This window comes from Pseudomonas sp. UV AK001 (assembly GCF_046097675.1).
Classification (GTDB): Bacteria; Pseudomonadota; Gammaproteobacteria; order Pseudomonadales; family Pseudomonadaceae; genus Aquipseudomonas; species Aquipseudomonas kribbensis.
This window is the reverse complement of the sequence record NZ_JBJUVZ010000012.1, coordinates 1-54,987: the sequence shown is the minus strand read 5'-3', so window position 1 is coordinate 54,987 and position 54,987 is coordinate 1. Positions and strand designations below refer to the sequence as shown.

The window sequence follows — 54,987 nt, the reverse complement described above, 5'->3', positions numbered from 1 at the left end:
TGATCGGACGCAGCCTCGGTTCCGGCGTCGCGGTGCGGCTGGCCAGTCAGCGGCCGGTGACCCGGCTGATTCTGGTCACACCCTACAACAGCCTCCAGGAACTCGCCGTCCGGCATTACCCGTGGGTGCCGGTGAAATGGCTGCTCAAGGAGCGTTACGAATCGGGCAAATACGCCGAGCATATCCGTGCGCCGACCCTGCTGCTGGCGGCGAGCGATGACGAGGTGGTGCCACGGGGCAGCAGCGAACGCCTGCTGCGCAATTTCCCGGATGGCGTAGCGACTCTGAAAGAGGTGCCGGAGGCGACGCACAATTCGATTTCCGAACGCCCGCAATACCTGCAATGGATGAAGGAAGTGTTGAACCGGTGAGCGGCCACTGCGCAGTTCGTCGGCGTCCGGACAAAGCCATGGGCGCCCCGTGAACCAAGTGCAGAAAGGCCAGTCCTACTCGCGCCGCATTCGCGGTTAACTCCCTGTCAGCGCTGTCTTTTTTCAGAGTCCTGCGTCCCATGCGCCACGCCGTTCGTTCGTCTCGCTTCGTATCGCTGTGCCTGTTGATCCTCTCCCCACTGCTTGCCCCCTCCGCCCATGCCGGCGCGGAACGACAACTGGCGGCCGCCATCAATGACCTGCGCGCCCATCCGCAACGCTGTGACCGACGCGCGGCACAACGCCTGGCACCGCTGGCGCTCAAGCAGAATATTGCGTTGCCCATCGGCTATGGCTACGGCGGCGGGTTGCGCGAGCAGTTGAAGTCTTCCGGCTATGCGGCGGTGGCCGTGCGCAGCATCCGCATTGTCGGGGCCGAAGATGCCGAAGAGGCGTTCGATCAATTGCAGGACGAACATTGCAACGCACTGATCGATGCGCAGTACGCCGACATCGGCATCAGCCGCGCCCGCAGTGAATGGCAAGTGGTGCTGGCGCGGCCGGTGATCGACAGTCGCATGGGCGACAACCGCAGCGTCGGCAAGGCCCTGCTGGCGCAAGTCAACGCCGCCCGCGCCCGGCCCCGGATGTGCGGACGCCAGCGTTTCGCCGCTGCCCGCCCCTTGAGCTGGAACCCGTCCCTCGGCGCCGCTGCCCAGGGCCACAGCAAGGCCATGGCCTACGGCAACTACTTCGCTCACCAGGACCCGGACGGCGACATGCCTGCAGACCGTGCCCGATCCGCCGGCTACCGTGGGCGGCAGATCGGCGAGAACATCGCTGCCGGGCAAAGCTCTCCTGGCAGCGCGATGGCCGGCTGGCTCGCCAGCCCCGGGCACTGCGCCAACCTGATGAACCCGATGTTCACCCAGGTCGGCGCCGGTTTTGCAAGTGATGCCCGCAGTGACAACGGTGTGTACTGGACGATGCTGTTCGGCGCGCCTTGAGCATTCACTTCGGCCGGCGCACCGCCCGTACGCTGCTGGAGTCCCCACCGCCACAGTAGAAGCGTTCACCGCCATCGGCCTCCAGTCCCGAGACGCCGATGCCGCTGGGCAACGCGAGGCTTTCCAGCACCTCGCCGTTGCCCGGATCGACACGCCGGATCTCGCTTTCATTGCCCTCCCACGTCCCATGCCACAGCGCACCGTCAACCCAGGTCACGCCGGTGACAAAACGGTTGGACTCCAGCGTGCGGAGGATCTTGCCGGTCTGCGGGTCGATCTGATGGATCTTGCGCTCGCGATACTGCCCGACCCAAAGCGTGCCCTCGGCCCAGGCCATCCCCGAGTCGCCACCGCCGCCGGGAGCTGCGATGGTATGGAGCACCTTGCCGGTTGCCGGATCGATCTTGTGGATACGCCGGTCGGCAATCTGATACAGATGCTTGCCGTCGAACGCGGTGCCGCCATCGGCCCCGATCTTGATCGTGCGCACGGTTTCGCCGCTGGCCGGGTCCAGCGCATTGAGCTGGCCGTCGCTGGCGAACCAGACCTGCTGGCCGTCGAAGGTCACACCATGGACGCCGTGGATGCCTTCGAACGGGCCGTATTCACGAAGAATTTCTGCGTTTGCCTGTTTCATGCCGGTTGCCTCGTTGAGTGGTGAGTCCAGCCTAGCCATTGCCCAACGACACCGGGAGTAACAAGATCGTCGCGAAACCCGGCACCGGCGGAGTCAGCCAGCGTCGCGCACGGCCGACACCGAATGCCTGAACCTTGCCTTGCGCGGCCAGGGTTTCCAGGGCCCGTTGTATCTGGCGCTGACTGCTGCCCAACGCAAGCGCCAGTGCCGAACTCGACCACGCCTCGCCGTCCGCAAGCAGGGCCAGCAGTGCCGCGTGCTTGTCTTCGAGGGGTAACGTCAGCAGCGCCACGTCTTGCGCAACCAGCGCATAGCCACGGGAAGTCGCGGTGATTCCGGCCAACGGTTTCAGTGCGGCGCGCAGCCGGCCGATCTCGACCCGCAAACGGACTCGGTGAGATTCATCATCGAGTTTCAAACGAAAGGCCCTGGCGATCAGCATCTCTCGGGGAACATCCCCGGGCCAGGCTTCGGCGAGCAGTTGCAGCAGATTGAACAACACCGGTCGGGTTGCCAGCGCCACCGTCATGCCGGCACCGCGCACGCTGTAGCGACAGGCATCCACCACCAGCGTCGCAGACGCAAACAAGGCTTCGACCTGTGCAAGTGTCACCGTTTTCACGTCACCCGCAATGCGCAATCGGGCGGCGGAAGCGTCGAGGGTTTGCCGGGCGTGTTCGATCTCCGCCTGCAGCGCCGGAATATCGGCCAGCTGCGCCGCCCGTTGCGCACGCTCCAGCGCCGATTGCGCCCTGTGCGCCTGCACACGCCGCAGCGCGATCCCGGCTGACATCAGTTCATGGGCGGCGCGCAAGGCCGGGGGCAACGCTGCAGGTTCCTGTTCATCGAGCAGCGCGTCAGCCTCATTCAACTGCCCGATCAACAACAACCGACGAATCTGCAGATAGCGTGCGTGCGCTGCATTGAGCCGGTCACCGTGATCCTGCAAGACCTGCCGCGCCGCCTCCAGCGCCTTCACCGGCCAGCCCAGATCCCGCGCCGCCAGCGCCACTTCCGCCTCGGCCACCACGCAACGCGCCCGGGACAACGGCTCATTGGCGCCGAACGCTTTTACCGCGCGTTGCAGCAATGCCTTTGCCCGCACCATGTCACCGAGCTGGGCCATGGCGATTCCGCGTAAGGCCAGGGCGGGAGGGTCTTCGCGCAGAGCCACGAAATTCAGCGCCGCCAACGGGTCACCCGCCGCCAGGGCGCGGCCGGCGGCGTTGATCAGCGAGTCCATGGAGGGTTCGACATGGCAAGGCTTCCGGTATCAGATCGTGGGTGGAGTCTAATACCGAATGCGGTTTTGTCGGGATGCTCGTGTGACTGCGTGCTCAGTCGAGGATGGCGGCGTTTTTGAGCAACGCCTGCAAACCGACAGGCACCAGCGGTGATTGCTCAGTGTAACTTGAGTTGTCCTGCCAACTTGCGGTGAACGGGGCGCCGTCGCTTTCGTGACCGACGATCTGCGATTGCTCGTAGACCTGCGCGTCGTCAAAGCGGGCGTCATACACCTGAACCATTTCATGCCCCGGTTTGCCGTTGTAGACGAAGAGGCTTTCAAGCGTCCCGAGCAGCCGCAGGTCCTTCATTGAAAGGCCCAACTCTTCCTGCACCTCGCGCACGATGGCCTCGCGACTGGTTTCACCAAATTCGATGCCACCGCCGATGGGACGGTAGAAGGTTTGGTCTGCGACCGGGTCGTGAAACCGGTTAACCAGAATCTTGCCGTTGTGCTGAAAGACACACAGTGCAAGTGCGCGAATACGCTGCTCAGCCATGGGGGGAAATCCGTTTGCAAGGTGAAAGGCCCGGCATTAGATCACACGCCCCAGAGGCGCTGCTTCAGGTAATCTGCGGTGGTTTGAAAGGGAATACAGCCAATCACGGAGTCGATTATTTGAAACGTCTAGCCTGCTATCTGCTTCTGCCCCTGCTCTCGGCCTGTAGCACGGGCCCTTACCTGAATCCGCAATCGACTGTCGGTCAGAACGCGTTGCTGATCAGAACGTGCCCCGGCCCTCACCAGGCAATGAGCTACACGACCAAGTCAGAAGAGCTCGATTGGGTGCATCTGTTGGTCTATGCAGCGCTGCCGGGGACGCCGACCAGGCCTGATTATCATCACAGCACCGATACCGAAGTGCGCATGTACGCGTATCTTTATACGCCCCCGTACATGCGTAACCTGAATACACCGGAACAGTGGAAAACCGCCTACAGCACGCCCGAACCGGCCCTGTGGATCAGCGCGGCTTCGCCAATGGCCACCGTGCAACTGGCCAATGGCAAGTCCTACCAGGTCACCATCGAACGCTTGAAAACCGGTTTCGACCCGCGTGAAAAAGGGCTGGATCTATATTCCCCCGGAACACCCCTGGGCAGCGGCGAAATGGACGATTTCATCCTGACGCTGCCGGAGCTCTTCCTGAACGGCGAGAAAATCCCGACAGCGCCGATCCATTTCAAAAAGCATGAAGAGCGTTACATGCCGGTACTCAACTGCTGATCGTCAGACCGGAGAAATCGTCGCCAGAACGCCGATCATGATGGTCAACACGAGAAAGCCGCCGAGGAAAAACGCCATCTTAGCCATGAAGGCCTCCTGAATACTGAATGTCCGGCGCACCGGGCGCTTCGGAATGAAGCGCGTCGCGTATGGCCGAACCGCAGGGCTATTTTGGTCGCTTGACTGAGACGGTTACAGATGCAGATCCAACAGGAAAAAGCGGATCAGATGGATTCGGCACGTGCATGTGTCGATATTCAGACCGGTACAGAGGGTTTCCATTGCGCCGCTTTGATCTAGAGTCATGGGCGCCGCGCCAAGAACAACAAAAAATACAGGAGTGAAACCATGTCCGAACTGAACCTGCACCCCAACGCCGCCGAGTCCCTGAACCGCTGGCACGACATGATCCGTACCGGCGATCTGAAGGCCCTGCCCGAGCTGCTCGATCCGCAAGCCGTGTTCCGCTCGCCGATGGCCCACACGCCTTACCCCGGCGCACCGGTGGTCTCGATGATCCTCAACACCGTGTTCAACGTATTCGAAGACTTCAAATACCACCGAGAGCTGGCGACAGCGGATGGCTTGAACGTGGTGCTGGAATTCAGCGCGAAGGTCGGGGCGAAAGAGCTGAAAGGCATCGACATGATCCGCTTCGATGAACAGGGGAAGATTGTTGAATTCGAGGTGATGGTGCGGCCGTTGAGCGGGTTGCAGGCGTTGGGGGAAGAGATGGGACGGCGGCTTGGGGCTTATCTGGCCAACGCCAAAGCCTGAAATCCGGACACAAAAAAGCCCACTGACCGTCACCGGTTCAGTGGGCTTTGTGTGTCAGGCTTCTAAATTAGAGAGCCATGTCACGTGCAGCGCTTTCCTTCGGAGCCTGTGGCTTTTCAGCCGAAGCAGGTGCCGCCGCAGGTGCAGCCTGGCCAATCGCCGGAGGCGTAGGCAGTTGCAGGATCTTGGCGGTGTAGGCCCACTCTTCGGCCACTTTGGCCGGATCGTTGTTCAGCTGGGTGCCGTAGCTTGGAACGATCTGGTGCAGCTTGGCTTGCCACTCAGGGGTAGCGACCTTGTCCTTGAAGACTTTCTGCAGCACGCTCAGCATGATCGGTGCAGCGGTCGATGCGCCTGGGGATGCGCCCAGCAGACCGGCGATGGAGCCGTCTTTCGAAGCCACAATTTCGGTGCCCAGTTTCAGCACGCCGCCAGCGGCTTCATCACGCTTGATGATCTGCACGCGCTGGCCGGCTTGCCACAGGCGCCAGTCTTCGGCTTTCGCGTTCGGGAAGTATTCCTTCAGCGCGTTCATGCGGTCTTCATCCGACAGCATCAGTTGACCGGCCAGGTACTCGACCAGCGGGTATTCCTTGATGCCCACCTTGGTCATAGGCCAGATGTTGTGGGTGGTGGTGCTGGTCAGCAGGTCCAGGTACGAACCTTCTTTCAGGAACTTGGTGCTGAAAGTCGCGAACGGGCCAAACAGGATGACGCGCTTGCCGTCCAGGACACGGGTGTCCAGGTGCGGAACGGACATCGGAGGCGCGCCAACGGATGCTTTACCGTAGGCCTTCGCCAGGTGCTGCTCGGCGATGGCCGGGTTATCGGTCACCAGGAACGAGCCGCCTACCGGGAAGCCAGCGTATTCCTTGGCTTCTTCGATACCGGACTTCTGCAGCAGGTGCAGGGCACCGCCGCCGGCGCCGATGAACACGAACTTGGCGTCGGTTTCAGTCTTGGTGCCGTCTTTCAGGTTCTTGTAGCTGACGCGCCAGGTGCCATCGGCGTTCTTGGTGATGTCCTGTACTTCGCTCGACAGTTTCAGATCGAAGTTAGGTTTGGTCTGCAGGTAACCGGCAAACTGGCGGGTGATTTCGCCGAAGTTCATGTCGGTACCCAGCGGGCTCCAGGTGGCCGCGATTTTCTGGTTCGGGTCACGCCCTTCCATCATCAGCGGGACCCACTTCTTGATCACGGCCGGGTCTTCGGAGTACTGCATGCCGGCGAACAGCGGGCTCGCCTGCAGGGCTTCGTAGCGTTTTTTCAGGAACTTGATGTTGTCATCGCCCCACACGAAGCTCATGTGCGGAGTGGTGTTGATGAACGAGCGAGGGTTCTTCAGAACGCCTTGCTGAACCTGCCAGGCCCAGAACTGACGGGAAACCTGGAACGCTTCGTTGATCTCGACGGCTTTCGGGATCGTTACGTTGCCTTTGTCGTCTTCCGGGGTGTAGTTCAGCTCGGCCAGGGCGGAGTGACCGGTACCGGCGTTGTTCCAGCCGTTGGAGCTTTCCAGGGCGACGCCGTCGAGGCGCTCGACCATTTCCATCGACCAGCTCGGTTCCAGCTCATTGATCCACACACCCAGAGTGGTGCTCATGATGCCGCCGCCGATCAGCAGGACGTCGACTTTCTTTGCTTCTGCGGCATTGGCGGAAGACATCCCCATCGCCAAAGCCAGCCCCAGCAAGGCTGTGTTCACTTTTTTAAACATCTGTTGCACCTATGATAAAACGCCTTCCGCCCGCCGCTGTTGTGCGTATGCGTTCCCCTTTTTTCGCGACACTCAGGCCAGCGTCGCGGGTTCCGGCACACTTCAATTTTGACGGGTGGGCACACAAGGCCGACAGGCTGCGTCGACCTCAGTTATATGTCCCTTCTGAACTGACTTTTTATCATTATTGGCTTCAGCTACTTGAGCGACAGGGGTTCGGTCGGCTCGCCAAAAAGCGCGCCAGACTGAATTAGGTCAAACCAAGTGGCGCGAAGAATATCACGTCAGGGCAAACCCGCGCGTCTGTTCCCGACTTGATGGTCTTTATCCGCCCAGAGACTTATCGGCGGCCAATCGCCGAACATGACGCCGGCAATGCCTCTGGCTGAAGCCTTTCAGCGATTTGACTGCCCTTTCCCCGCTCGCCTGCGGCCTTGCAGTTGTTACAAATGAGGTTGACGGCACCCGGCTCACAGCCTGAATCGATCCACCGACTGCGCCAGCCGCCCCGCCAGATTCGACAACTCGTCCGTCGTATTCGCCGTCTCGCCGATCACCTTACTGTTGCCTTCCGACATGCCGGCGATCATTTCCACCTGATGGGCGATTTCGTTGCTGGCCTGGCTCTGTTCGCCGATGGTGCGGGTAATGTCGTTGACCAGTTGCGTGGTGTTCAGGGTGGCGTCGAGGATTTCGCGAATGGCCCGTTCGACATCGGCGGTGACCGCCATGCCCTTGTCGACCTGGGCCACGCCCGCCTCCATGCTGCTGACCGCCTCGCGGGTGCTGTTCTGGATGCGCGCGACCATCGCGGCGATTTCCTGGGTCGAGGCACTGGTGCGGGCGGCAAGACTGCGCACTTCATCGGCAACCACGGCAAAACCCCTGCCCTGCTCACCGGCCCGCGCCGCCTCGATAGCCGCATTGAGCGCCAGAAGATTTGTCTGGTCGGCGATGCTCTTGATCACCTGAATGATGTTGAAAATGCCTTCGGACTCATGGTCCAGGGTGCGGATCACCTGTGCCGACTGCTGGGCAGACCGGGCGATGTCGTCCATGTCGCTGACCACCTGATGGATCACCTGCCCGCCATTCTTGGCCAGTGACTCGGCCTGATTCGCCATGCTCAGGGCCCGCTCGGCGTGGCGGGTGATTTCCTCGATGCTGGCGGTCATCTGGCTCGCGGCCGCGGCCATGGTGCCGGCAGCGGTGCTTTGTTGCTGGCTGCTATCGGCCACCCGATGGCAGCCGTGGCTCAGTTGTTCGCTCATGCCGCTGACACCATGGGCATTGCGTCGCACCACGTCGATCATGTCCCGCAGGTCGCGCTGCATGGTCGCCAGCGTGCGGATCAGCGTGCTGGCCTCATCCTTGCCGGTAGGCTCGGCGATCGGCTCGCTGAGGTTGCCATGAGCAATGCTTTCAGCAATGCGGCTGGCGGTTTTCAGCGGGCCGGTGATGCTCAGAATCACCCAGCGTCCCTGCACCAACAGCATTAAAAGGCTGGCGATCAGCACGATGCCCAGGGCGATGTTGGCGTTGCGGATCGCCGCTTCGGTGCCCTGGCTGGTTTGCCGGGTGTTGGTTTCGATCAATTCGCTCAGAGACGCCATCTGTTCTTCGAGCTGGCTGAACGCAGCGTTGAAGGTGCCGAGTTCCTGTTGTGCCGTGTCGGGGTTGTCCAGCGCCAGCCCGACAATCCGCTCGCCCGCGTTGATGTAAGTGTCGAGGCTTGGCTTGATCTGCTCCAGCGCGGCCCGGATCGTGGCGTCGAGCGGCAGTTTCAGGTTTTCGCCTAGCACCTCGCGAAAATGCCCGGCGTGTTCTTCGACAGAACTGCGCACTTCGTCCGCCGTGCCGGTGCTTTTGCCCAGCCCTACCAGCATGGCCGAGTAGACATCGGCGCGCAGGGCGTCGTGCATCATGTCGGCTTCCATGTGATTACGCAGTGCGCTCATGCTCACCGCGTTGGCACTGACTGCCGACGCCATCCGCTGGTTGCCGACGTAACTGACCAGGCTCACGATCAACGCCGTCAGCAGGCTGGTCGCGATCAGCAATACCAAACGCAGTTTGATCGACACGTTGATTTCCTCCCTGGTCGCGCCGCACAGCGCTTTCAAAGCTTCAGTTAAGCCTATTTCCGCGAACCCGCCGGGTTAGAGCGTCTCAAGGTATGTCGTCACATCCGGTAAAAAAGAATTCTGTGCGGCAGTTATCGGTTTGCAGCCCCGAGAACTTGTTCCGGCGCATGGAACTCCCGAGCCACGCCGCACCTCTCACATTATGTGGTACTTCCTTTTCGCTTTACGCTGCTGGAGGAACACCGTCATGCGTCGTTTATTACTCGTTTCGTCTCTTGTGCTCTGCCTGCCTTTTGGCTCGGCCTTCGCCCGCGTGGATGCGGGGGATGTCGCCACTTCGGCCGGTGTTTCCGCGTCGCTGTATTCCACCTTCAAGGATCACAAAATGGTGATTCCGGCCCGTGACGACCTGTCCGCATTCGTCGCCAGCGGCGGAGCCATCCGTGGCGCGTATCTGGAATCGGCGCTGCAACAGGTTCGTCAGGAAAACCCGGGCTTGAACGCCAGCGATGAAGAACTGGCCAATGCGATCCTGGTCCACTACGAAGGCCTGTCGCAGTAACAGCCGCACGCTCGACGACGGTGGCTGACGGATTTGCCACCTCTGCGTTCTGCCGATGGACGGCAGCCGGGCGACCATGGGCAAAACCGTCGAACGGCCTCTATGATGGAGGCCATGACGATTGCCGCCCCGATTCGCTCCCCCTGCCCGCCCGGCGCCTGCATCTGCGGGCGCGATCCGTTGCTGGAAATGCCCGGCGCGGATCTGCGCATACTCTTGCTCACGCGGCAGGAGGAAAAGCGCCTGCTCGAACGCCTGGAAAACCTGCAAAGCCTGGCTGACCTCGAACGCCTGCAACAGCGGATGTTCGAACAGTTGGGGATTCGCATGGCCATCGCCCCGGGCTTCAACGAAGTGCGGACCATGCGTGGCATCGCCATCGAAATCGACGAACTGCCGGGGATGTGTCGCAAGACTCGGCAGGCGATCCCGGCTGCCATTCGCCGCGGGCTGGAAAAACACCCGGAAATCGCCTTCGAACTGCTCAACGCCCACGACTTGCTGCGCGACGCCTGATCACGTTTTCAGGCCGACCCGCTTGCGCATTTCGGCGGTAATGCTCTGGCGGGTTTTCTTCATGTCCGCCCAAGGCTCATCGCCGACGTCCGCCAGCCGTTCGTGGACGTTATGAATATTCCACTGATTGCCACCCTTGATCGCCTTCACTTCATCGACAAACAGCGGCACCGACACCGGCAGCCCTTCGCGGGTCCGCGCGGCGTAAGCACAAATCGTGGTGGCGCCGAGCCCGTTGCGCAGGTAATCAATGAAGATCCGCCCCACACGGTTCTTCGGTCCGGACACCGCCGAAAATCGCTCCGGCAACTGTTTGGCCATGTGACTGACGATCGCATGGCTGAAATCCTTGACCTCGTCCCAACCGTGCTTGCGAATCAGCGGCACCACCAGATGGATGCCCTTGCCGCCGCTGGTCTTGAGGAATGCCCGCAAACCCAGTTCATCCAGCACGGTCAGGGTCAGGGCGGTGGCTTCGACCATGCTTTTCCAGGGCAGCGCCGGATCGGGGTCAAGGTCGAGAACGAAGCGGTCGGGTTTTTCCAGATCCACCGTGGTGGCGTTCCAGGTGTGCAGTTCGACGGTGCTCATCTGCACCGCACCAATCAGCGACTCGGCGTTGTTAATCAGCATCACCGGCTGGCCGGTGACCTGCTTGTCCAGCGTACGAATGTCGGGGATCGCCAGGTGTTCGGCGTTCTTCTGGAAGAACAATTCGCCAGCGATACCGTCCGGCGCCCGCACCAGCGCCACGGGCCGATCCTTGAGCTGCGGCAGGATCCACTCGGCGACGCTGGCGTAATACTCGGCCAGTTGCATCTTGGTAGTGCCGTTGCTGGCGTCGATCACCCGGTCGGGGTGGGTGATCCGCACCTTGCCGTCGGCCAGGCCGGATTGAGACGGCGCGTTAGCTTGAGCCTTTGAGGTTTTCATGGGTTTGGCGCGCTCCTCGGTGATGTCCTTGGCCGGTTTGTCATCGCGCAGACCATGGAACACGGCATGGCGCACCGAACCCTCGCGAGTCATTTCGGCAAACGCCACCTCGGCCAGCAAACTCGGTTTAAGCCAGTGCACACCCTTGGCCTCGAAACTACTGGGCGGGTTGACCAGCGCAGTCTTTTTCGCCCGCAACGGTTTGAGCCGGGCAAGCACTGTTTTCAGGGTGGCCTCGTTGAAGCCGGTGCCAACCTTCCCGGCATAACGCAACTCTCCGCTGTCGCGATCGTGCAGACCCAGCAACAAAGCACCAAAGGCGCTCCGCGAACCTTTCGGATCGGTGTAACCGACGATCACGAATTCCTGGCGATGCTTGCACTTGAGCTTGATCCAGTCGCTGCTGCGCCGTGACACATAGGGCGAGCCAAGACGTTTGCCGATCAAGCCCTCCATCTGCATCTGGCAGGCGCTGTTGAGCAAGGCCTCCGGGGTTTCGTCGAAGGCTTCGGAGAAGCGCAGCATCGGACTCTTGTGCGCCTTCAATATCGTGGCCAGCGCCGCGCGCCGCTCTTCCACCGGGACTTCGCGCAGGTCGACACCGTTGAGGTAAGGCAGGTCGAACAGGTAATAAAGGATGTCGCTGTTGCGGCTGTCGTCGAAGGCGTTCTGCAATGCCTGAAAATCCGGAATGCCGTTTTCGTCGGCAACCACCACTTCACCGTCAAGCCACGCCGACTCAAGCCCCAGCGCCGCGAGTGCCTGGGCCTGCTCCGGCAGTTTGTGCGTCCAGTCATGGCCGTTACGGGTGAACAGTTGCACCGTTTCATGATCGATGCGCGCCATGATCCGGTAGCCATCGAATTTGATTTCGTAGCTCCAGTCCCCTGCCGGAGCACTGTCTACCAACGTCGCCAATTGCGGTTTCAACTGTGCGGGGATTCGCGCCTTGTGCGCCCCGACCAGCTTGCCCGAGGCAGGTTTGCGCGCTGGCTGCTTCAGTGGTTTGACCTGTCTGGCGTCGAGCTTCGGTTTGTCGACGAGGGTGCGTTCGCTGAGCACGCTGTCCGGCTCGGCGACCAGCACGTCGTAATCGCTTTGCGGCCGGGCGGCGCTGTCCTGGTGCTTGATCAGAAACCACTGTTCCTGCTTACCCGGCATGTGGGTGCGCACCAGATTCCACACCCCGCCAAGCTTCTCGCCCTGCAGCTCGAACTTGAGCTTGCCCTTGGCGTAGGCCTTCTGCGGGTCCTCCAGCGGAATCCACACGCCGCGATCCCAGACGATGACATCTCCTGCGCCGTAATGCCCCTCGGGGATGTGGCCTTCGAAGGTGGCGTAATCCAGCGGGTGGTCTTCGACATGCACCGCCAGGCGCTTGACCTTGGGATCCAGCGAAGGGCCCTTGGGCACCGCCCAGCTCTTGAGTGCACCGTCCAGTTCCAGGCGAAAGTCGTAATGCAGGTGCGAGGCGTCATGCTTCTGGATGCAGAACTGCAACGCGTGATCGGCGCCAGTCTTTTTGCCCCGGCGCTTGACCGCTGCCGGTTCCGAGGTCGCCGAGAAGTCGCGCATGCGGTTGTAGTCGTCGAGGTTCCTGTTCATGGCGGCTCCGGCTGCAGTCTGGTGCTGTTATGCAGAAGAGCGACGCCTGCCCGGAAAAATTCAATCGACGTAAAAAAGCCCCGGACGGATGGAAACGTCCGGGGCCCGGGTGTTGAGGTGTTTCAGGCGGTGCCTTTGGCCTGTTGTTCCAGATGCACCTGCAACTCGGGATTGATCTGCAAGGCCGCCGCCAGTTCATCCAGGTAATTGCGCTCGGCGTCCTGCTGGTCGTCCACCAGCATCACACTGGCGATATACATTTCGGCGGCCACCGCCGGATCGTTGTTCGCGGCTTGCGCAACTTCCCGGGCATCGAGAGGTTTGGCAACTTCAGCGTCCAGCCATTGCTGCAGGTCCGGGTCGTCGGTGTGGCGACCGATTTCGCTGCCGATCAGCTTTTTCTCTGACTCGTCGATCCGCCCGTCGGCCTTGGCCGCCGCGATCAGTGCGCGCAATACCGCGTGGCTGTGTTCCTCGACCTGCGGGCCGGCCAGCAGGTCCGCGGTCTGCGGTGTCTGCTGCGGCGCCGCCGACGCCTGACTGCGTTGCCAGGCTTGATAGGCCTGGAACGCCATCATGCCCAGCGAAGCCAGGGCTGCGTAGTTGGTGCCGCCGGAGCGACTTTGCGTTCCACCGCCAAGCGCCCCGCCCCCCAAACCGCCGCCACCGAGCAATCCGCCGAGCAGCCCGCCCAGACCACCGAGTCCGCCGGCAGGCGCACCGCCGCCGCTGGTGCCACCGCCACCGAGCAGGCCGCCCAGCAAACCGCCGAGCCCGCCAAGGCCATCACCGGACGAAGCGCCGCTTTGTTGTTGTCCCGCCGAGGCCTGGCCTCGCAGCAGTTGTTCGAGCAGATCACTGGTGTTCATGACGTCATCCTCAGGCAAAGGCGTAACTGCGTCAGGCAACGATAGACCTGCGCACGCGTTGCGCCAGCACCGTTTGGCTGACGCTGTTGCGGGGAAGCGATTTCGGCGTCGAAAAATTTTCCCGGCCAGCTAAGATTCATGAAGGATGAACCTTATCCCGGCCCGACCGGTCGATAGCTGCAAACCCGACCCGGTTGGCCGCCACCCTTGTTGCTCAAGTGTGATTCCCGGCTTGCTTCACTTTCTGGAGAACGCCCCTGTGATATCGACCGTCCACATTGCCAGGCTCAAGGCCTGGGGCGCCCATGGTTTCACCGCGACCGGCGTGGTCACTGCCTTCCTCGCCACCCTCGCCCTGCTGGAAAACCAGCCGACCCACTGCCTGATGTGGCTGGGTGTCGCGCTGATCGTCGACGGCCTCGACGGAGCGCTGGCGCGCAAGGTCAACGTGCAGTCGGTGCTGCCGAGTTTCGACGGCTCGATCCTCGATCTGGTGATCGATTACCTGACCTACGTGTTCATTCCGGCGCTGTTCATCTATCGCTATATTCCCCTGCCCGACTACACCCTGTTGTTGACGGTGTCGCTGATTCTGGTGTCGTCGCTGTTCTGCTTCTGCAACGTCAACATGAAGAGCAAGGACAACTACTTCGTCGGTTTCCCTGCCGCGTGGAACGTGGTCGCGCTGTGCCTGTACATCATCGCCCCGGGGCCGTGGATCACCTTCCTGACCGTGATCGGTCTGGCGCTGCTGACCATCACCCGGATGAAATTCCTGCACCCGTTCCGCGTGCGCCGCTTCATGCCGATCAACATCGCGGTGACGGCGATCTGGCTGTTGTGCAGCCTGTCGCTGGTACTCAACCACCCGGTCATCAACCCGCTGGTGATGGGTTTGTGGTTGCTGGCGTCGGCGTACTTCCTCGGCATCTGCATCTGGCGTACGGCGCTGGAGTGGTTTGACAGTGCCCATCTGAAGTAGAAGAACCTGTGGGAGCGAGCTTGCTCGCGAATGCTGTATGTCAGTCAACAAACATGTTGAATGTCAGTCTGCATTCGCGAGCAAGCTCCCCCCACATGGGTTTGCGCTCAACGCTTGGTTATGACCACCTCCAGATACTCGCTCGGCACCACCATCGATTCCGGTCCTGCCCGGTTCAGCCCGTCGATCAGCTGCGTCAGATCCCCCTCCAGCGCCTGCCCGCTCTCCGGCGGCAGCGCCGCGAATGCCTTGTGCACCGGCCCGTACCAGTGGCGGAACATGTCGATGAAGTGTGCCGCCGAGCGATAACGGAAATTGAAGTGGCGGCGAGTCACCTGCATCAGGAACCGACGCTCATCGAACTGCGAATGCAGCCAGGCTTCCGCGCCCCAGTTCGATGGCGGCTGTGCGCCGGCCGGCGGTGGCAGATGGCGACCGAGGGTCTTGAACATCTGGCCGACGAAGCCTTCGGGCGTCCAGTTGGCCAGACCGATCCGCCCGCCACGACGACAGACCCGGGCCAGCTCCTGCGCAGCCTTGGCCTGATCCGGGGCGAACATCACCCCGAAGGTCGACAGCACGGCATCAAAGCTGGCGTCGGCAAACGGCAGCGCTTCGGCATCGGCCACCTGGAATGTCACGTCCAGATGTTCGGCCCGCGCCCTGTCCTGGCCGCGTTCCAGCAGCGCCGCGACATAATCGGTGGACAGCACCCGACAACCCCGGCGCGCCGCCGCCAGCGTGGCATTGCCATTGCCGGCGGCGACGTCCAGCACATCTTCATCGCAGCGTAGATCACAGGCTTCGGCGAGGTTCTCACCGACAATCTGCAAAGTGGTGCCGATCACGGCATAGTCGCCGCTGGCCCACGCGACTTTCTGGCGTTCCTTGAGGGCATTGAGATCGATGGGGGTGCTCATCAACAGGTGCTCCAAGACAGGCTGGATCGGGCGTCACTCGGCGGTGGTCGGGTCGATGACACTCATCACCCGAGACACGCTGTTGGCCGGGAATCCACCCAGCCGCGCATGCTCGCGCACCAGTTCTTCATCAGGGGCGATGTACACGCAGTAGATCTTGTCGGCAGTGACGTAACTCTGCAGCCACTGCACCTGCGGCCCGAGTTCACGCAGCACCTGACAGGACGTTTGCGATACCGCCTTGAGTTCTTGCTCCGACAGGTTTCCGGCCCCTGGAATCTCGCGTTCAATCACGAATTTCGGCATGGCAACCTCGCTTTCTTTTTATCAGTGACAGGGCGGATACAGCCCTGCTCTTTCACTATCGTCCCGAGACTGTGCGGCGTCCTTGCCAATCGTCTGGAGAGCCCCGTAAACCGGGACTTCGCCGATGAGTGGCGGGATTTTGTAAAGCGCTCGAAACAGATTGCGTGCAAACGAAAACGGCCCGGGGCATTCACCTCCGGGCCGTCGTCGATCAGGCTCATTCGGAAGGCGCTTTCGCCTCCTTGAGCAACTGCTGAATCATCTGCTCCTGAGCTTCGTAGCGTCCCTCGCCAAAGTGGGTATAACGCACCTGCCCCTTGGCATCGATCAGGTAGTGCGCCGGCCAGTACTGGTTGTCGAAGTTGCGCCAGATCGCGTAGTTGTTGTCGATGGCCACCGGGTAGGTGATGCCGAGTTTCTTCACCTGATCCTTGACGTTGTCGATGATCCGCTCATAACCGTATTCCGGGGTGTGCACGCCGATCACCACCAGGCCGTCCTTGCCGTACTTTTTCTCCCAATCCTTCACATACGGCAGTGTGTGCTGGCAGTTGATGCAGTCGTAGGTCCAGAAGTCCACCAGCACCACTTTGCCACGCAGGGATTCGGCGTTCAGTTCCGGTGAGTTCAGCCATTGCACCGCACCGGCCAGCGACGGCATCGCACCTTTGCCCTGCTCGTCCGAAGTCGAATCCGCCCGCACTTTGCTGATGAAGTAATCGATCACTTTCGGCGCGTTTTCCAACACGTTTTTCTCGACACTGGCGACGCCCTCGGACGATGTGCCGGCCAGCAGGGTTCGATCGGCACCGGTGGAAATCACCACCGCCGCCGCCAGCACGGCGACACCCGCGCCACGACGGAACCAGCCTGTGAACGGGATCGACGGTTTCAGCCGGTTGACCAGGCCGCGACCGGCGAAAATCAGCGTCCCCAGCGACAGCGCACTGCCCGCGCCGTAGGCCAGCAGCAACAGGCTGGTCTGGGCACTGGCGCCTTGCAGCATGGCGCCGGTGAGGATCACACCGAGGATCGGACCGGCGCACGGCGCCCACAACAGACCGGTGGCCACGCCGATCATCACCGACCCCATGGGGCCAGCCTTCTTGCGAGTGTCCGGATCGAGTCGATTACCCAACAGCACGAACGGCCGCGCCAGCCAGTCCCCGATGCGTGCGGAAATCAGCGACAGCGCAAACAGCACCATCACGATCAGCGCGATGTGCCGGCCGGTGTTGTTGGCCTGGATCACCCACTCGCTGCTGACCACCGCGAGGCTGGAGATCAGGGCGAAGGTCAGGGCCATGCCGCCGAGGGTCAGCAGGATCGAAGAGCGCGTGCGGTCGGCGCCGGCAAACAGAAACGGCACCACCGGCAGGATGCAGGGGCTGAGGACAGTCAACAGACCGCCCAGGAAAGCGATAAGGAACATGAGGTTCACCTCTTGAAGGATGGGCGGTCTGCCGATAAAAGAGGTGTCTGCCGTTCACCGGCAGACACGCACGGGAACTCAGGCGTTCTGGCTGTCCAGCCATTGGCTTTGCGGTGTGCGGCTGGCGCCGTTTTCGGCAACCATCTGCCCCTGCGGCGTATGGCTGGAGCCGTCTGCCGCGACCATCTGCCCTTGCGGCGTGTGGCTGGAGCCGTCGGCGGCGATCAAGGCATCGCTGCCCTGCTTGGCTACCGGGCTCAGCTGGAAGCAGGTGCTGCCGGCGCAGCTGCTCTGCTCGACGGCGCTGTTGGCGTGAGCCGCGACACCGGCAAAAGAGAAGGCAATGGCGGTCAAGAAACGCGATACGTTGTTCATGGCAATCTTCCTTTAAGTCAGTGGGTGGCGGATCAGTTCTGGTTGTCGCAGCCGTCGGCGAATTTGCTGTAGTCGAGCACGCGGGTCTGACCGGCCGAATCGAGGTAGGTCATGCGGGCGTCGACGATGCCGCAGGTCATCGATTTGTCTTCTTTCATCGAGATCACTTTCTGGATATCCAGATGTGTGCCGTAGGTGTAGGTTTGCGGGGCAACGGCTTCGGCGCGGGCCGACAGGGTGCAGATGTTCAGGGCAGCGAACAGGCAAGCGGCGATCACGGATTTGTTGGTCATGGCGTTTTCCTCAGGGCTTCAATGGGTCGATCGGTTGATTGAGCCGAGGCGCTGTGGTGTGCCTCGATGGAGCTCATTTAAAGCTCGCGAGGTATCCCGTCTGTGTCGGAAAACGGCCGGTATAAATCGCTGCGTATCTCGCCCGCCGGGGGATACACAGCGATACAAAACCCTGAAAAAATCCTGATTTTGCGTCCACATGTATCCGTCGTTGCGGCAGATACACTGCAATACAAAGGCAGGCAGGCGAGCCCGCGCGGGCTCTATAGACTGCGAGACATTCCCCCACTTGATAGAGGTTTGGCTCCATGGATCATGTCGATCACATTCTCATCGTCGATGACGACCGCGAGATTCGCGAACTGGTTGGCAATTACCTGAAAAAGAACGGCCTGCGCACCACGGTGGTCGCCGATGGCCGGCAGATGCGCAGTTTTCTGGAAGCCAACACCGTCGACCTGATCGTGCTCGACATCATGATGCCCGGCGATGACGGCCTGCTGCTGTGCCGCGAATTGCGCGCCGGCAAACACAAGGCCACGCCGGTCTTGATGCTGACCGCGCGCAACGATGAGACCGACCGCATCATCGGCCTGGAAATGGGCGCCGACGACTACCTGACCAAACCCTTTGCCGCCCGTGAACTGCTGGCGCGAATCAATGCCGTGCTGCGCCGCACGCGCATGCTGCCGCCGAATCTGGTGGTGACTGAAAGCGGTCGCTTGCTGGCCTTCGGTCGCTGGCAGCTCGATACCTCGGCCCGGCATCTGCTGGACACCGACGGCACCATGGTCGCCTTGAGCGGCGCGGAGTACCGTTTGCTGCGCGTGTTCCTCGATCATCCGCAGCGGGTGCTGAGCCGCGATCAACTGCTCAACCTGACCCAAGGCCGCGATGCCGATCTGTTCGACCGCTCCATCGACCTGCTGGTCAGTCGTCTGCGCCAGCGTCTGCTCGACGACGCCCGCGAGCCGGCCTACATCAAGACCGTGCGCAGCGAGGGTTACGTGTTCTCACTGCCGGTGGAAATCCTCGGAGCCCCGGCATGAAGATTGCGCTGCACTGGCCGCGCACCCTCGCCTCGCGGTTGTCGCTGATTTTTCTGATCGGCCTGATCCTCGCTCAAGCCCTGTCGTTCGGCGCGCAGTATTACGAGCGCTACGAAAGCGCGAAGAACACCATGCTCGGCAACCTGGAAACCGACGTTTCGACCTCGATCGCGATCCTCGACCGCCTGCCCGCCGAAGAGCGTCCGATGTGGCTCGAACGTCTGGCCCGGCCCAACTACGGCTACCTGCTCAGCGAGGGCGAACCGGGTACACCGATCGGTGCCGGCGAAGTGCCGATCGCGGTCACCTCGATCACCGACGCCATCGGCGAAGCCTACCCGCTGACCTTCACCGACATTCCGGGGCCGAAAAAGCACTTTCAGGGCCACTTGCGCCTGAGCGACGGCAGCCCGGTCACCATCGACGTGCGACCTTCAATGGTGCCGCTGTCGCCATGGCTGCCGGTGGTGCTTCTCGGGCAACTGGCGCTGATGATTGCCTGCACCTGGCTGGCGGTACGCATCGCCATCCGTCCGCTCACCCGTCTGGCCAATGCGGTGGAAACCCTTGATCCCAACGCCCATCCGATCAATCTGGATGAACAGGGCCCGAACGAAGTGGCCTACGCCGCCCGTGCGTTCAACACCATGCAGGCGCGGATCGCCGCGTACCTCAAGGAACGCATGCAGTTGCTGGCAGCGATTTCCCACGACCTGCAGACCCCGATCACCCGGATGAAACTGCGCGCGGAGTTCATGGACGATTCGGCGGAAAAGGACAAACTGTGGAACGACCTCGGCGAGATGGAGCATCTGGTGCGTGAAGGCGTGGCCTATGCTCGCAGCATCCACGGCTCGACCGAAGAAAGCCGCCGCACCAACCTCGACTCGTTTCTCGACAGCCTGGTCTTCGACTACCAGGACATGGGCAAAGAGGTGCAATTGAGCGGCAAGAGTGAAGCGGTCATCGACACCCGCCCCCACGCTCTGCGCCGGGTGCTGGTCAACCTGACCGACAACGCGCTGAAGTTTGCCGGCGCTGCCGAGCTGTTGATTCAACGGGACAAGACCGGCCTGTCGATCAAGGTCATGGATCGCGGACCGGGCATCGCCGAAGAGGAACTGGCTCAGGTGATGGAGCCGTTCTATCGCGTGGAAAACTCGCGCAACCGAAGCACCGGCGGCACAGGCCTGGGTCTGGCCATCGCACAACAATTGGCGATGGCGCTGGGTGGTTCGCTGAATCTGAGCAACCGTGAAGGTGGCGGGTTGTGCGCTGAACTGAAGCTGCCGCTGCAGGCCTGAGACAAACAAAAAGACCCGGGGAACCATCGTGCTCCCCGGGTCTTTTTGTTGCTGGGATCAGTTGACTCCGATCACACCGTCCTCATGCATCTGCTGCAACAACGCCAGTCCGCTGTCCATGAAGGACGCAGTTCCCGGCAAACCCGCCTCCATCGCCAGCCCCTCCAGTTGCTCACGACCGCTCAGCAACGGGAACTCGCCAATGCGCTGCAACAACCGCCACGCCAACGGACTCAGCTCGGAAAACTTCACACTGAAATCCACCGCACGCCGCACCAGCAACAACGTTGGCTGGGCCGGTGGCGTGGATGGCTGATATTCAGGGCTGAGGATCTGCACCGGCCACGCATACGCCAATGGCCAGGCCAGTGCCGAAACCTGCAATGGCCGCTCCAGCAGCAATGCGGGATTACTGGCCGGCAGCGGTTCGGCATCGGACTGCTGCAACACCATCTCCACCCACTCGTAATGCGCCAGCTCCACCAGAAACGCCGGCCACTCTCCCGTGCTCAACACGGCGGGTTCCGAGGCGAGGTAACCGACGAACTCCTCGGCGATCTCACCGAATTTCGGCGTCTGTGCCCGGTAGTCCCGCAGGAAGCCGCGAATCAATGTGCGCCAGCGCTCCTGGCCGATGATCCGGATCAGCACCGGAAAGGTCCCGCCCAACAGTTGCGAGACATTGTTGAACACCAGATCGCGATAGACATTGACCCGCGCCGCGTTCATGTCGACCGGGGGCGTCTGGTTCTCGGGGTCGCGCAGGTAGCGCGTCAGGGCCTGTTGTTGCTGCTCAAGGTTATCCACGCTGGCCTCCCTGATTCTGCAAGCGGCGAATGGTCTGCAATTCGGCCACCAGTTCGGCGAAGGCCGGGAAGTTGAAATCGCGTTCGAGCAAGGTCGGCTGTGCGCCAAAGCGAGCGTAGGCATCAGCCAGCAGCGACCAGACCACCGGTTTCACCGAAGCGCCGTGGGTGTCGATTTTCAGCGTGTCGGACTCATCGAAGTGCCCCGCCACGTGCATCCCGACCACCCGGCCCGGCTCGATCCCGGCCAGAAACGTCTGCGGGTCGAAGCCGTGGTTGATCGAGTTGACGTAGACGTTATTCACGTCCAGCAGCAGGTCGCATTCGGCCTCGTGCAGTACGGCATTGGTGAAGGTCACCTCGTCCATGTCCTGTCGGGGGGCGGCGTAATAGGAAACGTTTTCCACTGCCAGGCGTCGCCCGAGAATGTCCTGGGCCTGACGGATCCGCGCGGCAACGTGGTGCACCGCCTCCTCGGTGAATGGCAGCGGCAGCAGGTCATAGAGGTGACCGTCGTCGCTGCAATAACTCAGGTGCTCGCTGTACAGCGGCACGTTGTAATGATCGAGAAACACCCGGACTTCCCGAAGGAAATCGACGTCCAGCGGCGCCGACCCGCCGAGCGACAGCGACAAACCGTGGCAGGACAACGGATAGCGCTCGGCCAGTTCGCGCAACGCGGCACCGTGAGCGCCGCCGACGCCGATCCAGTTTTCCGGGGCGACTTCAAGAAAGTCGAAATCGCCGGTGCGGGCGGCTTGAAGATCTTTCATCAATCCGCGACGCAGGCCGAGCCCGACGCTGGCCTGCAAGGTGGGGTGGGGAATCTGCATGGGCAAGACCTCTGCAAAAGAGCCGCCGACAGTGGCGGCCGAGAGGCTCAGTGAATGCGTACGCTGTATCACGGCTGTGTTCATCCGCCCCGGCATTTGCGGTGCTGTGTATCCCCAGGCCCTCCTGATACACGCAAATACATAGAGTCGCCCAACAGCGACTAGACTCAAACATTACCCAGTCGAGGGGGACGCAGGACGCTATCGACGCCCTGCCCGTTTCCACGACCACCGCCCGGTGGTGAATGCCTCGACCCCCATCACCACCGGACTGTGATCCTTGACAGGAGCACATGACATGGACGAGGCCAGACTCAACGAGTTCATGGGCAAACTGGTCAACGACATGGGCGGCGCGGCGATGCTGGCCAATGTCATCGTCGGCGAAGAACTTGGCTTGTATAAGGCCATGGCCGACAGCCAGCCGATCTCCCCGGAAACCCTCGCCGAAAAAACCGCCTGCAACACCCGACTGGTCCGCGAATGGCTCAGCGCCCATGCAGCGTCCGGCTACATGGAACACCTGGACGGCAAATTCCGCCTGCCGGAAGAACAGGCCATGGCCCTGGCCAAGGAAGATTCGCCAGTCTACGTGGCCGGCGGTCTCGGCGTGGTGGCGTCGTTTTTCCACGACAAGGACAAACTGGTCAAAGCCATGCGCGGCAACGGCGCCCTGCCCTGGGGCGACCACCATCCGTGCATGTTCACCGGCACCGAGCGGTTCTTCCGCCCCGGCTACAAAGGGCATCTGATCGCCGAATGGCTGCCGGCGCTGGACGGCGTGGTGGCCAAACTCGAAGACGGCGCCAAGGTCGCCGATGTCGGCTGCGGTCATGGCGCCTCCACGGTGATCATGGCCCAGGCCTACCCCAACTCGCGTTTCGTCGGATTCGACTATCACGCGCCCTCGGTGAGTGTCGCCACCCAGCGGGCCGAAGAAGGCGGAGTGAGCAGCCGGGCGCGGTTTTTCCAGGGCACGGCGAAAAGCTTTCCCGGCGATGATTACGACCTGATCTGCTACTTCGACTGCCTGCACGACATGGGCGATCCGGTCGGTGCGGCCCGGCATGCCTACGATTGCCTGAAGGACGACGGCACGGTGCTGTTGGTCGAACCCTTTGCCAACGACACGCTGGACGACAACATCAACCCGGTCGGGCGGCTGTTCTATGCCGCGTCGACGTTCATTTGCACGCCGAACTCGCTGTCCCAGGAAGTGGGCCTGGGGCTCGGTGCGCAAGCCGGCGAGATGCGCTTGCGCAAAGTGTTCAGCGAAGCCGGGTTCAAGCGGTTCCGGCGGGCGACGCAGACGCCATTCAACCTGATTCTGGAAGCACGCAAGTAAAGGTCGATACCGGACGCCTCCATCAGAGGCGCCCGGCAGTGCTAACCTGCAAGGCACTCACAGCCTGCGGAGCGCTGACCATGCTCGACCGCCCCCTCCACGAACATCTCGATTATCTGCAACAGGCCATGGCCGACGGCGATTTCGTGGTGCTGACCGGCGCCGGCATCAGCACGCCGTCCGGCATCCCCGACTACCGCGACACCAACGGTGTGCGCCGGGGTCGGCAGCCAATGATGTATCAGGAGTTCCTGTCCGCGCCCGAGTCACGCCGCCGCTACTGGGCCCGGGCCATGCTCGGCTGGCCTCGCGTGCGTCAGGCCCGGCCGAACGCGGCCCATGAGGCACTGGCCAGCCTGCAAAGCCACAGCCGGATCAGCGGATTGATCACCCAGAATGTCGATACCTTGCACGATCAGGCCGGCAGTCACGATGTCATCGAACTGCATGGCAGCCTGCATCGGGTGCTGTGCCTGGATTGCGGCCAGCGCAGCGAGCGGGATTCGATTCAGCAATTGATGGAGACGCAGAATCCGTATCTGGCAGGTGTCGATGCGGTGCAGGCGCCGGACGGCGACACCCTGCTCGACCCGGCTTTTGAAGCACGATTTCAGGTGCCGCATTGTCCGCATTGCGAAGGCGAACGGATGAAGCCGGACGTGGTGTTTTTTGGCGAAAACGTGGCGCAACCGACGGCGGCACGGGCCATGGCGGCAGCGGAGAATGCCGCCGGGATGTTGGTGGTCGGTTCGTCGTTGATGGCGTATTCGGCGTTCCGCCTGTGCCGGGTGATTGCGGATCGGGGCAAGCCGCTGATTGCGATCAATCTGGGGAAGACCCGGGCGGATGAGCTGCTGGATTTGAAGATCGAGGCGTCTTGCGAACAGCTGTTGCCGCTACTGACACAACGCCTCAATGCTCAGCCTTGAGGATGTCGAACAACGCCTGCGCCGCCGCCGACAATTCATTCCCGGAGTCAGTCAACACGCCAATCGCCCGCTCCACCACCGGCTCATGCAACGTCAGACACCGCGCTCCCAACTCCCGCATCTGCTCGGCACACAACGCCGGCACCGCGCTGACGCCCAGGCCACTGGCAACCATCCGCCCGACCGTCGCCAGTTGATGGCTTTCGAATTCCACCGGCAGTTTCATGCCCCGGGCCTGCAGGTGTTCTTCCAGCATCACCCGCACCGTGGACGGGCGTTGCAGGGTGATGAACGGTTCCTGCAGCAAGGTCTGCCAGTCGATGTCGGTGCGCCGGGCCAGCGGCGAATCCTGTGGCACCACCGCGACGAAGCGATCCTTATAAAGAGGTGTGAAGGTCAGCGAAGTGTTCTGCAACGGCTCGAACGCCACGCCGAGTTCGACCTGACGATCGCGGACCATTTCCAGCACTTGCTCGTTGATCACGTCGTTGACCGTGACGTTGACGTTCGGATAGCGCGCACGGAAGGTCTTGAGGATCGGCGGCAGCAGGTTGCCGGCAAACGACGGCATCGCCGCCAGCGTCACCCGCCCCCGTTGCAGACTGAAGCGCTGGCGCATTTCGTCTTCGGCGTTGTCCCAGTCGGCGATCAGGCGCCGGGCCAGCGGCAGCAGCGACTCCCCTTCCGGGGTCAGCGCAACGTTGCGCGTATTGCGACTGAACAGGCGCCCGCCCAACCCCTCTTCCAGCGCCTTGATGGTCAGGCTCAACGCCGATTGCGACAGGTGCAGGCGCTCGCAGGCCACGGCGAAACTCAGGCTTTGGGCCACGGCGAGAAAAGCGCGTATCTGCTTGATGGTCATGGTTGTGTTACTCGACGAACTAAGCTGAACATCCGTCCGCCGACCACGGCGGACATTTAATGAGCTTTATCAATCAATCAACCTTAAAAATCAACTTAACAAATATATCCTTCAGCGAGACACTCCAGGCATTCGGCTAGCCAGCCGCCCGACAAACAATAAAAGAGGTGCATATGGCAGGTTTCGACAAGCGCGTGTATTCCTACGAGGAAGCCATGGCGGGCCTTGAAAACGGCATGACCGTGATCGCCGGCGGCTTCGGCCTGTGCGGCATTCCGGAAAACCTGATCGCCGAGATCAAGCGCAAGGGCACCCGCGACCTCACCGTCGTCTCCAACAACTGCGGCGTCGATGGTTTCGGCCTCGGCGTGCTGCTGACCGACCGCCAGATCCGCAAGGTGGTCGCCTCCTACGTCGGCGAAAACAAATTGTTCGAAGAGCAACTGCTCAAGGGCGACATCGAAGTCGTCCTTACCCCGCAAGGCACTCTCGCAGAAAAAATGCGCGCAGGCGGCGCCGGCATCCCGGCGTTCTTCACCGCTACAGGCGTCGGCACTCCGGTTGCCGAAGGCAAGGAAGTGCGTGAATTCCACGGTCGCAAGTACCTGATGGAAGAATCCATCACTGGCGACTTCGCCATCGTCAAAGGCTGGAAAGCCGACCACTTCGGCAACGTCATCTACCGCCACACCGCCCAGAACTTCAACCCGCTGGCCGCCACCGCCGGCAAGATCACCGTGGTCGAAGTCGAAGAAATCGTCGAACCCGGCGAGCTGGATCCGGCACACATCCACACGCCCGGCATCTACGTCGACCGGGTCATTTGCGGCACGTTCGAAAAACGCATCGAACAACGCACCATCCGCAAATAATCCAGGCTGACGGAGAACAAGAACATGGCACTTACCCGCGAACAAATGGCTCAACGCGTCGCCCGCGAAATGCAGGACGGCTACTACGTGAACCTCGGCATCGGCATCCCGACCCTGGTCGCCAACTACATCCCCGAAGGCATGGAAGTCATGCTGCAATCGGAAAACGGCCTGCTCGGCATGGGCCCTTTCCCGACGGAAGACACCATCGACGCCGACATGATCAACGCCGGCAAACAGACCGTGACTGCGCGTATCGGCGCTTCGATTTTTTCCTCGGCCGAATCCTTCGCGATGATCCGTGGCGGTCATGTCGACCTGACCGTGCTGGGCGCCTTCGAAGTGGACGTACAGGGCAACATCGCCTCGTGGATGATCCCCGGCAAACTGGTCAAGGGCATGGGCGGCGCGATGGACCTGGTGGCTGGCGCCGACAACATCATCGTCATCATGACCCACGCGTCCAAGGACGGTGAGTCCAAACTGCTGAGCCAGTGCAGCCTGCCGCTGACCGGCGCCGGTTGCATCAAGCGTGTGCTGACTGACCTGGCGTACCTGGAAATCGAAAATGGCGCTTTTGTCCTCAAGGAACGCGCACCTGGCGTCAGCGTCGAGGAAATCGTTGCCAAAACCGCTGGTAAACTGATCGTCCCGGATCACGTACCGGAAATGCAGTTCGCTGCCGAGTGAGGAATTCGAAAATGCAAGACGTCGTCATTGTTGCCGCCACGCGTACCGCGATCGGCAGTTTCCAGGGATCGCTGGCCACCGTCTCCGCCGTGGATCTGGGCGCAGCGGTCATCCGCCAGTTGCTTGAGCAGACCGGCCTGGACGGTGCCCAGGTCGATGAAGTGATCATGGGTCAGGTGCTGACCGCCGGCGCCGGCCAGAACCCGGCGCGCCAGTCGGCGATCAAGGCCGGCCTGCCCCACGCCGTACCGGCCATGACCCTGAACAAGGTCTGCGGTTCGGGTCTCAAGGCCCTGCACCTCGGCGCCCAGGCGATCCGTTGCGGCGACGCGGACGTGATCATCGCCGGCGGCCAGGAAAACATGAGCCTGGCCAACTACGTCATGCCCGGCGCGCGCACCGGTCTGCGTATGGGTCACGCACAAATCGTCGACACCATGATCAGCGATGGCCTGTGGGATGCGTTCAACGACTACCACATGGGCATCACCGCCGAAAACCTGGTCGAAAAATACGAGATCAGCCGCGAGCAGCAAGACGCCTTCGCCGCTGCTTCGCAACAGAAAGCCGCCGCGGCCATCGAGGCCGGCCGTTTTGTCGATGAAATCACCCCGATCCTGATTCCGCAGCGCAAAGGCGATCCAGTGGCGTTCAAGGTCGACGAGCAGCCACGCGGCGACACCACTGCTGAATCCCTGGCCAAACTGCGCCCAGCCTTCAAGAAGGACGGCAGCGTTACCGCCGGCAACGCTTCTTCGCTGAACGACGGCGCCGCCGCAGTGATCCTGATGAGCGCTGAAAAAGCCAAAGCCCTGGGCCTGCCAGTGCTGGCGAAAATCGCCGCCTACGCCAACGCGGGCGTCGACCCGGCGATCATGGGCATCGGCCCGGTTTCCGCCACTCGCCGCTGCCTGGACAAGGCTGGCTGGAGCATCGGCCAGTTGGATCTGATCGAAGCCAACGAAGCCTTCGCCGCGCAATCGCTGGCGGTGGCCAAGGATCTGCAATGGGATCTGGACAAGGTCAACGTCAACGGCGGCGCCATCGCCCTCGGTCACCCGATCGGTGCATCGGGTTGCCGCGTGCTGGTGACCCTGCTGCACGAAATGATCAAGCGTGATGCGAAAAAGGGTCTCGCGACCCTGTGCATCGGCGGCGGTCAAGGCGTGGCCCTGGCGCTGGAACGCGCTTAAACGCGAAAGAGGTTCAACAGCGGGCGGCGGATCCACGACATCCGCCACCCGTTGGCAACAAGCCCGGTACGACTCACGTCGCACCGGGTATTTTTTTGCCTGAGCGTCAGTCGAACTTCACCAGATTCAGCACCGGCAACGGCCCGCCCGGGAACTGCACCAGTCGCGCCCCCACACTCAACTCGCCCAGGTCGATCCCGAAGAAGCCGAGCTGATCGATCAGCGCGCCCACTTCAGCCTTGGCCTGCGCATCACCTCCGGACAGGAACAGCACACGCTTGCCGCCCTCCGACGCAGGGTCCGCTTCCAGCAAACGCGCCAGCAAATGGTTGAACGCCTTGACCACCCGCGCACCCGGTACCCATTCAGCGAACACTTCGCTGGACGGCCGCCCCTGCAGATCCACCGGTTTGAACGATGGCGCTTCAATCGAGTTGTTGGCGTCGATGACGATCCGCCCGCCGAAGTCCGGCAGCCCGGCCAGCGCCGTCGGCAGTTTCGACCAGTTCACTGCGACCAGCACGATGTCCTGGGCAGCAGCTTCTTCACGGGTGACGGCGCGGGCGGTCGGGCCGAGTTCTGCGACCAGATCGACCAAGGTCTCCGGCCCGCGACTGTTGGCGATGACCAACGGGATGCCCTGACGCGACAAGGCTTTGGCAAACGCTGAACCGATGGCGCCAGCGCCGATGATTCCGATAGTGCTCATGGTGTTCTCCAGAAAGTGGGGTGAGACTCGAAACGAATCTTGCGCTTGCCATTCCCACTTGATTATCCGGTAATGCCTTGAATGATCTTCAAGCATCGCTATCAGGTCGAAACCATGGAAACCCTCGCCAATCTCGAATCCTTCGTCCGCAGCGCCGAGACCGGCAGCTTCTCCGCCGCCGCCCGGTTGCTGGCGCTGACCCCGGCGGCGGTCAGCCGCAACGTGGCGATTCTTGAACGCAACCTTGGCGTGCGGCTGTTTCAGCGCTCGACCCGCAAGCTGTCGCTGACCGAGGCCGGTGAAGGTTTTCTGGCGAGTATCGGCGGCAACCTCGATGCCTTGCAGGCCGCGATTGCGACGGTGGCAACCGAGCGCGGTGAGCCGGCGGGGGTGCTCAAGATCAGCCTGCCGCCGACGTTCGGCATCGATCACATGCTGCCGCTGCTGCCGGCCTTTCTGGCGCGCTATCCGTTGATTCGTCCGGAATGGCATTTCGAAAATCGTCAGGTGGATCTCATCGCCGAGGGTTACGACGTGGCGATTGGCGGCGGATTCGAGCTGACGCCCGGCGTGGTTTCCCGGCGACTGGCATCCGCTGAAATATTGGCAGTGGCCTCACCGGCCTATCTGGCCGGACGCGCCCTGCCCCGGCATCCGACAGACCTCGCCGACCACCAGGGCATCGTCATGCGCGGCCTGCGCACAGGGCGCATCCGCCAATGGCAGATGCATAACGATTCTGGCGAACAAGCCAGCGCCCTGCTGAATCCGAATATTGTGCTGAATGATCCGATGGCCATGCGCAAGGCTGCGCTGCTGGGGCTCGGCGTGACGATGCTGGTGTTGCCCGATGTCAGCGTGCAGATCGAGCGCGGTGAACTGGTGCGACTGTTGCCCGACTGGCATTGCGATGCCGGGGCGATATCGCTGTACTACCCGAGCCGCACCTTGATGCCGGCCAAGACCCGGGTGTTCATTGATTTTGTGGTGGATGCCTTCGGCCGTTAGGCGGCCAGCTGCAGAATCAGCCAGGCATTGGCGCCGCTGATCACCACAAACAGTCCCCAAGCCAGAATCCGGGTCGGCAACCGGTTCACAAACGGTCCCATCAGCTGTTTGTCGTTGGTCATGCGAATCAGTGGATACAGGGCAAACGGCAATTGCAGGCTCAACACCACCTGGCTCAGCACAAGCAACTTGCCCACCGCGCCGTCGCCCATCAGCCACACGCCGATGAACGCCGGAATCAGCGCCAGCCCACGGGTGATCAGGCGCCGCTGCCAGCAGGGAATCCGCAGGTTCAGGTAGCCTTCCATGATCACCTGCCCGGCGATGGTGCCGGTGAAGGTCGAACTCTGCCCCGACGCCAGCAGCGCCACGCCGAACAGCACACTGGCCAGCGCGCCACCCACCAGCGGATCGAGCAAGTGGTAGGCGTCCTGAATGTCCACCACATCGGAATGCCCGGTTTGATGAAAGGCTGCTGCCGCGAGAATCAGGATCGCCGCATTGACCAGCAACGCCAGCGCCAGCGAGCCGATGGTGTCGATGCGCGCCAGGTTCACCGCGTCCTGTTTGCTCGCCAGGTCCTGGCCGATCAGCCGCGTTTGTACGATCGAGGTGTGCAGGTACAAGTTGTGTGGCATCACCGTGGCGCCGAGGATGCCGATGGCCAGGTACAGCGGCGCCGCATCGCTGATGGCCGACAGTGACGGTTTGAAGCCTTGGGCGACGTCCGGCCAGTACGGTTTGATCAGCAGCAGTTCAACGAAAAAGCACACGCCGATAGTGCCCACCAGTACCAGCATGATCGCTTCCAGCCTGCGGAAACCACGGTTTTGCAGAGCCAGCACCAGCAATGTATCGAACGCCGTGAGGGCGATGCCGAATGTCAGCGAACAACCCAGCAACAAGTGAAACGCCAGTGCGCAGCCAAGCACCTCCGCAAGGTCGGTGGCGATGATCGAGATTTCCGCCAGCACCCATTGCAGCCGTGCCATCGGGGTGCTGTAGCGTTCACGGGACAGCTGCGCCAGATCACGCCCGGTAGCAATGCCCAGTCGCGAACACAGGCATTGCACGACCATGCCCGCCAGACTCGCCAGCAACACCACGAACAACAGACTGTAACCGAAGCGCGAACCGGCCTCGATGGCGGTGGCCCAGTTGCCCGGGTCCATGTAGCCGATCGACACCAGCAAACCCGGGCCGGCAAAACGCAGCACGCGTTTGAAGAACGAGGCATTCGGATCAACCGGGACGCTGCCGGCCACTTCCGGCGGGCAGAACGGCGCGGTGGCGATTTTGGGCAAGCTGAATTTCACGCACACATCCAGAAACAAGTCGAAAGACGCAGCTTAGACGTTTCAGTCGACGCGCCCAAGAGCAGACGTACTGCGCTCAGGGTTTGGCAGTGCCCAGCAATTGCTGACGCAGTTCGGGATTGCGCGTGCGTGGATCCAGCCAAATGTTGAAAAATGCCCGGGCGAACAGCGGGTCGTCGATCTCGTGCTGCAACTGTTGGCCGACAAAGAACCGCGCCCCCTGCCCCGGCAGATACACCCCGGTAATCCGCGTGCCGGCCTGCACATCGACGAACGATTGCTGCATCTGCGCTTGCCACACGGCCAGTTGCGCCGGGCTGATGGAGGAACCCGCCAGGCGTTTGATCTCATCGACGCTGGCCTTGACCAGATCTTCACGGGACACATTGCGCCGGTAGATCAATTCCAGAGCGAAGGGCTGACCGTCGGCCAGCGGACGCGCGGCACTCCACAGCCGAGCGTTGTAGACGTCGAAACCGAACACACTGAAATCCCCGGTGCCAATGATCTGCGCGCCGGGCACCGCGTCCTGCCAACTGGCCCAGGTCGGCGTCAGCAACAGCGCCCACAAGCCGATTCCGCAGCATCCACGTAACACCTTCGGTGTTCTGCTCATCGCGGCATCGACTCCGGTAAACCCTGATAGTCAGAGCATAGTCGGCGATCACGCCTGGCACTTTGTATACATTTATTGCATGCATTTGCAGCAATCCATTCACGACAATGCTAACGTGGCCCTCATTGACCCGATGGAGACACTTGCGTGCTGATCCTCAAACTGCTGCTGATTCCCGGTTTCCTGCTGCTGATTTCTCTGGCCGGCAAGCGTTGGGGTCCCAGCGTCGCCGGATGGCTGTCGGGGTTGCCGGTGGTGGTCGGGCCGATTCTGTTTTTCCTGGCTATCGAACAAGGCCCGGCGTTTGCCGCGCAATCGGCGGTCGCGGCGCTGTCGGCCATGTTTGCGATGATCGCGTTTTGCGTCATTTATGCGCAGGTGGCGCAGCGGGCGAACTGGCCGCTGGCGTTGGTGGTTTCCTTATCGGTCTGGGCCGTGCTGGCGCTGATCCTGTCGCTGATTCCGGCCTCTTTGCCTTTCTCGATTGCCGCCGCTGCAACTGCCCTTCTTGCCGCGCCGTATCTGTTTCCCAAGGTGCGACCGGTGGTCGGTGGCTCGGCGCCGAAGTCGGACAAACTGGTCTGGCGGATGATCGCCGGGGCCGCGTTGACGCTGGTGGTGACGATGCTGGCCAGCACCGTCGGCGAACGCTGGAGCGGTCTGCTCGCGGTGTTCCCGGTGTTGGGCAGCGTGATGGCGGTGTTTTCCCAGCAGACCCGTGGCCCGGCGTTTACCGCCGCGTTGTTGCGGGCGACGGCGACGGGGATGTATTCGTTTTCGGCGTTTTGTCTGGTGCTGGCGCTGACTGTTCCAAGTCTCGGTTTCGGCGGTTTCGTGGTGGCGGTGGCCGTTTCGGTGGCAATGCTTGGGGTCACCCGGCAGTTGCTGGCCAAACCGGCGCCTGCGCCGTCGACGAACTGAACCCGCCCGGACAAACCGCTCTGGAGTGCCGGGTATGCTCCGTGGGATGATCGCCGCCCAAGCGCGACCATCCCTCGGAGATTCGAATGTCATTGCTTAGCAAGAAAGCCGTCGTCCTGTTGCTGGCGGCGGTAGCCGGTTTCGGCGCCCTCGATGCTCAGGCAGCCAAGGCCAAAGAGAAGGCTGTCACCGAGAAAGTCTCGATGCTCGACGGCAAGTTCAGCTTTGTCCTGCCCAAAGGCTTTGTCGGCGACCCGCTGCCGGCCGGCCCGACCGGTGCCAAGGGCACGATGTTCACCAACGACGCCACCAAGACGGTGGTCATCACCGCCGAAAACCAGATTCCCGAAGGCAACAACGTCAAGGATAACGACAGTGCGTTCCTCGACGGCACCGTGTCCGATTTCATCGACGCCCAGCGCAAGGCACTGCCGGACTTCAACAAGCTCAGCGAGAAAAGCCTGACCCAGAAAGGCAACGGCCTCGGCCTGCGTCAAGTGGACAGCACCGCGACCCAGGGTGGCGGCCAGACCCTCAATACCACGCTGATCGCAGGCTCCGGCACGCACATGGCGCTGGTCCAGGTGATTTCCCGGGCCAGCGACAAGAGCGGTCACGACGCCCTGGTGAAAACCATCCTCAAGGAAAAGTGATGCTCAGGGATTGAGTCGCTGCAACCAGTCGTTCAAATCCCGAAGCTCGGCCGCACTGATGCTGTGGCCGACGCCGGGATAGGCATGAAATTGCGGTTTGTAATCCAGCTTCTCCAGCAGTTCTTTGGCGGCCGTGGCGCCACTGTAAGGCACGCGGTCATCCGCTGTGCCATGGCCGATGAAGATCTCCAGCGGCGGATGCTGTTGCGCTGACTTCAGCTCACCCTTGAGCACCGGCAACACCCGCCCGCTCAACGCGGCGATGCCACCGACCGCCGCCGGCTGCCGCAAGCCAACCTCGTAGGTCATCATCGCGCCCTGGCTGAAACCGATCAGGTACACCTTGTCCGGTTGCGCATGATATTTCTGCGCCGCCGCAGCGATAAAGGCCCGCAGCTTCTGGCTGGCATCCTTCAGATCATCGGTCTCGCCGTTGTAGGCACCGTCACCCTTCTTGCGAAACCACTGGAAACGCCCTTCCCCCAACGCCATCGGCGCCTGCACCGACAGGTAGTTGTACTGCTTGGGCAACTGAAATTTCATGCCGATCAGATCCGCTTCGTTACTGCCGTAGCCATGCAGGAACACCACCAACGGACGCTGATCGGCGTCCGGGTGAACCTGGGCCAGGTAGTTGAGCGGCAGATCGGTTTGCAGCGAGGTTTGAGCATGGACGGCGCTGGACGCCAGGAGGGTCAACAGAGCAAACACCTTCAACATAATCCTTCCTTCACACAGTGCAGGGTTCGGGGCAGAGCCTAACACTGTGATCCGGAAGTTGGGGTCATCAGTCGTTGATCAACTTGCCCGCACGAATCGGCTCGCGCCCCGCCACTTTCGCCTGCCAGATGCCCGGCTGGGTGTAGCGTCCACGGTCGATGGCAAACAACACGCCGCTGGTGCCGGCGCGTACGGTGGTCACGCGGTCCTTCAATGGATCGACCACTTCGAACAGCGCATCACCGCGCTCCACCCATTCACCGGCATTGCGCAGGAAGCTCACCACGCCGTGGTGTGGGGCGAACAGGTACTCGGTGCCTTCGAACGGCATGCCTTCACAGCACTCGTCCGGCGCCTTCGGCCATTCGCCGCTGATGAAGCCCTGTTCGGCAAGGAAACCCAGAATCGCTTCGCAATTGGCCTGGGCCTGATCGACCCGGGTGTCGCCCATGCTGCCCAGCTCCAAGGTGGTGGCGAGGTTGGCCGGTGGAATCGCTGCCTCCGGGAACATCCGCGCCAGGCGCAACCACGGCGTGGAGCAGGACTCGTCGAACGAACTGCCGCCGGAGTCTTCACACAACAGCGCCACGCCAGCCTTCAGGCGCGCGGCCAGGGATTGCCACTGCGGCCAGTGTTGCGGCAGCGCATAGATGTGAATCGCGGCGTCGAAATCGCAATGCAGATCCAGTGTGACATCGGCATCGCAGGCGTGGCGCAGCAACAGGCGATGCAGCGCTTCCAGTTGCGAGGCCGGGGCCGCCAGTTCGTCGAGTACCTGGCCCATGGTCTGACGGATCAGGCGGATGTTGGCCTCGGCATCGCTGCCCAACTGATTGCCGATACGCGCGGCCACCGGGGCGCTGAGTTCGACGAAGGATCGGTTGAAGTTCTTGCCGCTCGCCAGTTCGAAACGGCCCATGTGACTGCCTTGCAGATGTTGATCGAGACCGATCGGGTTGGCCACCGGCACCAGTTCGATCACGCCTTGCAACTGGCCGTTGCTTTCCAGCTCGCTCAGGCGTTTTTTCAGTTCCCACGCGGTGCGCATGCCCGGCAGCTCATCGGCGTGCAGGCTGGCCTGGATGTAGACCTTGCGCGGGCCGGCGCCGTAACGGAAGAAGCTGAGGGAGCGTTCGCTGCCCAGGTGGCTCCAGGGCAGAACATGATCGATGCGTTGCATGGGGAACTCCGGAAATTCTGTAGTCGCTGCCAGACAGCGACTGCATTGAAAATGTGCTGACAGGATAAATCACAGGCGAAAAAAAAGTGGCCACCGCGTCAACGGGGCCACTTTTTTCTACGGTGTATTAATGGCCGTACACGTCAAAGTCGAAGTACTTGTCCTGCACTTGCTTGTACTTGCCGTTGGCGCGGATTTCGTTGATGGCGGTGTTGAATTTCTCTGCCAGCTCGGTATCGCCTTTACGCACTGCGATACCAGCGCCGCCGCCGAAGTATTTGGCGTCTTCGTAGGTCGGGCCGACGAATTCGAAGCCTTTGCCGGCGTCGGTTTTCAGGAAACCGTCGCTCAGGTTGACCGAGTCGGCCAGCATCGCGTCGATACGACCGGACACCATGTCCAGGTTGGCTTCCTGCTGCGAGCCGTAACGCACCAGTTCGATCCCGGCCGGAACCAGCACTTCGGTGGCGTAGCGGTCGTGGGTACTGGCGCGCAGCACGCCGACTTTCTTGCCTTTGAGTTCGACCAGCGGGTCTTTCACGCCGGAGCCTGCCTTCATCACGAAGCGCGCCGGGGTGTGGTAGTACTTGATGGTGAAATCGACGTTTTTCTTGCGGTCGTCAGTGATGGTCATCGAGGACAGGATCGCGTCGATCTTTTTCACTTTCAGCGCCGGGATCAGGCCGTCGAATTCCTGCTCGACCCAGGTGCATTTGACTTTCATCTGCTCACACAGCGCATCGCCGATGTCCACGTCGAAACCGGCCAGTTTGCCGTCAGGGGTTTTCATCGAGAATGGCGGGTAACCGGCTTCGATACCGATACGGATCGGCTTGGCGTCTTCGGCCACGGCGGTCAGGGACAACATCGACAGTGCCAGGGCACCGAACATAACCAGCTTTTTCATTTATTACTCCCGTGTGCGGAGGCTTTTATTGGCAGCTTTCGATTGTCAGGTTCGGCCTTGGGCTATGGAGCGCAAAGAAACCGAAGTGGCCGGCAGTCTATGGCGGCGCGCACGGGGCAAATTGTGTTTAAGCGACAAATACTTACATAAAATCGGCGAGTGCCATCACGTAGGAAAAGTGTGCGCCAGAGCGGTGCAAGGGTTGTAGGACAAAGCCATTAAAAGTTGCCGCCGAGGGCGGCAACTCACTGAATATCAGCAATCGCAGGCAATCGGGTGGGTCGCGGCTTGCGGTGCCGCGACACTCAACTCGAAGCCCTCATCGAGCCAGCCGGTCACCCCGCCGATCATCTCCTTGACCGGGTAACCCAGCGCTGCCAGCTTCACGGCGGCCTTGTTGGCGCCGTTGCAGTGGGGACCCGCGCAATACACCACGAAAAGTGTGTTTTTCGAGTAGTCCACCAGCCCTTCCGCCGTCAGCAAACGCCCGGGAATGTTAATTGCCCCCGGCACATGGCCGCGCTCGAAAGCCAGCGGCCCGCGCACGTCCACCAGTACGAAATCGACTTCGCCGGCCTCGTGGCTGTTGAAGACGTCGGAACAATCGGTTTCGAAGGTCAGACGGTTGCTGAAGTGCATCAGGGCAATCGCCGAAGGGGCGGCAGGAATTTCGCGAACCAGGCTGGGCATGTTGTGTTGCTCCTACGTCTGTGAAGGGATGAACAGACTTTATCGAGCCGCCGCTTGCCGCTACAGTGGCGCACAAGACACTCACCGGGAATTTTCCGCCAAATGCCTGATTCACCTGGATTGGTCGCGATTCTGGCCTATGACGGCCTCTGTACCTTCGAGTTCGGCATCGCCGTGGAAATCTTCGGCCTCGCCCGGCCGGAATTCGAATTCCCGTGGTACGAGCACTGCATCGCCGCCGTCGATCAAGGTCCGATGCGCGCCATGGGCGGGATTCAGGTGCTGGCCGATGGCGGTCTGGAGCTGCTGGCGCAGGCGCGCACCATCATCATTCCCGGCTGGCGCGACCGAAATGCGCCGGTGCCGGAGGCATTGCTCACGGCATTGCGTGATGCGCACTCGCGCGGCGCCCGGTTGCTGTCGATCTGCTCAGGCGTGTTTGTTTTGGCAGCCAGCGGGCTGCTCGACGGGCATGGCGCCACCACCCACTGGCGCTACACCTCGGAGCTGGCCGAGCGCTTCCCGGCCATCGATGTCGATCCGGATGTGCTTTACGTCGATTCAGGTCAGTTGATCACTTCGGCCGGCAGCGCGGCGGGGATCGACGCCTGCCTGCATCTGGTGGCGCGGGACTTCGGCACCCAGGTCGCCAACTCGGTGGCGCGGCGGCTGGTGATGTCACCGCAACGCACCGGCGGTCAGGCGCAATTCATTCCGACACCGGTCAGCCCGACCCCGCGCAGCGACTTGTCGCGCGTGATGCAGTGGGCCCGCGAGCGCCTGCACGAACCGCTGGAAGTGCGCGACCTGGCCAGCGAGGCGGCGATGAGCGAACGCACCTTCCTGCGCAAATTCACCGAAGCCAGCGGCCAGTCACCCAAGGCCTGGCTGCAACACGAACGGCTGGCCAGGGCTCGGGAATTACTGGAAAGCACACCGCAGAACACCGAACAGATTGCCCTGCGCTGTGGCTATCGCTCGGTGGAAAGCTTCCGTGTGGCGTTTCGCAGCGTGGTCGGGGTGCCGCCGTCGGTGTATCGCGAGCGCTTTGGTCGTGAGGTCAAGGCTTGCGCAACAGATAAGTGTCCATGATCCAGCCATGCTCGGCCCGCGCGGCCTTGCGTACCCGTTCGATCTCATCCGCGACGTCCTTGAGCCGGCCGCTGATGAGGATTTCGTCCGGCGTGCCGAGGTAGGCGCCCCAGTAAATCTCTGTCTCCTGATCCGCCACTTGATGGTAGGAATCTTCCGCGTCGAGCATCACCACCAGGCTGTCGGTATCACTCACCTGCCCCGCCGCCAGGCGTCGGCCGGTGGTGATTTCAATCGAGTGGCCGATGGTGTTCAGCGGTACCTTGTGCTGCGCCGCCAGGGCCTGAACGCTGGTGATGCCGGGGATCACGTCGAATTCGAATGCGCATCGTCCTGAGGCCAGGATTGCCTGAAGGATGCGAATCGTACTGTCGTACAACGCCGGGTCGCCCCACACCAGAAAACCGCCGCACTGCCCGTCAGCCAATTCGTCATTGATCAGGCGTTCGAAGGTTTGCTGCTTGGCGCGGTTCAGATCATCGACACTGGTGCTGTAGTCCACATCGCCGCGCTCGCGCTCCGGGCTGTGGGCTTCGGCGAAACGGTAGGTACGATCGGTGATGTAGCGTTCGCAGATTTCGCGACGCAGGTCGATCAGCTTGTCCTTGCTCTGGCCCTTGTCCATCAGGAAAAACACGTCCACCTGATTCAGCGCCTTCACCGCCTGCATCGTGATGTAGTCGGGGTTGCCGGCGCCAATGCCGATGACCAGCAATTGCTTCATGTACGGTCTCCTTCAAGATCGATTCCGGGCAAGCGTAGCCGCCAGCGTCCGAAGAAACTCAACTCGACCACCGCCAGCGGCTGGACATCGATGCTGTGGAAGGCCTGGCCCTGCATGACCTGCATCAGCGCCGCCCGAATGATGAATGGATGCGTGATGGCCACCACATGACCCGGCGTGGTTTGCAGGGTCGCCAGCCATCCGGCCACCCGTTCACCGAGTTGCACCACCGATTCCCCGCCGTGGGGCGCGGCGCCAGGATCGTCGAGCCAGGCTTGCAGCGCTTCGGGATCATCGCGCTGCAGCTCCTTGATCGATTGCCCGTGCCAACGTCCCCAGTCGCAATCGCGCAGTGCTTCATCCACCTGGGCATCGTGACCGAACCACTCGGCGGTCTGACGTGTGCGCCATTCCGGGCCGCAGATCAAACGATGCGCAGTCGCGAAGCGAGTGGCCAGCGTGTCAGACGCGAAGGCGCATTCTTCAACAGGTTCATCCGTAGGAAAACGCGCCAATTTCTGTGAGACGGTTCTGGCGTGGCAAATCAAGGTCAAACAGGTGGCTTGCACAATGAGTCACTCGGTCAGAAGGTAAAAAACGCCCGGCGAAGTGCCGACAGGGCAGCAATTGTGCCGTAAACCGGAGGGTTCAGGGCAACACCATTCAATCGACCACCCTCAACAAAGCGGCAATGTCTGACACGACAATGGGCAATGGACTACACGAACGATCGACAGACGTGTAGCCCTTGCTACACGGGCATCTCGCCCCATTTTGGGGCTTCACGGACGCTGCGGAAAATTCACTAGACATGTAACGTCAGTTACATAAATACTGTTTTAACGGATTGTGAAACGAATTCAACACACCCATCCAGCAGGAGCCCGGATGCCCCCTCTCAGAGACCTGATTACTGATCCCGGCCTGGATCTTACGCCGTCAGAGCGCAAAGTCGTCCGGGCCTTGCTTGATCAGTACCCGCGCAACGGCCTCGGCCCGATGGCGCGGCTGGCCGAGCACGCCGGCGTCAGCGATCCGACCATCGTGCGTCTGGTAAAAAAACTCGGTTTTGGCTGTTACGCCGAATTCCAGGACGCCCTGCTCAGCGACATGGACCATCGCCTGCGCTCGCCACGCACGCTGTTGCAACCCCGCTCGAACCTGAACCAGGACGATGCCTGGAGCCATTATCTGGCCCACAGCCACAACCTGCTGGCGGAAACCCAGGCCCTGACCCAACCCGAAGACGTGCGGATTCTCGCGCAATGGCTGCTGGACACGCGCCATCAGGTCTACTGCTTCGGCGGGCGTTTCAGCAGCCTGATGGCCACCTACCTGCTCAATCATTTGCGTCTGCTGCGCCCCGGTTGTTTTGCGCTGGAGGACAACGCGCAACTGCCGGATCGTCTGTTCGACCTGCAACGCCAGGACGTGGTGCTGGTGTTCGACTATCGCCGCTACCAGACCCAGGCCCTGCGCGTGGCCACCGCCGCCAAGAACAACAATGCGCGCGTCGTGTTGTTCACCGACATCTACGCCTCGCCGCTGCGCGAACTGGCGGACATGATCATCAGCGCCCCGGTGGAGTCGGCTTCACCGTTCGACACCATGGTCCCGGCGCTGGCCCAGGTCGAAGCGCTGATCGCTTGCCTGACCCTGCGCAGCCCGGACCTGGCCGATCGCCTGGAAGGCATCGATGCCCTGCGCAACGACTTCAACACCCACTTGCTGGAGGATAAATAAGGATGTTCAGCCTTCCCCACCGCTCGCCGCGGGATCTGCCGTTTGTCACCGACCACACCGCGCTGTTGCTGGTGGACATGCAGCGTGCCTGGCTTGAGCCGCAGTTCGACCCGCACCTCGAAGGCCCGGACGCCGCGTACTTTCTCAACCGCACGCGCTCGCAAGTGGTGCCCAATCAAGTCCGCCTGCTCGAAGCCTTCCGCAACGCACGGCAGAACGTGCTGCACACCCTGATCGAAAGCCTGACCGCCGACGGCCGCGACCGCTCGCTGGATCACAAACTGTCGGACATGCACCTGCCCAAGGGCAGCCCGCAGGCACAGGTCATCGCCGAACTGACCCCGACTGAAAACGAAATCGTGCTGCCCAAGACCTCCTCCGGGGTCTTCAACTCGACCAACATCGACTACGTGTTGCGCAACCTTGAAACCCGTCATCTGATCATCGCCGGTATCGTCACCGACCAGTGCGTGGACATGGCCGTGCGCGACGCCGCCGACCGTGGCTATCTGGTGACACTGGTGGCGGACGCCTGCGCGACCTACACCGAAGCGCGCCACGACGCCTGCCTGAACGCGATCAAGGGCTACTGCTGGATCACCGACACCGACACCGTCCTCGGTCGTCTGCGGGAGATGCAGCCATGAGCGAGCGCCTGTCGCCGTTGCCGATGACCACCATCGTCACTACCGACCTGATCGGCATCACCCGGGGCCGTTCGTTTCCCACCGATGAGCTGGAACACTATCAGGCCGCCGGCTGCGGCTGGGTGCCAGCCAATAGTGCGCTGACGCCGCAGGACATCATCGCCTCGACCAACCCGTGGGGCGCCTATGGCGATCTGCGGCTGATTCCCGACCTCGCCAGCCGCGTCACGGTTGGCAACGGCCCGGACGCCGCCGCCCCGGCGCTGGACTTCATCCACGGCGACATCCGCGAAACCGACGGCCGCCCCTGGGGCGCCTGCCCGCGCACACTGCTGAGCGATGAAATCGAGCGTTATCGCGATCAGCTCGGCTTGCAGGTCAACGCCGCGTTCGAACACGAATTCAACCTGCACGCCGGGTTTGCCGAACACCTGGCCTTCTCCCTCGAGTCCCAGCGCCAGGGCGCGGAATTCGGTGGCTGGCTGCTCAGCGCGTTGCGCGCCGGCGGCGTCGAGCCGGAAATGTTCCTGCCTGAATACGGCAAGCATCAATACGAAATCACCTGCCGCCCGACCCTCGGCGTGGCGGCGGCAGATCGCGCCGTAAACGTGCGCGAGATCACCCGCGAAATCGCCCGGCAGATGGGCCTGGACTTGAGCTTTGCGCCGAAGACCGCCGCCGACGCGGTGTGCAACGGCGTGCATCTGCACGTCAGTCTGCTGGATCTGGCCGGCCAACCGATGTTGTACGACGCCGGCACCAGCAATGGCTTGTCGACCCTCGGCCAGCACTGGGCGGCGGGCGTGCTGCATTACCTGCCGGCGCTGTGTGCGTTCACCGCACCGACTCCAGTGTCGTACGAGCGTTTGCAACCGCATCACTGGAGCGCGTCCTACGCCTGTCTCGGCCAGCAGAACCGCGAAGCGGCGCTGCGCATCTGCCCGACCGTGAGCCTGGGCAACAAACCCGTGGCGAAGCAATACAACCTGGAATTCCGCGCCATGGACGCCACTGCCTCGCCGCACCTGGCGATGGCTGCGCTGCTGATCGCCGGACGCCTGGGCATCGAACAGCGTCTGGCGCTGAACGCAATCACCGATGAAATCCCCGATGCACTCAACGACGAACAACGCGAGGCGCGGGGCATCGTTGCCCTCCCCGCCTCTTTGGCTCAGGCACTGGATTGCCTGCGTCGCAGCGAAGCGCTGATGGCAGCGCTGCCGGCACCGTTGCTCGACACGTATTTCGCCCTTAAAACCGAGGAACTGGCGCTGACGGAACAGCTCTCGCCCGCTGACCTGTGTGAGCACTATGCACGCCTGTACTGAATCCACCGAGCTTGGGTTGTACACCCGACCGGTCTACAACCTGACCCGTGAAGATTCGACGCACCCGCTGATTCTGGTGTGCGAGCACGCCAGCCGTTACATCCCCGACGCTCTGAACAACCTGGGCCTGGATGACACGGCTGCACGTGAACATATTGCCTGGGACATCGGTGCGCTGGAATTGGCCGAGCAACTCTCGGAAAAAATCGGCGCCACGCTGCTGAGCGCCAATTATTCGCGACTGTTGATCGACCTCAACCGGCCACGCCACGCCCCGGACAGCATTCCGGCGCAAAGCGAGATCTATCAGGTGCCGGGCAATCGCGAGCTCGACGAAGCCACCCGCGAATATCGTCGCCAATGCCTGTTCAAGCCGTTTCACACCCGGCTGCAACAACTGATCGACGAACGTCTGGCCGAAGGCCGGCCGGTGCGGGTGGTGGGGATTCACAGTTTCACCCCGGTTTTTTACGGCCAGCCGCGTGAGCTGGAAGTCGGCGTGCTGTTCGGTCAGGCCAAGGCATACGCCCAGCGCCTGCTCGACGGTCTTGGTCAGCATCCGCTGAAAGTCGCCGGCAACCAGCCGTACAAGATTGATCCATTGGGCGACATGACCGTGCCAGTGCACGGCGATGCCCGAGGCCTCGAATCGGTATTGATCGAGGTGCGCAACGACCTGCTGCGCAGCCCGGAAGCGGTGACCCGCTGGGCAAATTATCTGACACCCCTGCTGTAAAGATTGTTGTAACCGCTGCTGACGCTGTAAACGACGGACCGACATAACAACTAAAACGAACGATTGGCTGACAAGGAGTTGCGCTTCATGGAAATAGAAGAGTTCGGCTACAAACAGGAGTTGAAACGTAGCCTGACACTGACCGACCTGGTGGTGTACGGGATGATCTTCATGATCCCCATCGCCCCGTTCGGCGTGTATGGCTACGTCAACGCCGAGGCACCGGGGATGGTGCCCTTGGCGTACATCATCGGCATGGTGGCAATGGTTTTCACCGCGCTGAGCTACGGCAGCATGGCCCGGGCCTTTCCGATTGCCGGTTCGGTTTATTCCTACGCGCAACGGGGGCTGAATCAACACGTCGGTTTCCTCGCCGGCTGGCTGATGCTGCTCGACTACCTGCTGATTCCGCCGCTGCTTTACGTTTATGCGGCGATGGCGCTCAACCATTTGTACCCGGACATCCCGAAAGTCGGATTCATCCTCGCCTTTCTCGTCAGCGCGACCTTCGTCAACCTGCGCGGCATCACCTTCACCGCCCGCATGAACATCCTGTTCCTGCTGGCGCAACTCGTGGTGCTGGGGATTTTCCTGTTCTACGCCTGGAACGCCCTGCACAACGGTGGCGGCAACGGCCAGTTGACCCTGGCGCCGCTGTATCACCCGGAAACCTTCAATTTCGCCCTGCTGATGCAAGCGGTGTCGATTGCGGTGCTGTCATTCCTCGGCTTCGATGCGATCTCCACACTTGCCGAAGAGATCAAGGGCGATCCGGGCCGCAGCGTCGGCAAAGCAGCGTTGATCACCCTGGTGGTGATGGGTGCGATCTTCGTCGTCCAGACCTGGATCGCCACCGATCTGGCCGCCGGCATGGGCTTCAAGTCCGCCGACACTGCGTTCTATGAAATCGCCGAAATCGCCGCCGGCAGCTGGCTCGCGACGCTGACCGGCGTGGCCACGGCCCTGGCCTGGGGCGTGGCGGTGGCGATCACTTCGCAAGCCGCGGTCTCGCGCCTGCTGTTCGGCATGGCCCGCGACGGCAAGCTGCCGAAAGTGCTGGCCAAGGTCCACCCGAAACACAACACGCCGTACCTGAGCATTTATCTGGTGGCCGTGCTGTCGCTGGTGATCTGCTACCTGTTCATCAACTCGGTGGACACCCTGACCTCGCTGGTCAACTTCGGTGCCCTGAGCGGCTTCATGCTGCTGCACCTGACCGTGATCAATTACTACTGGCGCCGGCAGAAGTCCGGCCAGGTGATCCGTCACCTGATCTGCCCGGTGATCGGTTTCGGCATCGTCGCGGCCATCATGTACAACATGGGCGTCGATGCACAGAAACTCGGCCTGATCTGGATCGCCCTGGGTCTGGTGTACCTGTTCTTCCTGAACAAGCTCGGCGCCAGTACCGCGCTGCCTGACCCGAGCAATGGCTGACAAGAAAAAGGGCGGCGTCTGACAACAAATCAGGCGACCGCCGCTTTAACGCGTGGAAACCGACAGTGATAGTCAGGTTCGGCGAATGTGCCAAACCTTTTGATACAGGAGTGCATCCATGCTGGTCTTACGTCCAGTCGAGCCAACCGACCTGCCTCAATTGCAACAACTGGCTCGCGACAGCCTGGTGGGCGTCACGTCCCTGCCGGATGACAGCCAGCACCTGGGCGAAAAGATCGCCGCGTCCTGCGCCTCGTTCGACACGGATGCCGCGGCTCAGGGCCCGGAGAATTACTTCTTCGTGCTGGAAGACCTGGACAGCCGTCGCCTGGTCGGCTGCTCGGAAATTCTCGCCACTGCCGGATTCAACGAACCGTTCTACAGCCTGCGCAACCGCCATTTCACCAGCGCTTCGCGGGAACTGAACATCGAACATGGCGTTCCGGCGCTGTCGCTGTGCCACGACCTGAGTGGTCACACGCTGCTGCGCGGTTTTCACATCGACGCGGCGCTGGTGCGCACACCGTTTTCCGAGTTGCTGTCACGGGCGCGCCTGCTGTTCATCGCTGCCCATGCGTCACGTTTTGCCGAAGCGGTGATTACCGAAATCGTCGGCTACAGCGATGAACAGGGGCACTCGCCGTTCTGGGATGCGCTGGGCAAACATTTCTTCGACCTGCCCTACGTCGAAGCCGAGCGCCTGTGCGGCTTGCAGAGCCGTACGTTTCTCGCCGAACTGATGCCGCAATACCCGATCTACGTGCCGATGCTGCCGCTGGCGGCGCAGGAGTGCATCGGCCGCATCCACCCGGACGGTCAGGAAGCCTTCGACATCCTCGAGCGTGAAGGCTTTGAAACCAACAGCTACATCGACCTGTTCGATGCCGGCCCGACCTTGTATGCACGCACCGCCAACATCCGATCGATCACGCAAAGCCAGACAGTCACGGTTCAGGAGGAACCCCTGATCGATGCCCGCGGTCGTTATCTGGTGAGCAACGATGCGCTGCATGGCTTTCGGGCGGTGGTCGCCGAGCTGGATTACCAGCCCGGCCAGCCCCTGGCGCTCGACCCGGCCCTTTGCGCGGCGCTCAACGTCCGCGCAGGCGACTCGATCCGGTTGATTGCCCTGTGAACCGCGCCCTCACCCAACGACAGTGCCCGAGCAGGCGCGCAAAAGGAGTTGCAGCATGATTGTCCGTCCGGTCCAAGTCAGCGACCTGCCAGCGTTGATGACGCTGGTGCAACAGGCCGGGCCGGGGTTCACCACCCTGCCTGCCAACGAAGATCGCCTGGCCCACCGGGTACGCTGGGCGCAACGGGCGTTCGCCGAGCAGGTCGAGCGGGCCGATGCCGATTACCTGTTCGTGCTTGAAGACGACGAGCAGCGAGTGGTCGGTGTCAGCGCCCTGGCCGGGGCCGTCGGCCTGCGTGAGCCCTGGTACAACTATCGGGTCGGGCTGACCGTCAGCTCGGCGCCGGATCTGGGCATTCAGCGGCAGATTCCGACGCTGTTCCTCAACAATGAACTGACCGGCCAATCGGAGCTGTGCTCGCTGTTTTTGCGCCACGACCAGCGCCACGGCAGCAATGGGCGCTTGCTGTCGCTGGGGCGTTTGCTGTTTGTTGCCGAATTCCCGCACCTGTTCGGCGAGAAAATGATCGCCGAACTGCGCGGCAGTGCCGACGAACAAGGCTGCTCGCCGTTCTGGGACAGCCTGGGCCGACACTTTTTTCAGATGGATTTCAGCCACGCCGATCATTTGTCCGGGCTGGGCAACAAGGCCTTCATCGCCGAACTGATGCCGCGTCAGCCGCTGTACACCTGCCTGCTCACCGAGCAAGCTCAGGCGGTGATTGGCCAGGCCCACCCCAACACCGAGCCGGCGCTGAAAATCCTTCAGTCCGAAGGTTTCGCTCACAAAGGCTATATCGACATTTTCGACGGCGGCCCGGTAATCGAAGCACCGATCCGCAGCATCCGCACCGTGCGCGACAGCCTGGAACTGAGCCTGAGCATCGGCACGCCGGACGAACAGGCGCCGCTGTGGCTGATCCACAACCGCCGTCTGGAAAACTGCCGCATCACCGTCGCTGCGGGCCGCCGGGTCGGCAGCAGCCTGGTGATCGACCGCCTCACCGCCAAACGCCTGCAATTGCAGCCGGGCAACTCGGTACGGGCAGTGCCGCTGCCCAATCAACAGCAGCAGGCAGTGGCGGCCTGAGCGCCTCTGCCTGCAGCAAGAAAGCCTGAACAGGTTTTTCCTGGTTAACTTCCTCGTTAATTCGTCATGATCCTTGACCCATTGGCGTGATAGCCTTTTCACCTTCGGCGTTGACACCTTTGCTCAAGCCTTTCCATTCCTTTGTATTGGTGGAACTCGTATGACCAGGCTTTCTCATCAAGATTTGCGCCGTAACTTCCGTCAGCTGCTGGCTTCCGACACCTGCTATCACACCGCCTCGGTGTTCGATCCGATGTCCGCCCGCATCGCCGCTGACCTGGGTTTTGAAGTAGGGATTCTCGGCGGCTCCGTCGCCTCGTTGCAGGTGCTGGGCGCCCCGGACTTTGCCCTGATCACCCTCAGTGAATTCGCCGAGCAGGCCACCCGCATCGGCCGCGTCGCCCAGTTGCCGGTGATCGCTGACGCCGACCACGGCTACGGCAACGCGCTCAACGTGATGCGCACCATCGTCGAACTGGAACGCGCCGGCGTCGCCGCGCTGACCATCGAAGACACCCTGCTGCCGGCACAATTTGGCCGTAAATCCACTGACCTGATCACCGTCGCCGAAGGCGTCGGCAAGATCCGCGCGGCACTGGAAGCCCGGGTCGATTCGGAAATGGCGATCATCGCCCGGACCAACGCCGGCATCCTGCCGAACCAGGAAATCATCAGCCGCACCAAGCATTACCAGGCCGCCGGCGCTGACGGTATCTGCATGGTCGGCATCCAGGACTTCGATCAGCTCGAGCAGATCGCCGAACACCTGACCGTCCCGCTGATGCTGGTAACCTACGGCAACCCGGCGCTGCGCGACGACAAACGCCTGGCCGAACTGGGTGTGCGCGTGACCATCGACGGCCACGGTGCTTACTTCGCGGCGATCAAGGCGACTTACGACAGCCTGCGCGAACAGCGCCAGATCTTCACCCAGGCTTCTGACCTGAGCGCCACCGAACTGACCCACACCTACACCCAGCCTGAGGAATACATTCTCTGGGCCAAGGAATACATGAGCGTCAAAGAGTAACCCCGCACCACGCGACAAAGAGGCAGAGCGGCCCGACGCCATTACGAGTCCACTCGCATGGCGCCCGCCGCGAAACCGCTAGACCGCTGTCTTGAAGCCCGCCTCCCGCTGCAATGCCCGCGTCTGAATCACGTTCAGAATGGCGCAGCCCTCTCGCATCAGCAGATGCACCGCGCTGGTAATGCGCGTCAGATCACAATCGGAAATGCCCTTGAGGTCGAGACTGGAAAAGGTATCGGCCAGATCGCGCACGACTACAAATCGGTGCATCGCACACGCGGCCATGTCGCTGAGTTCTTTTTGAGTGTTGATGAAGAGCACCGGGGATTCGGCGTCGTAGGTGTCGATGGGGAGGTAACGGGGGATTACTTGTTCTGACATTGGTGTAACTCCAGGTGAGACAACCACCGTTCGCGGCCAAGCGAATAAAGGTGGCAGCTGTGAGCGGGTTGGCCGACCAGATACCTGAAAGATCCGGCACACCCTAAGGTGTCCCGCGCACAGCCGCCATAACACGTTGCCCAGAAACTGCTCTGAGCGATGGAGCTGTTACGTTTCAGGTTACCGACCGGCCAAGATCGTTCGCGGAGTTTTCCGCGAGCCCAGACTATAGGGTCGGCACCGAAACGCGGCAACAGGGTACGTTGTAGGAAAGGTCTTGGAAAGTTGTGGGCTGCTCACGCTTTCCTCATTTCCCACAAAAAGCCCCCTCACCCTAGCCCTCTCCCGGAGGGAGAGGGAACCGATTGGGGAATATTAGGGAGATACACCGACGTGAAAGATTTGCGTCGAATCCATAATCGACTCGATGCTTCAGGTCGATGTATAGCGCAACACACCTCGGTCGGCTCCCTCTCCCTCCGGGAGAGGGCTGGGGTGAGGGGAAAGCCTGACACCCCGCCAACTCCGCTACGCCACCGTCCCGCTCACCGCCCCTTAGCCAACTCCATAATCATCCGCGACAACAGATAAATCCGCGGTGCCACGCTCTCCACCTCCGCATATTCCTCCGGCGTATGAATATTGCCGCCAACAATCCCGAACCCATCCAGCGTCGGCGTTCCCACCCCGGCCGACAAACTCGCATCCGCCGCCCCACCGCTGCCCTCCTCGGTCAACTTGCGGCCAATCTCGCCGTAAATCCCCTGAGCCATCGCCATCAAACGATCCGACTCCGCCGTCTGCGGCATCGGCGGCAAGCCGCGCTGCAGCGAGGTCTTCACTTCCGTATCGGGGATCAACTTGTCCTGGGACACCCGCGCCAGATCCTTCTCGATCCGGTCGAATTCCTCCGGCACCGCCGCCCGCACGTCAGCCTTGGCCATGGCTTGATCCGGGATCACGTTAGTGCGGTCGCCCGCCTTGAGCACGGTGAAGTTGATGGTGGTTTTCTTCGCTTCGTCGCCGAGCTTGCCCAGTTGCAGAATCTGATGCGCCGCTTCCATCGCCGCGTTACGCCCCAGTTCCGGCGCGACGCCGGCGTGAGCAGCCTTGCCCTTGACCTCGACCAGCGCGGTGGCGCTGCCCTTGCGCCACACCACCAGGCCATCCGCCGGACGACCCGGTTCGAGGTTGAGTGTCACGTCGTGAAGTTTGGCGGTTTTCTTGATCAGGTCGGTGGCGACGTCCGAGCCGGTTTCTTCGCTGGCATCGAGCAGGAAGGTGATTTGCGCGTAGTCCTTGAAGTCGAGGTTCTTCAGGACTTTCAGCGCGTAGATGCCGGCGACGATCCCGCCCTTGTCGTCCATCACGCCCGGCCCGTAAGCGCGGCCGTCCTTGATGGTGAACGGTCGCTCGGCAGCGGAGCCTTCCTTGAACACCGTGTCCATGTGCGCCATCAGCAGGATTCTGGCCTTTCCGGTGCCTTTGAGCGTGGCGAGCACGTGGTTGGTTTTTTCCGGGGTGTTGGGCACCAGCTCAATAGTCGCGCCAAGCTTTTTCAGCTCATCAATAGCGATTTCGCTGACTTGTTTGAGGCCTTTTTCATCGCCGGAACCGGAGTCGATATTGACCAGGTGTTCCAGCAGTTTCAGGGCTTCGGGTTTGTATTGCTCGGCGTCGGCCAGCACCTGTTTGTGCGGTTCGGCGAAGGCGTCAGCGGCTGCGAAAGAGAGGGTCAGGCCGAGACCGGCGACCAGCAGGGAACGAGGGAATTTGAACGTCATGAATCAATCCTTGTTTCGTGTCGGGTACTGAACCGTACCTGACATCGCCCCAAGGCTCTATCCCGGATGCGACACCGCATCCGTTCAAACCGAACCCAACACCTCGCGCCGCGGCGGATCGTCATTGCAACAGATCACCCGGTTGCGCCCGGTCGCCTTGGCTTCGTACAGCGCCTGATCGGCGTCATTCAGCCAGCGTGTCGCATCGCCGTGAGCCGGATCGAGTGCGGCCAGGCCGATGCTCAGGCTGACTTTCAGCGCCGGATTCTGTTCGTAGACCAGAAAGGAAAAACGCTCGCGCAAGGCTTCCATCACCTGCGCCGCATTGAACAGCGGCAAGTCCGGCAGGATCACGCAGAACTCATCGCCGCCGTAGCGCCCGGCCACGTCCGCCATGCGCAGGTTCTGCTTGAGCATCTTGCTCAACTGGCGCAGGACGATATCGCCGGCCACATGGCCGTAGGTGTCGTTGATCGCCTTGAAGTGGTCGATGTCGATCAGCGCAATCGCCGCGCCTTTTTGCTGCCCTTTGCAGCGCAGGAATTCGATTTCCAGTTGATCCTTCCAGGCGCCGTGGTTGAGCAGACCGGTGAGGCTGTCGGTACGGCTCAGGGCCAGCAATTCACGTTTCTGCACGCCCAGAGTGTAGGCCTGACGAAAGCAGATCCAGCCCAGCGCCAACGGGTACAGCATCAATAACGGCAGGCAGGCATACATCTGCGCCGGAGTGGTCGCCGGAATGAAGGCCGGGGCGAACACCACCAGCCCGACACCGACGCCAAGCAACTGCGCCGCCGACCCTGCCAGCAGAAAGCGCAGCCCGCCAATGGCAACGTTATTCATCGCCATCATCGAAATGGTCGTGGCACTGGGCAGCGGATTGAATTGCATGGCCGCGACCCAGAGTCCGCCAAGGAAGGCATCGATAAGCAAGTTGCGGTGTTCGGCGTGGTAAGGGACTTTCGAACGTCGCGCCCACTGATACGCGAGGTGTGGCCAGACCAGGCCGTTGAACACCATCAGCGCCCAGACCCAGGCCGGGGCATCGAGCGGATACATCGCAACGCTCACGCACAAAAGCCCCAGGACCAGCCCCAGGGTTCGCGATGTGTAAAGCCTCCTGGCCAGTGAAAGTCCCTTTCCTCCCGTTCTTCCCATAAGGGCCTCGAGTACACCGCAAAAGGATGTGCTCGGAGTCTAACAGGGCAACGTTAAATAGCCATCACCGGCCAGCGGCCGGCAGTCTCCGACCCCGCGGCCCGCCATTTCCGGCACACGGCAGGCAAATGATTGGCTATACATGAAGTAGGAAAATGGAAAAAAGACTCTAAGAAGGAGGCCCATGCAGACCTATCAAGTGTTGATCATCGGCAGCGGATTTGGCGGCCAGTGCGCGGCGGTCAATTTGCTCAAGGCCGGCATCGACGATTTTCGCTTGCTGGAGCGGCGGGACTTTTTCGGCGGCACCTGGTGCCAGAACACCTACCCCGGCGCGGCGGTGGACGTGCCGTCGCCCCTGTATTCACTGTCGTTCGCGCCCTACCCGTGGACGCAGATGTTCGCCGGACAAGCCGAACTGCATCGCTACACCGAACACGTCATCGAGCGTTTCGGCCTGCGCGACCGGGTGGAACTGCAAGCCGATGTCGAGCACATCGAGTGGGATGAAAACGAAAAGCGCTGGGCCGTACACACCGGCGCCAAGGGCACCTATTACGCGCAGTTCGTGATCAATGCCACCGGGCCGCTGAGTCAACCGGTCGTGCCCCCCTTCCCCGGTCGTGATCGCTTTCAAGACAAGACCTTTCATACAAACAATTGGGACCACAGCTACGACTATCGCGGTAAACGCGTGGCGATCGTCGGCAGCGGTGCCAGTGCGGTGCAGGTGATCCCGACGATTGCGCCGGATGTCGCGCACTTGCACGTCTTTCAGCGCACACCCCATTGGGTGCTGCCGCGCCCCGACCGAAAGTTCGGACGTTTCCAGCGCTGGCTGCTGGGGCTGAAACCGGCCTGGAAGCTGCTGCGCTGGCTGATCTACTGGCAGTTCGAAACCCGGATCATCGCCTTCAAATATTCGAAACCGGCGATTCACATGGTGCAAAACCAGGCGCTGAAATTTCTCAAACGCCAGGTGACTGACCCTGAACTGCAGCGACAACTGACGCCGGACTTCACCATCGGCTGCAAACGGGTATTGCTCTCCAACACCTATTATCCGGCGCTGACCCGGCCCAATGTCACCTTGCACAGCCGCGAACAAGGTATCGCCGCCCTCGACGAAACCGGCATCGTCACCACGGATGGCCAGCACATCGACGTTGATCTGATCGTCTGGTCGACCGGTTACGACGCCACCGATGGCGTGATTTCCTACCCGGTCAGCGGAAAAAACGGCGTAAAGCTGCGCGATGTCTGGGCGCAATACCCCCGCGCCTACCTCGGCACCAGCCTGCCGGACTTTCCCAACCTGTTTATCGTTACCGGGCCGAACACCGGCATCGGGCATACCTCGGCGCTGTTCATCATCGAATCGCAGATGAACTACATCCTCGACTGCATCCGTACCGTGCGGGCCAAAGGTCTGCGCAGCATCGAAGTTCGCCCCGAAGCAGAACGTACCTACACTCAGATGATTCACCGGGAGATGGAGCGCACGGTCTGGAAAACCGGCGGCTGCCACAGTTGGTATCAAAGCAGGAGCGGTCATGTGATCGCGATGTTTCCCGGCTTCAGTTTCAGCTACCACCGCTTGACCCGGGCGCTGAAACCGGCCGACCACATTCTGTCTTGAACAAGGAAGACCCACGATGCTTTTGCTGTTTGTCGCCCTCGCAGTTTTCGTGGCCTGGAGCTGGTTGAGCTACCCGGCGGTCGGTCACTGGCTCTACGACCTGAGCGCAGCTTTGGAGGCGAAACTGTACCGACTGCACAAGATTGAAGTGCCGATCGCCGAAATGACTGTGTCGACCTGGCAAGGCGGGCCTTACGAGGCGTCGAGCAGCATTCTGATGCTGCACGGCTACAGCGCCGAAAAGAACCTGTGGCTGCGCTTCGCCCGGCATTTTGTCGGGCAGTACCGGGTGATCATCCCGGATCTGGCCGGTCACGGCGAAACCGGCTTCAAGGCCGGCGGTGGCTACGACATTCCGGTTCAGGCCAAACGCATGATCCAGCTGCTCGACGTCTGCGGCGTCGAGAAGGTCCACGTGATCGGCAACTCCATGGGCGGTTACATCGCCGCGTGGCTGGCGGCGACCTACCCGGATCGCATCGCGTCGGTGGCGCTGATCGACCCGGCCGGCGTCACCGCACCCGAGGCCAGCGACATGGAACGTCACCTGGCCCGTGGGCACAATCCGTTCCTGATCAACTCCCGGGAAGAATTCCGACACTTCTACGCGATGACCATGGCCTCGCCGCCGTGGGTGCCCGGCCTGGTGCTCGACGCCATCGCCCAGCGTTACGAGCAACAACGTGACGAACTGGAAGAGATCTTCCGGGACTTTCGCGCAAGTCCGCCGATGGAACCGAAGTTGCCGGACATCAAATGCCCGGCGCTGTTGCTCTGGGGTCGCAAGGACCGGTTGATCGATGTCAGCAGTGTGCCGGTGTGGAGCAAGGGCATCGCCAATCTGCGGGTGGATGTGTGGGACGGCGTCGGGCACATGCCGATGGTCGAGCAGCCGTCGAACACGGCGCGTTTGTATCGGGAGTTCCTGGGGGAAAACTCACGCGCGGACAGGTAACCGGTCAGTCGTTGGCAGAATGAAGTTCGTAGGATTCTTCGTTTGCCCGCGTGGGCGAAGGCTGCGATCTTTTCCTCCATCCTTTACGTGACCGTGCCAGGAATTTTTTTCATGACCGTGCAGCCGTTCGTCAGCCCCGACCTGATCCGCCAACGCTTCTCCAAAGCGATGTCCGACATGTACCGCGAAGAAGTACCGCTATACGGCGCACTGATGGAACTGGTGGAGCAGACCAACCGCGAAGTGCTGGCCCGCGAGCCGCAGATCGCCAGTCAGTTGCACAGCACCGGCGAAATCGAACGGCTGGACATGGAGCGCCATGGCGCGATCCGCGTCGGCACCGCCGCCGAACTGGCCACCCTCGCCCGTCTGTTTGCGGTGATGGGCATGCAACCGGTGGGTTATTACGACCTGACCCCCGCCGGGGTGCCGGTGCATTCCACGGCGTTTCGAGCAGTGCATGAAGATGCGCTGCAGGTCAGTCCGTTCCGGGTGTTCACTTCTTTGTTGCGACTGGAGTTGATCGAAGATCCCGAGCTGCGGGCCTTCGCCCAATCGGTGCTGGATCAGCGTTCGATCTTCACCCCAACCGCGCTGCGCCTGATCGAGCAAGCCGAATCTGCTGGCGGGCTGAATGAGTCCGAGGCCGGGGAATTTGTCCTGCAAGCACTGGAGACTTTTCGCTGGCACCACAGCGCCACCGTCACCGCCGCGCAGTACCAGACCCTCAGCGCCCAGCATCGTCTGATCGCCGATGTGGTTGCGTTCAAAGGCCCGCACATCAACCACCTGACACCGCGTACCCTGGACATCGACATCGTTCAGGCGCAGATGCCGCTGCATGGCATCACGCCCAAAGCGGTGATCGAAGGGCCACCGCGCCGGCAGCACCCGATCCTCCTGCGCCAGACCAGTTTCAAGGCACTGGACGAGCCGATCGCCTTCACCGACCAGACGCAAACCCGCGGCAGCCACAGCGCCCGGTTTGGCGAAATCGAGCAACGGGGTGCGGCGCTGACACCCAAGGGCCGGGCGTTGTACGACCGTCTGTTGAATGCCGCGCGAGATGAGTTGGGTGACTTCCCCAACGAAGCCAATGCCTCACGCTACAACGCGCTGATGACCCGGCACTTCAGCGAATTTCCTGACAGCCTCGAAGGCATGCGCGAGCAGGAATTGGCGTATTTCCGTTATTTCCTGACAGACAAAGGGCTGGCGGCGGGTCGTCCCGCTGAGGTTTCGCTGCAAGCTTTGTTGCGCGACGGCTATGTGAAAGCCGAACCGCTGGTGTACGAAGATTTCCTGCCGGTGAGTGCAGCGGGGATTTTTCAGTCGAACCTGGGAGACGCCGCGCAGACGCACTATGGTGAGCACTCCAACCGGCAGTCATTCGAACTGTCCCTGGGACGTTCGACCATCGATGAACTGGGCTTGTATGCAGAGACTCAACGGCGTTCGATCGAGGAATGTTTGAAGGCGCTTGCCCGATAACGCGACGAAGCGGCACCTGGCCATACTGCGCAAGAAGTTGCGCAGTTCCCCGTAATAAAAACCCCATCAGAATCGCTGCAGCCCTTGCACATCAAGGGCTGCAGCCAAGTGCGCAA

General features: G+C 61.7%; 56 protein-coding genes and 1 pseudogene (1 of these 57 only partly in view). 29 read left to right on the top strand and 28 right to left on the bottom strand.

Going from position 1 to position 54,987, the window contains the following annotated elements:
• Both ACKLNA_RS26315 and ACKLNA_RS26310 read left to right on the top strand, forming a co-directional pair.
• On the top strand, positions 1–371 hold the 3' portion of the coding sequence (locus ACKLNA_RS26315; protein ID WP_408987575.1) for an alpha/beta hydrolase. Its footprint begins 400 nt before the window's first position; only the last 371 of its 771 coding nucleotides appear in the window; its start codon lies beyond the left edge, outside the window; the stop codon is at positions 369–371.
• 140 nt (positions 372–511) lie between these two features.
• Positions 512–1,378 (top strand): CAP domain-containing protein, encoded by an 867-nt coding sequence (locus tag ACKLNA_RS26310; RefSeq protein ID WP_408987574.1) that lies wholly within the window; start codon positions 512–514, stop codon positions 1,376–1,378.
• Positions 1,379–1,382: 4 nt separating this feature from the next.
• On the opposite strand, the gene ACKLNA_RS26305 is transcribed toward ACKLNA_RS26310, so the two are convergent.
• The 3 genes from ACKLNA_RS26305 to ACKLNA_RS26295 form a co-directional block, all read right to left on the bottom strand.
• The gene (locus ACKLNA_RS26305; protein WP_408987573.1) at positions 1,383–2,015 is read right to left on the bottom strand and encodes a glutamine cyclotransferase; all 633 of its coding nucleotides are present in this window, start codon (positions 2,013–2,015) and stop codon (positions 1,383–1,385) included.
• Positions 2,016–2,046: 31 nt separating this feature from the next.
• Positions 2,047–3,258, bottom strand: a complete 1,212-nt coding sequence (locus ACKLNA_RS26300) for a helix-turn-helix domain-containing protein (protein ID WP_408987572.1) — start codon at positions 3,256–3,258, stop codon at positions 2,047–2,049.
• A gap of 94 nt (positions 3,259–3,352) precedes the next feature.
• Positions 3,353–3,799: an NUDIX hydrolase gene (locus tag ACKLNA_RS26295; RefSeq protein WP_408987571.1), complete on the bottom strand. Its 447-nt coding sequence runs from the start codon at positions 3,797–3,799 to the stop codon at positions 3,353–3,355.
• Positions 3,800–4,050: 251 nt separating this feature from the next.
• Between ACKLNA_RS26295 and ACKLNA_RS26290 the strand changes: the two genes are divergently transcribed.
• Both ACKLNA_RS26290 and ACKLNA_RS26285 read left to right on the top strand, forming a co-directional pair.
• Positions 4,051–4,527 carry a hypothetical protein gene (locus ACKLNA_RS26290; protein WP_408987570.1) on the top strand — a complete coding sequence of 159 codons (477 nt, stop codon included), beginning with the start codon at positions 4,051–4,053 and terminating at the stop codon, positions 4,525–4,527.
• 348 nt (positions 4,528–4,875) lie between these two features.
• Positions 4,876–5,304, top strand: coding sequence for a nuclear transport factor 2 family protein (locus ACKLNA_RS26285; protein WP_408987569.1), 429 nt, complete (start codon positions 4,876–4,878; stop codon positions 5,302–5,304).
• A gap of 67 nt (positions 5,305–5,371) precedes the next feature.
• Here ACKLNA_RS26285 and mqo read toward each other — a convergent pair whose 3' ends face one another.
• The 3 genes and pseudogenes from mqo to ACKLNA_RS26270 all read right to left on the bottom strand — a co-directional run.
• The gene (gene mqo, locus ACKLNA_RS26280; RefSeq protein WP_085708677.1) at positions 5,372–7,021 is read right to left on the bottom strand and encodes a malate dehydrogenase (quinone); all 1,650 of its coding nucleotides are present in this window, start codon (positions 7,019–7,021) and stop codon (positions 5,372–5,374) included.
• Between the two features lie 470 nt (positions 7,022–7,491).
• On the bottom strand, positions 7,492–8,217 hold the full coding sequence (locus ACKLNA_RS26275; RefSeq protein ID WP_371856525.1) for a methyl-accepting chemotaxis protein: 726 nt from the start codon (positions 8,215–8,217) through the stop codon (positions 7,492–7,494).
• Between the two features lie 129 nt (positions 8,218–8,346).
• Positions 8,347–9,105, bottom strand: a pseudogene (locus ACKLNA_RS26270) (MCP four helix bundle domain-containing protein); the annotation flags it as partial.
• A gap of 247 nt (positions 9,106–9,352) precedes the next feature.
• Here ACKLNA_RS26270 and ACKLNA_RS26265 point away from each other — a divergent pair.
• Positions 9,353–9,667 (top strand): DUF2388 domain-containing protein, encoded by a 315-nt coding sequence (locus ACKLNA_RS26265; protein ID WP_114882220.1) that lies wholly within the window; start codon positions 9,353–9,355, stop codon positions 9,665–9,667.
• Between the two features lie 114 nt (positions 9,668–9,781).
• Positions 9,782–10,183, top strand: a complete 402-nt coding sequence (locus ACKLNA_RS26260) for a hypothetical protein (protein WP_408987568.1) — start codon at positions 9,782–9,784, stop codon at positions 10,181–10,183.
• On the opposite strand, the gene ligD is transcribed toward ACKLNA_RS26260, so the two are convergent.
• Entirely contained in the window at positions 10,184–12,721 is a 2,538-nt protein-coding gene (gene ligD, locus ACKLNA_RS26255) for a DNA ligase D (RefSeq protein WP_408987567.1), read from the bottom strand.
• A gap of 122 nt (positions 12,722–12,843) precedes the next feature.
• Positions 12,844–13,590 (bottom strand): tellurite resistance TerB family protein, encoded by a 747-nt coding sequence (locus tag ACKLNA_RS26250; RefSeq protein ID WP_408987566.1) that lies wholly within the window; start codon positions 13,588–13,590, stop codon positions 12,844–12,846.
• A 259-nt stretch (positions 13,591–13,849) separates the two neighbouring features.
• Between ACKLNA_RS26250 and pcsA the strand changes: the two genes are divergently transcribed.
• Entirely contained in the window at positions 13,850–14,572 is a 723-nt protein-coding gene (pcsA, locus tag ACKLNA_RS26245) for a phosphatidylcholine synthase (protein WP_085708683.1), read from the top strand.
• A gap of 107 nt (positions 14,573–14,679) precedes the next feature.
• Here pcsA and ACKLNA_RS26240 read toward each other — a convergent pair whose 3' ends face one another.
• The 5 genes from ACKLNA_RS26240 to ACKLNA_RS26220 all read right to left on the bottom strand — a co-directional run bounded on the left by ACKLNA_RS26240 (position 14,680) and on the right by ACKLNA_RS26220 (position 17,898).
• Positions 14,680–15,492, bottom strand: coding sequence for a class I SAM-dependent methyltransferase (locus ACKLNA_RS26240; protein WP_408987565.1), 813 nt, complete (start codon positions 15,490–15,492; stop codon positions 14,680–14,682).
• A 33-nt stretch (positions 15,493–15,525) separates the two neighbouring features.
• Positions 15,526–15,798: a DUF4242 domain-containing protein gene (locus ACKLNA_RS26235; RefSeq protein WP_085708685.1), complete on the bottom strand. Its 273-nt coding sequence runs from the start codon at positions 15,796–15,798 to the stop codon at positions 15,526–15,528.
• 217 nt (positions 15,799–16,015) lie between these two features.
• Positions 16,016–17,230, bottom strand: coding sequence for a cytochrome c biogenesis protein DipZ (locus ACKLNA_RS26230; protein WP_408987564.1), 1,215 nt, complete (start codon positions 17,228–17,230; stop codon positions 16,016–16,018).
• A 78-nt stretch (positions 17,231–17,308) separates the two neighbouring features.
• Complete coding sequence (locus ACKLNA_RS26225) at positions 17,309–17,605, bottom strand: hypothetical protein (RefSeq protein WP_408987563.1); 297 nt, start codon at positions 17,603–17,605, stop codon at positions 17,309–17,311.
• 32 nt (positions 17,606–17,637) lie between these two features.
• A complete protein-coding gene (locus ACKLNA_RS26220; protein ID WP_085708689.1) occupies positions 17,638–17,898 on the bottom strand; it encodes a DUF2790 domain-containing protein in 261 nt (86 codons plus the stop codon).
• 308 nt (positions 17,899–18,206) lie between these two features.
• On the opposite strand from ACKLNA_RS26220, the gene ACKLNA_RS26215 reads away from it, so the two are divergent.
• Complete coding sequence (locus ACKLNA_RS26215) at positions 18,207–18,947, top strand: response regulator (RefSeq protein WP_085708690.1); 741 nt, start codon at positions 18,207–18,209, stop codon at positions 18,945–18,947.
• Positions 18,944–20,251, top strand: a complete 1,308-nt coding sequence (locus tag ACKLNA_RS26210) for an ATP-binding protein (protein WP_408987562.1) — start codon at positions 18,944–18,946, stop codon at positions 20,249–20,251. Before ACKLNA_RS26215 ends, ACKLNA_RS26210 begins: the two co-directional genes overlap by 4 nt.
• Before the next feature lie 57 nt (positions 20,252–20,308).
• On the opposite strand, the gene ACKLNA_RS26205 is transcribed toward ACKLNA_RS26210, so the two are convergent.
• Together ACKLNA_RS26205 and ACKLNA_RS26200 are read right to left on the bottom strand one after the other, a co-directional pair.
• Positions 20,309–21,058 carry a DUF2063 domain-containing protein gene (locus ACKLNA_RS26205; RefSeq protein ID WP_408987561.1) on the bottom strand — a complete coding sequence of 250 codons (750 nt, stop codon included), beginning with the start codon at positions 21,056–21,058 and terminating at the stop codon, positions 20,309–20,311.
• On the bottom strand, positions 21,051–21,890 hold the full coding sequence (locus tag ACKLNA_RS26200; protein ID WP_408987560.1) for a DUF692 domain-containing protein: 840 nt from the start codon (positions 21,888–21,890) through the stop codon (positions 21,051–21,053). Before ACKLNA_RS26200 ends, ACKLNA_RS26205 begins: the two co-directional genes overlap by 8 nt.
• 298 nt (positions 21,891–22,188) lie before the next feature.
• Here ACKLNA_RS26200 and ACKLNA_RS26195 point away from each other — a divergent pair, with 298 nt between their 5' ends.
• Positions 22,189–23,235, top strand: a complete 1,047-nt coding sequence (locus tag ACKLNA_RS26195) for a class I SAM-dependent methyltransferase (protein WP_408987559.1) — start codon at positions 22,189–22,191, stop codon at positions 23,233–23,235.
• Between the two features lie 80 nt (positions 23,236–23,315).
• Positions 23,316–24,164, top strand: a complete 849-nt coding sequence (locus ACKLNA_RS26190) for an NAD-dependent protein deacetylase (protein ID WP_408987558.1) — start codon at positions 23,316–23,318, stop codon at positions 24,162–24,164.
• Here ACKLNA_RS26190 and ACKLNA_RS26185 read toward each other — a convergent pair.
• Entirely contained in the window at positions 24,148–25,026 is an 879-nt protein-coding gene (locus ACKLNA_RS26185) for a LysR family transcriptional regulator (RefSeq protein WP_085708697.1), read from the bottom strand. The genes ACKLNA_RS26190 and ACKLNA_RS26185 overlap by 17 nt on opposite strands.
• 173 nt (positions 25,027–25,199) lie before the next feature.
• Here ACKLNA_RS26185 and ACKLNA_RS26180 point away from each other — a divergent pair, with 173 nt between their 5' ends.
• From ACKLNA_RS26180 to ACKLNA_RS26170, 3 genes are read left to right on the top strand one after another with little or no spacing between them, the layout of a single operon-like run.
• Positions 25,200–25,898: a CoA transferase subunit A gene (locus ACKLNA_RS26180; protein WP_408987557.1), complete on the top strand. Its 699-nt coding sequence runs from the start codon at positions 25,200–25,202 to the stop codon at positions 25,896–25,898.
• Positions 25,899–25,922: 24 nt separating this feature from the next.
• Positions 25,923–26,588, top strand: coding sequence for a CoA transferase subunit B (locus ACKLNA_RS26175; RefSeq protein ID WP_007956272.1), 666 nt, complete (start codon positions 25,923–25,925; stop codon positions 26,586–26,588).
• 11 nt (positions 26,589–26,599) lie between these two features.
• On the top strand, positions 26,600–27,781 hold the full coding sequence (locus tag ACKLNA_RS26170; RefSeq protein WP_007956270.1) for an acetyl-CoA C-acetyltransferase: 1,182 nt from the start codon (positions 26,600–26,602) through the stop codon (positions 27,779–27,781).
• Positions 27,782–27,887: 106 nt separating this feature from the next.
• On the opposite strand, the gene ACKLNA_RS26165 is transcribed toward ACKLNA_RS26170, so the two are convergent.
• A complete protein-coding gene (locus tag ACKLNA_RS26165) occupies positions 27,888–28,490 on the bottom strand; it encodes an NADPH-dependent F420 reductase (RefSeq protein ID WP_408987556.1) in 603 nt (200 codons plus the stop codon).
• 114 nt (positions 28,491–28,604) lie between these two features.
• On the opposite strand from ACKLNA_RS26165, the gene ACKLNA_RS26160 reads away from it, so the two are divergent.
• Complete coding sequence (locus ACKLNA_RS26160; protein ID WP_408987637.1) at positions 28,605–29,498, top strand: LysR family transcriptional regulator; 894 nt, start codon at positions 28,605–28,607, stop codon at positions 29,496–29,498.
• On the opposite strand, the gene ACKLNA_RS26155 is transcribed toward ACKLNA_RS26160, so the two are convergent.
• Together ACKLNA_RS26155 and ACKLNA_RS26150 are read right to left on the bottom strand one after the other, a co-directional pair.
• Complete coding sequence (locus ACKLNA_RS26155) at positions 29,495–30,814, bottom strand: Nramp family divalent metal transporter (RefSeq protein ID WP_408987555.1); 1,320 nt, start codon at positions 30,812–30,814, stop codon at positions 29,495–29,497. The genes ACKLNA_RS26160 and ACKLNA_RS26155 overlap by 4 nt on opposite strands.
• 76 nt (positions 30,815–30,890) lie before the next feature.
• Positions 30,891–31,430, bottom strand: coding sequence for a chalcone isomerase family protein (locus tag ACKLNA_RS26150; protein WP_134827333.1), 540 nt, complete (start codon positions 31,428–31,430; stop codon positions 30,891–30,893).
• Positions 31,431–31,577: 147 nt separating this feature from the next.
• On the opposite strand from ACKLNA_RS26150, the gene ACKLNA_RS26145 reads away from it, so the two are divergent.
• Both ACKLNA_RS26145 and ACKLNA_RS26140 read left to right on the top strand, forming a co-directional pair.
• On the top strand, positions 31,578–32,351 hold the full coding sequence (locus ACKLNA_RS26145; protein WP_408987554.1) for a hypothetical protein: 774 nt from the start codon (positions 31,578–31,580) through the stop codon (positions 32,349–32,351).
• Between the two features lie 86 nt (positions 32,352–32,437).
• A complete protein-coding gene (locus tag ACKLNA_RS26140) occupies positions 32,438–33,004 on the top strand; it encodes a hypothetical protein (RefSeq protein WP_134827335.1) in 567 nt (188 codons plus the stop codon).
• A gap of 3 nt (positions 33,005–33,007) precedes the next feature.
• Here ACKLNA_RS26140 and ACKLNA_RS26135 read toward each other — a convergent pair whose 3' ends face one another.
• The 4 genes from ACKLNA_RS26135 to ACKLNA_RS26120 form a co-directional block, all read right to left on the bottom strand.
• Positions 33,008–33,724: an alpha/beta hydrolase gene (locus ACKLNA_RS26135; protein ID WP_408987553.1), complete on the bottom strand. Its 717-nt coding sequence runs from the start codon at positions 33,722–33,724 to the stop codon at positions 33,008–33,010.
• Between the two features lie 67 nt (positions 33,725–33,791).
• On the bottom strand, positions 33,792–34,904 hold the full coding sequence (locus tag ACKLNA_RS26130; RefSeq protein WP_408987552.1) for a succinylglutamate desuccinylase/aspartoacylase family protein: 1,113 nt from the start codon (positions 34,902–34,904) through the stop codon (positions 33,792–33,794).
• 127 nt (positions 34,905–35,031) lie between these two features.
• Entirely contained in the window at positions 35,032–35,811 is a 780-nt protein-coding gene (locus ACKLNA_RS26125) for an ABC transporter substrate-binding protein (RefSeq protein ID WP_007956251.1), read from the bottom strand.
• A 255-nt stretch (positions 35,812–36,066) separates the two neighbouring features.
• Positions 36,067–36,501: a rhodanese-like domain-containing protein gene (locus tag ACKLNA_RS26120; RefSeq protein ID WP_408987551.1), complete on the bottom strand. Its 435-nt coding sequence runs from the start codon at positions 36,499–36,501 to the stop codon at positions 36,067–36,069.
• A 102-nt stretch (positions 36,502–36,603) separates the two neighbouring features.
• Between ACKLNA_RS26120 and ftrA the strand changes: the two genes are divergently transcribed.
• Positions 36,604–37,593, top strand: a complete 990-nt coding sequence (gene ftrA, locus ACKLNA_RS26115) for a transcriptional regulator FtrA (RefSeq protein ID WP_408987550.1) — start codon at positions 36,604–36,606, stop codon at positions 37,591–37,593.
• On the opposite strand, the gene cobF is transcribed toward ftrA, so the two are convergent.
• Both cobF and ACKLNA_RS26105 read right to left on the bottom strand, forming a co-directional pair.
• Entirely contained in the window at positions 37,562–38,317 is a 756-nt protein-coding gene (gene cobF / locus ACKLNA_RS26110; protein WP_408987549.1) for a precorrin-6A synthase (deacetylating), read from the bottom strand. The genes ftrA and cobF overlap by 32 nt on opposite strands.
• Positions 38,314–38,886 carry a histidine phosphatase family protein gene (locus ACKLNA_RS26105; protein WP_408987548.1) on the bottom strand — a complete coding sequence of 191 codons (573 nt, stop codon included), beginning with the start codon at positions 38,884–38,886 and terminating at the stop codon, positions 38,314–38,316. Before ACKLNA_RS26105 ends, cobF begins: the two co-directional genes overlap by 4 nt.
• A gap of 319 nt (positions 38,887–39,205) precedes the next feature.
• Here ACKLNA_RS26105 and ACKLNA_RS26100 point away from each other — a divergent pair, with 319 nt between their 5' ends.
• The 8 genes from ACKLNA_RS26100 to ACKLNA_RS26065 all read left to right on the top strand — a co-directional run bounded on the left by ACKLNA_RS26100 (position 39,206) and on the right by ACKLNA_RS26065 (position 47,463).
• A complete protein-coding gene (locus ACKLNA_RS26100; protein WP_408987547.1) occupies positions 39,206–40,060 on the top strand; it encodes a MurR/RpiR family transcriptional regulator in 855 nt (284 codons plus the stop codon).
• Between the two features lie 2 nt (positions 40,061–40,062).
• Positions 40,063–40,707 (top strand): isochorismatase family cysteine hydrolase, encoded by a 645-nt coding sequence (locus tag ACKLNA_RS26095; RefSeq protein ID WP_408987546.1) that lies wholly within the window; start codon positions 40,063–40,065, stop codon positions 40,705–40,707.
• The gene (locus ACKLNA_RS26090) at positions 40,704–42,035 is read left to right on the top strand and encodes a glutamine synthetase (protein ID WP_408987545.1); all 1,332 of its coding nucleotides are present in this window, start codon (positions 40,704–40,706) and stop codon (positions 42,033–42,035) included. The genes ACKLNA_RS26095 and ACKLNA_RS26090 overlap by 4 nt, the downstream gene beginning before the upstream one ends.
• Positions 42,019–42,771, top strand: coding sequence for an N-formylglutamate amidohydrolase (locus ACKLNA_RS26085; protein ID WP_408987544.1), 753 nt, complete (start codon positions 42,019–42,021; stop codon positions 42,769–42,771). Before ACKLNA_RS26090 ends, ACKLNA_RS26085 begins: the two co-directional genes overlap by 17 nt.
• Positions 42,772–42,858: 87 nt before the next feature.
• On the top strand, positions 42,859–44,208 hold the full coding sequence (locus tag ACKLNA_RS26080; protein WP_085708716.1) for an APC family permease: 1,350 nt from the start codon (positions 42,859–42,861) through the stop codon (positions 44,206–44,208).
• Positions 44,209–44,326: 118 nt separating this feature from the next.
• Positions 44,327–45,343, top strand: coding sequence for an arginine N-succinyltransferase (locus tag ACKLNA_RS26075; protein ID WP_408987543.1), 1,017 nt, complete (start codon positions 44,327–44,329; stop codon positions 45,341–45,343).
• A gap of 55 nt (positions 45,344–45,398) precedes the next feature.
• The gene (gene astA / locus ACKLNA_RS26070; RefSeq protein WP_408987542.1) at positions 45,399–46,433 is read left to right on the top strand and encodes an arginine N-succinyltransferase; all 1,035 of its coding nucleotides are present in this window, start codon (positions 45,399–45,401) and stop codon (positions 46,431–46,433) included.
• A gap of 160 nt (positions 46,434–46,593) precedes the next feature.
• Positions 46,594–47,463 (top strand): oxaloacetate decarboxylase, encoded by an 870-nt coding sequence (locus ACKLNA_RS26065; protein WP_085708719.1) that lies wholly within the window; start codon positions 46,594–46,596, stop codon positions 47,461–47,463.
• Positions 47,464–47,541: 78 nt separating this feature from the next.
• Here the strand turns inward: ACKLNA_RS26065 and ACKLNA_RS26060 are convergent, their stop codons facing one another.
• The 3 genes from ACKLNA_RS26060 to ACKLNA_RS26050 form a co-directional block, all read right to left on the bottom strand.
• Positions 47,542–47,844, bottom strand: coding sequence for a hypothetical protein (locus ACKLNA_RS26060; RefSeq protein ID WP_289205002.1), 303 nt, complete (start codon positions 47,842–47,844; stop codon positions 47,542–47,544).
• 545 nt (positions 47,845–48,389) lie between these two features.
• Positions 48,390–49,628, bottom strand: coding sequence for a M20/M25/M40 family metallo-hydrolase (locus ACKLNA_RS26055; protein WP_408987541.1), 1,239 nt, complete (start codon positions 49,626–49,628; stop codon positions 48,390–48,392).
• Positions 49,629–49,712: 84 nt separating this feature from the next.
• Positions 49,713–50,786, bottom strand: coding sequence for a diguanylate cyclase (locus ACKLNA_RS26050; protein ID WP_408987540.1), 1,074 nt, complete (start codon positions 50,784–50,786; stop codon positions 49,713–49,715).
• Between the two features lie 184 nt (positions 50,787–50,970).
• Between ACKLNA_RS26050 and ACKLNA_RS26045 the strand changes: the two genes are divergently transcribed.
• The 3 genes from ACKLNA_RS26045 (at position 50,971) to ACKLNA_RS26035 (ending at position 54,871) form a co-directional block, all read left to right on the top strand.
• Positions 50,971–52,425, top strand: coding sequence for a flavin-containing monooxygenase (locus ACKLNA_RS26045; RefSeq protein ID WP_408987539.1), 1,455 nt, complete (start codon positions 50,971–50,973; stop codon positions 52,423–52,425).
• Between the two features lie 16 nt (positions 52,426–52,441).
• Positions 52,442–53,380, top strand: coding sequence for an alpha/beta fold hydrolase (locus ACKLNA_RS26040; RefSeq protein ID WP_085708726.1), 939 nt, complete (start codon positions 52,442–52,444; stop codon positions 53,378–53,380).
• Between the two features lie 111 nt (positions 53,381–53,491).
• Positions 53,492–54,871: a VOC family protein gene (locus tag ACKLNA_RS26035; protein ID WP_408987538.1), complete on the top strand. Its 1,380-nt coding sequence runs from the start codon at positions 53,492–53,494 to the stop codon at positions 54,869–54,871.
• The last annotated feature ends 116 nt before the right edge of the window (positions 54,872–54,987 follow it).

What these genes read in the sequence shown, in the direction of transcription:
- ACKLNA_RS26310 (WP_408987574.1), top strand. Translation starts at nt 512, where the DNA reads ATGCGCCACGCCGTTCGTTCGTCTCGCTTCGTATCGCTGTGCCTGTTG.
- ACKLNA_RS26305 (WP_408987573.1), bottom strand. Translation starts at nt 2,015, where the DNA reads ATGAAACAGGCAAACGCAGAAATTCTTCGTGAATACGGCCCGTTCGAA.
- ACKLNA_RS26300 (WP_408987572.1), bottom strand. Translation starts at nt 3,258, where the DNA reads ATGGACTCGCTGATCAACGCCGCCGGCCGCGCCCTGGCGGCGGGTGAC.
- ACKLNA_RS26295 (WP_408987571.1), bottom strand. Translation starts at nt 3,799, where the DNA reads ATGGCTGAGCAGCGTATTCGCGCACTTGCACTGTGTGTCTTTCAGCAC.
- ACKLNA_RS26290 (WP_408987570.1), top strand. Translation starts at nt 4,051, where the DNA reads ATGAGCTACACGACCAAGTCAGAAGAGCTCGATTGGGTGCATCTGTTG.
- ACKLNA_RS26285 (WP_408987569.1), top strand. Translation starts at nt 4,876, where the DNA reads ATGTCCGAACTGAACCTGCACCCCAACGCCGCCGAGTCCCTGAACCGC.
- mqo (WP_085708677.1), bottom strand. Translation starts at nt 7,021, where the DNA reads ATGTTTAAAAAAGTGAACACAGCCTTGCTGGGGCTGGCTTTGGCGATG.
- ACKLNA_RS26275 (WP_371856525.1), bottom strand. Translation starts at nt 8,217, where the DNA reads ATGGCCGCGGCCGCGAGCCAGATGACCGCCAGCATCGAGGAAATCACC.
- ACKLNA_RS26265 (WP_114882220.1), top strand. Translation starts at nt 9,353, where the DNA reads ATGCGTCGTTTATTACTCGTTTCGTCTCTTGTGCTCTGCCTGCCTTTT.
- ACKLNA_RS26260 (WP_408987568.1), top strand. Translation starts at nt 9,782, where the DNA reads ATGACGATTGCCGCCCCGATTCGCTCCCCCTGCCCGCCCGGCGCCTGC.
- ligD (WP_408987567.1), bottom strand. Translation starts at nt 12,721, where the DNA reads ATGAACAGGAACCTCGACGACTACAACCGCATGCGCGACTTCTCGGCG.
- ACKLNA_RS26250 (WP_408987566.1), bottom strand. Translation starts at nt 13,590, where the DNA reads ATGAACACCAGTGATCTGCTCGAACAACTGCTGCGAGGCCAGGCCTCG.
- ACKLNA_RS26240 (WP_408987565.1), bottom strand. Translation starts at nt 15,492, where the DNA reads ATGAGCACCCCCATCGATCTCAATGCCCTCAAGGAACGCCAGAAAGTC.
- ACKLNA_RS26235 (WP_085708685.1), bottom strand. Translation starts at nt 15,798, where the DNA reads ATGCCGAAATTCGTGATTGAACGCGAGATTCCAGGGGCCGGAAACCTG.
- ACKLNA_RS26230 (WP_408987564.1), bottom strand. Translation starts at nt 17,230, where the DNA reads ATGTTCCTTATCGCTTTCCTGGGCGGTCTGTTGACTGTCCTCAGCCCC.
- ACKLNA_RS26225 (WP_408987563.1), bottom strand. Translation starts at nt 17,605, where the DNA reads ATGAACAACGTATCGCGTTTCTTGACCGCCATTGCCTTCTCTTTTGCC.
- ACKLNA_RS26220 (WP_085708689.1), bottom strand. Translation starts at nt 17,898, where the DNA reads ATGACCAACAAATCCGTGATCGCCGCTTGCCTGTTCGCTGCCCTGAAC.
- ACKLNA_RS26215 (WP_085708690.1), top strand. Translation starts at nt 18,207, where the DNA reads ATGGATCATGTCGATCACATTCTCATCGTCGATGACGACCGCGAGATT.
- ACKLNA_RS26210 (WP_408987562.1), top strand. Translation starts at nt 18,944, where the DNA reads ATGAAGATTGCGCTGCACTGGCCGCGCACCCTCGCCTCGCGGTTGTCG.
- ACKLNA_RS26200 (WP_408987560.1), bottom strand. Translation starts at nt 21,890, where the DNA reads ATGCAGATTCCCCACCCCACCTTGCAGGCCAGCGTCGGGCTCGGCCTG.
- ACKLNA_RS26195 (WP_408987559.1), top strand. Translation starts at nt 22,189, where the DNA reads ATGGACGAGGCCAGACTCAACGAGTTCATGGGCAAACTGGTCAACGAC.
- ACKLNA_RS26190 (WP_408987558.1), top strand. Translation starts at nt 23,316, where the DNA reads ATGCTCGACCGCCCCCTCCACGAACATCTCGATTATCTGCAACAGGCC.
- ACKLNA_RS26185 (WP_085708697.1), bottom strand. Translation starts at nt 25,026, where the DNA reads ATGACCATCAAGCAGATACGCGCTTTTCTCGCCGTGGCCCAAAGCCTG.
- ACKLNA_RS26180 (WP_408987557.1), top strand. Translation starts at nt 25,200, where the DNA reads ATGGCAGGTTTCGACAAGCGCGTGTATTCCTACGAGGAAGCCATGGCG.
- ACKLNA_RS26175 (WP_007956272.1), top strand. Translation starts at nt 25,923, where the DNA reads ATGGCACTTACCCGCGAACAAATGGCTCAACGCGTCGCCCGCGAAATG.
- ACKLNA_RS26170 (WP_007956270.1), top strand. Translation starts at nt 26,600, where the DNA reads ATGCAAGACGTCGTCATTGTTGCCGCCACGCGTACCGCGATCGGCAGT.
- ACKLNA_RS26165 (WP_408987556.1), bottom strand. Translation starts at nt 28,490, where the DNA reads ATGAGCACTATCGGAATCATCGGCGCTGGCGCCATCGGTTCAGCGTTT.
- ACKLNA_RS26160 (WP_408987637.1), top strand. Translation starts at nt 28,605, where the DNA reads ATGGAAACCCTCGCCAATCTCGAATCCTTCGTCCGCAGCGCCGAGACC.
- ACKLNA_RS26150 (WP_134827333.1), bottom strand. Translation starts at nt 31,430, where the DNA reads ATGAGCAGAACACCGAAGGTGTTACGTGGATGCTGCGGAATCGGCTTG.
- ACKLNA_RS26140 (WP_134827335.1), top strand. Translation starts at nt 32,438, where the DNA reads ATGTCATTGCTTAGCAAGAAAGCCGTCGTCCTGTTGCTGGCGGCGGTA.
- ACKLNA_RS26135 (WP_408987553.1), bottom strand. Translation starts at nt 33,724, where the DNA reads ATGTTGAAGGTGTTTGCTCTGTTGACCCTCCTGGCGTCCAGCGCCGTC.
- ACKLNA_RS26130 (WP_408987552.1), bottom strand. Translation starts at nt 34,904, where the DNA reads ATGCAACGCATCGATCATGTTCTGCCCTGGAGCCACCTGGGCAGCGAA.
- ACKLNA_RS26125 (WP_007956251.1), bottom strand. Translation starts at nt 35,811, where the DNA reads ATGAAAAAGCTGGTTATGTTCGGTGCCCTGGCACTGTCGATGTTGTCC.
- ACKLNA_RS26120 (WP_408987551.1), bottom strand. Translation starts at nt 36,501, where the DNA reads ATGCCCAGCCTGGTTCGCGAAATTCCTGCCGCCCCTTCGGCGATTGCC.
- ftrA (WP_408987550.1), top strand. Translation starts at nt 36,604, where the DNA reads ATGCCTGATTCACCTGGATTGGTCGCGATTCTGGCCTATGACGGCCTC.
- cobF (WP_408987549.1), bottom strand. Translation starts at nt 38,317, where the DNA reads ATGAAGCAATTGCTGGTCATCGGCATTGGCGCCGGCAACCCCGACTAC.
- ACKLNA_RS26100 (WP_408987547.1), top strand. Translation starts at nt 39,206, where the DNA reads ATGCCCCCTCTCAGAGACCTGATTACTGATCCCGGCCTGGATCTTACG.
- ACKLNA_RS26095 (WP_408987546.1), top strand. Translation starts at nt 40,063, where the DNA reads ATGTTCAGCCTTCCCCACCGCTCGCCGCGGGATCTGCCGTTTGTCACC.
- ACKLNA_RS26090 (WP_408987545.1), top strand. Translation starts at nt 40,704, where the DNA reads ATGAGCGAGCGCCTGTCGCCGTTGCCGATGACCACCATCGTCACTACC.
- ACKLNA_RS26085 (WP_408987544.1), top strand. Translation starts at nt 42,019, where the DNA reads ATGCACGCCTGTACTGAATCCACCGAGCTTGGGTTGTACACCCGACCG.
- ACKLNA_RS26080 (WP_085708716.1), top strand. Translation starts at nt 42,859, where the DNA reads ATGGAAATAGAAGAGTTCGGCTACAAACAGGAGTTGAAACGTAGCCTG.
- ACKLNA_RS26075 (WP_408987543.1), top strand. Translation starts at nt 44,327, where the DNA reads ATGCTGGTCTTACGTCCAGTCGAGCCAACCGACCTGCCTCAATTGCAA.
- astA (WP_408987542.1), top strand. Translation starts at nt 45,399, where the DNA reads ATGATTGTCCGTCCGGTCCAAGTCAGCGACCTGCCAGCGTTGATGACG.
- ACKLNA_RS26065 (WP_085708719.1), top strand. Translation starts at nt 46,594, where the DNA reads ATGACCAGGCTTTCTCATCAAGATTTGCGCCGTAACTTCCGTCAGCTG.
- ACKLNA_RS26060 (WP_289205002.1), bottom strand. Translation starts at nt 47,844, where the DNA reads ATGTCAGAACAAGTAATCCCCCGTTACCTCCCCATCGACACCTACGAC.
- ACKLNA_RS26055 (WP_408987541.1), bottom strand. Translation starts at nt 49,628, where the DNA reads ATGACGTTCAAATTCCCTCGTTCCCTGCTGGTCGCCGGTCTCGGCCTG.
- ACKLNA_RS26050 (WP_408987540.1), bottom strand. Translation starts at nt 50,786, where the DNA reads ATGGGAAGAACGGGAGGAAAGGGACTTTCACTGGCCAGGAGGCTTTAC.
- ACKLNA_RS26045 (WP_408987539.1), top strand. Translation starts at nt 50,971, where the DNA reads ATGCAGACCTATCAAGTGTTGATCATCGGCAGCGGATTTGGCGGCCAG.
- ACKLNA_RS26040 (WP_085708726.1), top strand. Translation starts at nt 52,442, where the DNA reads ATGCTTTTGCTGTTTGTCGCCCTCGCAGTTTTCGTGGCCTGGAGCTGG.
- ACKLNA_RS26035 (WP_408987538.1), top strand. Translation starts at nt 53,492, where the DNA reads ATGACCGTGCAGCCGTTCGTCAGCCCCGACCTGATCCGCCAACGCTTC.